We start from the raw sequence: 43220 nt of genomic DNA on the forward strand, positions 1-43220 counted from the left end.
GTTTGAACAATACATCAAAGAACTTGAGGTCCATAAAAGACCTAAATTAAACATTTGGACATCCGATGGAACAAAAAAAACAGACCCAAATCAAACTATATTACAATTTTAAGTACATTGAACAGGAGTATAAATCTGTCAACCTATTTTAGGCAAGCACAATAAAGTTTTACCCGCTGATATAGCAGATTAAAACCGCTGATTTGCGCTGACAATATATTATCTGCGCAAATCAGCGAATAAAATCTCTGTAAATCTGCGGGTAAAGTAATTCACCATAAAGTTTTACCCGCTGATATAGCAGATAAAAATCGCTGATTTACGCTGACAAAATAAATATCTGCGATAATCTGCGGAAAAATCTCTGTAAATCTGCGGGTAAAGTAATTCACCATAAAGTTTTACCCGCTGATATAGCAGATAAAAATCGCTGATTTACGCTGACAAAATAAATATCTGCGATAATCTGCGGAAAAATCTCTGTAAATCTGCGGGTAAAGTAATTCACCATAAAGTTTTACCCGCTGATTTAACAGATTTAAAACCGCTGATTTGCGCTGACAAAATATTATCTGCGTAAATCAGCGAATAAAATCTCTGTAAATCTGCGGGTAAAAAATAAGTTGTCCTCAAGTCTTAAAGTCTAAAAATCCTAAAATCCAAAATCCTAAAGTCTCAAAATCAAAAAATTATATATCCTCTAAAAGTACAATTTATCAATTTTCATTATACCTTTGTTCTACAATCACAAAAAGGGGTGCCTTAATATAACGGGCTGAGATTATACCCACTGAACCTGATGCGGGTAATTCCGTCGAAGGGATTTTGTAAATTTGGTTTTGCGTTTAGGTTACGTGAACAGATTTAAAATCAATCAATTACATAGGGTTTCACATTGTTAAATCTAACGGGATTTGACTCCTTTGCCTGTTGTTAATATTTTCAAAGATGAAAAACTTAACGACTATTCCGAGAAATCTGTTTGCTCAAACAGGTGTTCTCAACCAGTTCGTTGCTATGATTCGCCTTTTGGTAAATCAAAAAAATGATATTATAAGCTATTCAACATTGATTGCTTTAATATTTTTCCTCTCTACTCAATCGTATGCTCAGTATACTATTTCTGGTAAAATTGTCGATGCTGATGGCAATAAACCTTTGGCTGGTGCAAATATTACGTTAGTAAATGCCGTAAGGGGTACACAAAGCAATGCTCAAGGATTATTTATCCTCAAAAATGTAAAAAAAGGTACTTATACATTAAAAATTAGCTTTGTCGGTTACGAGAAAAATGTACAAGTAATTGATTTACAAAAAGATGCTACTTTCGATTTCGTCTTACATAAATCTACTTTTGTGGCAGATGAAGTAGTAGTAAGTGCTACCCGTGCGAATGCCAAATCTGCTATCGCATTCACAGATGTTTCTAAAGAAGATATTCAGAAACAGAACCTTGGACAAGATATTCCTCAGTTACTAAACTTTACACCTTCGCTGGTTTCTACCTCCGATGCAGGTGCGGGTGTGGGTTATACAGGTGTAAGAATTAGAGGGACTGATGCTACAAGAATCAATGTAACCATCAATGGCATTCCATTGAATGATGCTGAATCGCAAGGTACTTTTTGGGTTAATACACCTGACTTGGCAAGCTCGGTTAGTTCTATCCAAATTCAACGTGGTGTAGGTACTTCAACCAATGGCGCCGGTGCTTTTGGTGCTTCCATTAATGTTTCTACTAACGAATTCAGAAAACAGGCTTATGCTGAAATCAATTCCGCCTATGGCTCATTCAATACTTTAAAAAATACTCTTTTAGTGGGTTCAGGGTTGATAAATGATAAATTCACCTTTGATGCTCGTTTGTCAAAAGTAACGTCAGATGGTTATATCGACCGTGCTTCTTCTGACTTAAAATCGTTTTACCTTTCTGGTGCTTATTTTGGCAAAAAATCTTTTGTTCGTTTGAATGTATTTTCTGGTAAAGAAAAAACTTATCAAGCTTGGGAAGGTGTTCCAGAAGCTACTTTAGCAACCAATCGTACTTTCAATTTATATACGTATCCTAACCAAACGGATAACTATCAACAAGACCATTATCAATTGCTTTCTTCTCATAGTTTATCAAACGCTTGGACTTTCAACTTGAATTTCCACTATACGTATGGGCGTGGATATTATGAGCAATTTAAAGAGCAAGATAAACTATCAAAATATGGTTTACCTAATGTAGTATTGGGAGCAACAACTATTACTAAGACAGATTTAGTTCGTCGTAAATGGTTGGATAATGACTTTTATGGTACTACGTTCTCTTTTGATTATCAAGGAAGTAAAAAGTTAACAGCTAATTTTGGAGGGGCTTTGAATGAATACGATGGTAGAAATTATGGCGAAATTATCTGGGCTCAATATGCTTCTACGTCAAAAATTGGCGACCGTTATTACAATGGAAATTCTAAAAAAGTAGATTTCAACGTATATGCAAAAGCATTTTATCAATTTACAGAGAAACTAAACGCTTTTGCAGACTTACAAGTCAGAACAATCAATTACGAAATTAAAGGAACAGATGACAACCTTTTGAATATTGGTCAAAAAGTAGATTATCAATTCTTTAATCCTAAGTTTGGTTTAAGTTACCAAGTATCTCCAAGCACATCTGCGTATGCTTCTTATAGTGTGGGCAACAAAGAGCCTAGTCGCTCAGACTTTGTAGATAACGTAGGCAAAACACCTAAATCTGAAAAACTGAATGATTTTGAGTTGGGTTATAAAACTCAAACAGGAAAAACGGCTTTTGCGGTAAACGGTTATTTTATGAACTACAATAACCAATTGGTATTAACTGGTAAGCTAAATGATGTAGGTAGTGCAATTCGTGTAAATGTACCAGAAAGCTATCGCTTAGGCATAGAAATAGAAGGAGGCGTACAATTAAATAGCTCGTTGAAAATCAATGCTAATGCGACTTTCTCAGAGAACAAAATCAAAAACTTCACAGAATCAATCTATAATTACGATACTGAATCAGAAACGCTTTTACCTACTTTGAGTAAAACAAATATTGCTTTTTCACCTAATGTAATCGTAGGTTCACAAATATTATATACGCCTGTGAAGGGTTTGGAATTAGGCTTATTGTCTAAATATGTAGGAAAACAATATTTGGATAATACCTCTAATGAAAACCGTAAATTGAATGCCTATTTCACTAATGATGTTCGTGCCATTTATACCATCAAAGGAAAGACATTAAGAGAAGTTAGCTTTAGTTTCTTGGTAAACAATCTATTCAATACCCTTTATGAATCTAATGGCTATACGTATAGCTATATTTTTGAAGGAGTATCTTACACTGAAAACTTCTATTATCCACAAGCAGGTACTAATGTAATGGCTGGTGTAAGTCTGAAATTCTAGGCATTTAGTCAAAATCACATTTCTAGGCTATTTTTTAGTACATATTTGTATTAAAAAATAGCCTATTTATCTATAAATCTAAATACAACGCTAAAATTTACGAATTAAGATTACGCCAATTATCAAACAAAATGCGCCAATAACCCTGCCCAATGATATTTCTCTGACAGGTGCATCTAGCCAACCGAAATGGTCTAATAATAACGAAACAGTCATTTGTCCTGCTACAATCAAACCAAATGTTAAAGCTACACCCAAGCGTGGCATTAATACGATAACAGTGCTGATATAAAACGCCCCTAAAATTCCAGCAAACCAAACATACCAAGGAGCATTTTTAAATTGACTAAATTGTGACAAAGGAATACGCGTAACAATAGCATATACAGTAAGGGCTACCAATCCCGTAGCAAAAGACAACAAGGCGGCTAGTACTGGATTGCCGACCAATCTTGCCATTTTAGCATTCAACCCTGCTTGTGTAGGGAAAACGGCTCCGCATAGAAAAGCTAAAAATATTAAAAAGTATTGCATTGGATAAATGGTTTATAAAGTATTCTTCCCACAAAAGTATAATATAAAGCCCGAAGGTTTATTCTTATTGTCTTTCTGATGAACAATCCTTATTTTTAGACAAAAACCATATTTTATGTCTCCGACAACTAAAAAACTGAAATACTTGCTGGTATTAGTTCCTTTTTGGCTACCATGTATATTATCATTGTCAATCCATCCATTCTTTCTCAAGCAGGAATGCCTTTTGATGCAGTATTAACGGCTACCGTTTTGCTTTCATTTTTCTGTAGTTTGATGATGGGGCTTTATGCTAAAAACCCTATCGTTGTGGCTCCAGGCATGGGTATGAATGCCTTCTTTACATTTACGGCCGTAAAAGGCATGGGAATTTCTTATCAAGTAGCATTAGGCGCAGTATTTTGGGCGGGCGTTTTCTTTTTAATTTTATCGATATTCAATTTGCGTACTTATATCGTAAAGGCTATTCCCAAGCCCCTTCGTTTTGCTATTTCGGCAGGCATAGGGCTGTTTATTAGTCTCATTGGTTTTGAAAATGCTCATTTTATCATCGCCAATCCTGTTACGTTGGTAAGTATCGCAAGTTTTCATAATCCTATCATCATTACTTTTCTGATAGGCTTATTACTAACAGCCATCTTGATAGTACGGGATGTAAAGGGAGCTATTATCATCGGCATCGTTATTACTACTTTATTGGCTATTCCAATCGGTAGAATATGGGGAGATGCTTCGGCAATTAACTTCGGACAAAAGACTTTAGTTAATTGGAATGGCTTGATAGCTGCTCCAGATTTTAGCTTAATCTTTCAGTTAGATATCATCCATTCTTTCAAATTTGCCTTATTCCCTATCATTTTTGCTTTTGTATTTACTGATATGTTCGATAGCCTTTCTACTTTTGTAGGCTTAGCAGAGGCAGCCTATCTATACGATGAAAATGGCGAGCCACGTAATATTAAACAATCGTTGCTGACAGACGCGGTGGCTACTTTATTAGCAGGAATTTTAGGAACAAGCCCCGGAACAGCTTATATAGAATCGGCAGTAGGAATAGAACAAGGCGGACGCAGGGGCTTAACAGCTATTACGGCGGGTATTTTGTTTTTGCCTTTTATGTTTTTGTCGCCTTTATTATCAGTAATCCCTGCTATTGCTACGGCTCCTGCCTTGATAGTAGTAGGCGTATTTATGATGAAGCCTATCACCAAAATCAATTGGGCTAAAATGGATGATGCTATCCCTGCATTTTTGGCTTTGGTCTTAATCCCTTTTTCATATTCTATCACACAAGGCATTATCTGGGGATTTTTGTCTTGGACAATCATCAAGGTATTTGCTGGCAAACCTAAAGAAGTATCGCCTGCTCTTTGGGTGATTGATGGTTTTGCTGTTTTGTCTTTAATTATTTCTTAAACTGATTAGTAATTGGTTATTAGTGATTAGAAAAGTAGGTAACTTTTCATTACAATTTTAAGTATATTAAACACGGGTATAAAACCGTCAACCTATTTTAGGCAAGCACAAAGCACAACCAATTACTAATTCACCAATCACTCAACAAATGAAAAAAATACTTATCCTACTTTTATTTAGTTTACAAATTCAGGCTCAGAAACCATTAACGGCTATTTTGGGGGCATTTAGTCAAGAGGTGAAATTGCTGGAAGACTCATTGAGCAACAAAAAAGAAGTAAACCTAAAAGGTATCCGTTTCTTAACTGGCGAACTTCGTGGGCGTTCTGTGGTAGTTGCTCTAACGGGCGTGGGCAAAGTAAATGCTGCCATGACTACTACTATTTTATTGATGAACTGGAATCCAGCACAGTTGATTTTCACGGGCATTGCTGGCGGTATTCATCCAGACTTGCTACCAGGTGATATCGTCATTGCGAAATCTACTTTTGAACATGATTATGGCAAAATCGATTCTACAGGATTTACTCTGCGTCCTACCCGAAACCCAGCTTATGTAGAAATGAACCCTATTTATTTCCCTGCTGATGAAACACTGCTAAAAAAAGCACAGGGCATTTCAAAGAAAACTCCTTATAGGATTATTGGAACCAGAAATCTTAAAGTGATGACGGGCGTTATTGCTACGGGGGATGTTTTTGTAAATTCAAATCAGAAAGTTGATGAGTTACGCATAAAATATGGTGCTGATGCTACAGAAATGGAGGGTGCGGCAGTAGCACAAGTATGTTTTCAACAAAAAATTCCTTGTTTGGTGATTAGAAGTATTAGCGATAATGCCAATTCAAAGGCACATTTAGATATGAAAACCTTTGAATATGTAGCGGCTTATAATTCGGCAAGTTTGGTATTGGGCATCTTGGGGGATTTATAGAAAAATAGCTACTAAGTAGCACGAGTTTCCAACTCGTCGCTCGATTGTTAATGATTGTTAAGTAAAAAACTAATGTTATAGCAAAAAACGTTGTCGTTATTAGACTTGTTATTGGATTTGATGACTAAAAGACTTAATGACTAAAGGATTACTATCTATTGTCTTTTAGTCATTAAATCATTGCCTAAAGCTACTACCCATGAATGCAAAAACACTCAGAATATTTGTTGCTTTGTCTATCCTGCTTTTAGGAGGAGTAATTATTGTGCAATATTATTGGTTTAATCAAGCTTATAATATCCAAGACCGTGATTTTGACCAACGAACTACGGCCGCTTTGAGAGTAGTTTGCAAAAGAATCTTAGCATTCAACAAAAATCCTAACAACAAAATCATTGACCCTGTAGAGCGAGTTACCTCAAACTACTATACAGTACAAGTAAACGACACCATCAATCACATGATTTTGGAGGAGTTTTTAAAACAGGAGTTTGCTCATAATGATATTCGCATCAACTTTGAATTTGGTATTTACGATTGCTTGAAGGATAATATCAGATATACGTCTTTTGTATGTCATTCCGAAAACTGTGACCGTTCAGATTCTACCAGTTCCTATCATTTCCCTGACTTAGATATTCATAATTATTATTTTGGGGTTCATTTCCCTGATAAAAAACTATTCCTTTTAAGCGACTTAGACAATTGGTTTGTTTCGTCAGCTATTTTACTGGTAGTAATGGCCTTTTTTGTATATGCTTTAATGCTGATTTTTAAGCAAAAAAGACTTTCTGAGATTCAGAACGACTTTATTAATAATATGACGCATGAATTCAAAACGCCAATATCTACTATTTCTATTTCCAGCGAAGTGCTGATGAAACCAGAGATAGTCAATACTCCAGAACGATTATTGAGCTACGCCGCTATTATTAGAAAAGAAGCCGCTCGCTTAAAAAAGAATGTCGATACGGTTTTGCAAACAGCTAACATTGCTCAGAAAATAGATAAGCTTAATTTTGAAGAAGTAGATATTCATGAATTAATCAACGAATTATCCATCAACTGTGAGCCTTTGTTTAAAGAAAAAAATGGAGAGTTGATTATTGATTTAAAAGCTACGCATAGCATAATCAAAGCTGATAGACTGCATTTTACCAATATTATTCACAACTTAATTGATAATGGCATTAAATATTGCGAACGTCCGCCAGTAATCATTATCACGTCTGAAAATATTGGCAATAATTTAATGGTTTCGGTAAAAGATAATGGTATCGGGATTTCAGAAAGAGACCAAAAACAAGTATTCAATAAGTTTTTCAGGGTACACACAGGCGACGTACATAATGTAAAGGGCTTTGGACTAGGACTTTATTACGTCAAAGAAATGGTAGAAGGTCATAAAGGTACTATCCTACTAAAAAGCAAATTAGGCGAAGGCTGTGAATTCAGGTTATTACTTCCTTATATCGCTTAGCTTATTCATAAAAAAACATGAGTCATCCCGAATTTCAAAATCATAAAAAAGCGGTCGGAATTAGTTTTTCGACCGCTTTTTTATGATTGATGAACACCGAATTCCTACTGTTTGAGCGGAGCGAGTTTAGGAATTCTTGATTTTCTTTTGTTACTTTTCTTTCATCAAGGAAAGAAAAGTAAGGACTAGACGATTATTAAGTAGAAAACCTCACAAATTGTCTCCAAAACGCATAACTTTAGGAAAAATTCGGGATGACTCATGTTTCTAAAACCTAAACACCTAACTGATTATTTTTATCACCTCATACCAAATTTCTCCATTTTGTAAAACGGCTCTGTATTGAATACCGTCAACAATATAATATGTGTCGCCATTAATTTGTAGTTTCTCATAACCATCAGGAATACTTTCAACTAATGCCCCGATTGGAGGAGGAACAACTACGTAATCATTGTTTTGATATTCATAATATGCCCCATTATAGTAATGATAAGGGCGATTATAAAGATTGAACACTCTGTGTTCACGTGGTAAATACTTTACTCTGATACCTATAGGAGCAGGAGCAACCACATAAGTATTTTGATAAGGTCTGTAATACACACCATTATCGTAACGGAAATTAATACCACCGAAAGAAACAGAGATAGATGTGCTTGGTGCTACATTTACCACAGTGTTTCTTCTAGGTAAAGACGCATAACGCCAGTTGGGAGTATTGTTTCTATACACAACTGTTGTTTGGTTCACTACTGGTCGTCTGTTTACAATCACCTTGCGATTATTGTCATATCTGTCATTCCCACGATTGTTATTATCGTATCTATTATTACCACCACCATTATAGGCACCATTATTATTACCACCATTACCACGGTTGTCGTTTCTGTCTACATGGTTATCAACGCGTGCTCTTTCGTTTCCTCTTCCGTTATTATTATCATTGTGCTTTTCATTTTTTCCTTTATCGTCTCTACCTCTGTCACCGTGTTGAGCAACACTTACAAACGAGTTAAGACTAATGCTTGCCATTAAAATAATAGTAGCTAATTTGATTTTACTTTTAGAACCAACTTCTATCGAAGTGTTAGGTTGAATATGCATTGCTTTCATAATAGTATTGTTTTTAATTTTATGTCGGTTAGATTGCGGATATTTTCAATAGTTTAGTCCATTTATTTTCATTAACAATCGTTAACATTTGAGTAAATTGGACGATTATTACCTTATAAGATTAAATTCATTTTTAAAATCTATCTTAAATCAATAACGATGAAAAAATACCTTATTTTAATCTGTTTATTAAACGGTTGTTTATTTTCTATGTTAGCTCAAAAAAAGGCTGATAAACAAGAATGGATTAAACTATTCAATGGAAAAAACTTAGATGGATGGGACATCAAGATTGCTGGAGAAGACCTCAATGTAAATTATAAAAATACATTCCGTGTAGAAGATGGCATGATGCGAGTAGCTTATGACCAATACAAAACCTTTGACGATAAGTTTGGACATATTTATTACAAAACTCCTTATTCATATTATATCATTCGCTTTGAATATCGTTTTCAAGGCGAACAATTGGCTGGTGGGGCATCATGGAATGTTAGAAACAGTGGGGTAATGTTGCATTCTCAATCAGCTAAGAGTTTATCAAAAGGTCAAAGCTTTCCTGTGTCTTTAGAATTACAGTTATTGGGTGGCTTAGGTAAAGGCGAGCGTCATACGGGTAATCTGTGTACGCCAGGGACAGAAGTATATATGAATGGTAAAATTGTAACAGACCATTGTACTGATTCAAACTCAAAAACCTATAATGGTGACCAATGGGTAAAAGCTGAAGCCATTGTATTTGGCGATTCATTAATCCATCATATTATTGAAGGTGATACTGTTTTGACATTTGAAAAACTACACATTGGCGGAGGTTTTGTCAGTCCTGAATATGACTGGAAGCAAGCCAAAATTGATAATGGTGCTGAATGGATTAAAAAAGATGGACAACCATTAAAGGAAGGCTATATAGCGATGCAAGCCGAAAGCCATGCAATTGATTTCCGTAATATTGAATTGTTAAACTTAAAAGGCTGTACAGACCCAAAAGCAATCAACTATAAATCGTACTACAAAAAGTCAGATAATAAGAGTTGTGTGTACCGTAAATAATCGTTTAGCTCAATTTATCCCATTGACTCCATTGATAAATGCATTCATTTTCAGCTTTTAACCAATGGTCGAGGGCTCTACCCCTCGGACGGCGTTCATCAAGCCATAAATCATAGGCACGCACTTTAATTTGTTCAAACCGTTGAACATCTTGCCAATAAAATTCGCAAGTATTTTGCTCGAAATCGAAAGGAAGATTAGGAAAAAAATCCTGTCTTCCTTCGATATCAGCAGTATATCGGTAGCAAAGGTGTTTCTTCGGGCAGTCACCTCCTTTGCACATTGTTATGTCATATAGCATTATTCTAGCATTAAATAGAAATATTGTTTGCTCAATAATATCAACATAATTTATTGATATTCTTTGAATAATCTTCAATCAATTAATTGTCCTTATTCTTTTTACGAATTATTCTAAGCGATATTGTCTATTAAAGCCTCTGATTAAAAAAAACTCTTCAAATTCTTTCATAACTATTTGTATATTAACAAGAAAGCCGTAATTTTGCAGTCCGTTTCATAGCGCAGTCAGGTAAAATTGCCTATAAGTACTTTCAAATGACTGTGAATCAGATTGTTTAGTTACAAAATAATCGACATGAAACACCCGAGGATTTTCAGGTAAGGAAGCTTCCACCCTTATTGGCAGAAAATTTTCAATAACTCAAACGATTTTAAATTTTTACCATAATGGCAAAAGAAATAGCAGGCTACGTAAAGTTGCAATGCAAAGGTGGTGCCGCTAACCCATCACCCCCAATTGGTCCAGCCTTGGGTTCTAAGGGTTTGAATATCATGGAGTTCTGTAAGCAGTTCAATGCTAGAACACAAGATAAACCAGGTGTTATTCTTCCAGTTTTGATTACTTACTACAAAGATAAATCTTTTGATTTCGTAGTAAAGACTCCTCCTGCACCGATTTTGTTGTTGGAAGCAGCGAAAGTAAAATTGGGTTCTGCTCAGCCAAACTTGAAAAAAGTTGGTTCAGTATCTTGGGATCAAGTACGTACAATCGCAGAAACAAAAATGCCTGATTTAAACTGTTTCACCATCGAGTCAGCAATGAGCATGGTAGCAGGTACAGCTCGCTCAATGGGCTTGAACGTAACAGGAGAAAAACCTTTTTGAGTTATGAGTTATGAGTTATGAGTTGTGAGTTGAAATGAGGAGATATACACAAATAATCCAGTTTTAATCAATAACTAATAACTAATCACTAATAACCAATAACGAAATTAAAAAAATGGCTAAGTTAACAAAAAAGCAAAAAGAAGCTCAATCAAAATTTGATGCAACGCAATCGTATTCACTTACGAAAGCTGCTGAAATTTTGAAAGAGATTTCATATACGAAGTTCGACTCTTCAGTAGATATCGACGTTCGTTTGGGGGTTGACCCTCGTAAAGCTGACCAAATGGTTCGTGGCGTGGTTGCTTTGCCTCATGGAACAGGAAAAGAAGTACGAGTGCTTGTACTTTGTACACCTGATAAGGAGGAAGAAGCAAAAGCGGCAGGTGCTGACTTTGTTGGTTTGGATGAATATATCCAAAAAATTGAAAAAGGTTGGACTGACATTGATGTAATTATCACAATGCCAACCGTAATGGCTAAGTTAGGTCGTTTAGGTCGTGTTTTAGGACCTCGTGGCTTAATGCCAAATCCAAAATCAGGTACTGTTACCTTGAATGTTGGACAAGCTGTTACAGAAGTGAAAGCTGGTAAAATCGACTTCAAAGTTGACAAAACTGGTATCATCCACACTTCTATCGGTAAGGTTTCATTCACTCCTGAGAAATTAGCTGAAAATGCTCAGGAACTTATCAACACTTTGTTGAAATTGAAGCCATCTTCAGCCAAAGGAACATACGTGAAGTCAGTTAATTTGTCTTCTACAATGTCTCCGGGTGTTAAAATTGACCAAGGAACAGTTAAAGGTTTGTAATCATGACAAAGGAAGAAAAAGGTATAATTATCCAAGAGTTGGGCGAAAAGTTCGCAGCTACTCCTTACTTCTATATTACAGATACCGGTGGTTTAACTGTTGCAGAAGTAAACGCATTTAGAAGAATGTGTTTCCAACGTGGTTTTGAGTACCGTGTCGTTAAAAACACGCTTATCGCAAAAGCATTAGAAACAACTGGAGTAGACTATACTTCATTTAACGATACAGTTTTCAAAGGTTTATCAGGAATCATTTTCTCACCAGAAAATCCTAAGACTCCAGCGAAATTGATCAAAGACTTCAAAAAAGAAGCAGGTAAAGATAAAATTAAATTCAAAGGTGCTTCTATTGAAGGAGGTTTATACATCGGAGAAGATCAATTAGCTGCTCTTGAAAATGTTAAGTCTAAACAAGAGATGATTGGCGAAATCGTTGGATTGTTACAATCTCCTGCGAAAAATGTTGTTTCTGCTCTTCAAAGCAGCGGTGGCAAATTAGCTGGTATCATCAAAACCCTTTCAGAAAGAGAAGGTTAATTTTTAAACTTGGCGATGATTCATAAGTGATGAGTTATGATTTTAAAATACTGATATACAGCACTTTAATTCATACAATAACATCGTTTATTTTACATAAGTTGCTTAAAATCATTTTCAAATTTCCAAATTAGCTTATTTTCAAATTGAAATAGGCTTCCAAGTACAAAAACATATAGTAAATTAATAAAATCGTAAACAATAAAAAATCTTAATACAATGGCAGATTTAAAAGCATTCGCTGAGCAATTAGTGAACTTAACTGTAAAAGAAGTTAATGAATTAGCAGCAATTTTGAAAGATGAGTATGGTATCGAGCCTGCTGCTGCTGCTGCAGTAGTTGTAGCTGGTAACGCTGGTGGTGGTGACGCTGCTGAAGCTCCTGCTGAACAAACATCATTTGATGTTATCTTGAAATCTGCTGGTGCTAGCAAATTAGCAGTAGTTAAATTGGTGAAAGACTTAACAGGTCTTGGCTTGAAAGAAGCTAAAGATTTAGTTGACGGAGCTCCAAAAGCTGTTAAAGAAGGTGTATCTAAAGACGAAGCTGAAGGTTTGAAAAAATCTTTAGAAGAAGCTGGTGCTGAAGTTGAAGTTAAGTAATTAACTGATATTTTACAATAGAAAAAGGGTTGCAACTTAGTTGTAACCCTTTTTCGTTTTAAAGACTAATTGAGTGATTTTAAGATAATTATCAATTCCTTATCACTAGAAAAAAGAACTTTTCCTATTAGGGGGTGACTTAAGCCACCCCCTAATAGGAAAAGTTTGTGTTTTATATAATATTCCTTAAAAAGAGAAAACAAACAAGACCTTAACAATTCTGTTTATAATCACTAGAGAGGGCCTTAATTTCCTCCCTAGTGATTGTCTTTCTATCATACTCTAAACGGTAACCGCAAGGATTACTGTTACGTTTTAAAAGGAATAATTGGTTTGGTTTGAATTAATAAACAAACTCTCCAAATTCAGACTGTATCGTTACTTGTTTACCTTCAAAGCCTTCTACCCTACCAATAATCTGAGCATCAATGCCAAATGATTTTGAAATATCAATTAAAGTCTGGGCGTATTGTGGGTTTATGTACACTTCTAGCCTATGCCCCATGTTGAAAACTTTATACATTTCTTTGAAATCTGTATTGCTTTCTTCCTGAATCATTTTAAACAATGGAGGCAAAGCAAAAAGATTATCTTTGATAATATGTACGTTATTCACAAAATGTAGCACCTTTGTTTGGGCTCCACCCGAACAATGTACCATACCATGTATTACAGGTCTTAATTCGTTCAATATCGCCTTTACAACGGGTGCATAAGTACGAGTAGGTGAAAGGATTAATTGACCTACGTTCAATGGTGCTCCTGCTACTTCATCAGTCAGGCGCTTTGAGCCACTGTAAACCAAATCTTTGGGTACAGCAGGGTCAAAGCTTTCAGCATACAAATCTGCTAAATAATGACCAAGCACATCATGACGTGCAGAAGTTAAGCCATTAGAACCCATTCCACCATTGTATGTTTTTTCGTATTTCGACTGTCCGTCAGAAGCCAATCCAACAATTACATCTCCTGCTTGAATAGTATGATTAGAAATCACGTCTGAACGTTTCATTCTAGCTATTACGGTAGAATCTACAATGATTGTTCTTACTAAATCGCCAACGTCTGCTGTTTCGCCACCAGTACTCCAAATCCCAATACCATTGTCTCTAAGCATTTCTAGTACTTCTTCAGTACCGTTGATGATTTCAGCAATTACCTCGCCTGGAATAAGGTTTTTATTACGACCAATCGTGCTTGATAGCAACATATTATCTGTTGCACCTACACAGATTAAATCATCTGTATTCATTACTACGGCATCTTGAGCAATGCCACGCCACACAGAAACATCACCTGTTTCTTTCCAATAAAGATAAGCCAATGATGATTTAGTACCTGCACCGTCGGCGTGCATAATATTGCAATAGGTGTCGTCGCCACCTAACATATCTGGAGAAATTTTACAAAATGCTTGCGGAAAAAGCCCTTTATCAAGTTTTTCGATGGCTTTATGTACGTCTTCTTTAGAGGCAGAAACACCTCTTTGCATGTAACGATCGGTCATTATGCGCTTTACTTTTTTCGTTTTATTAATCTATGCTACAAAGTTACGCTTATCTCAACAAAAAACTTCATTCAAAGCTTTACTAAAGGATATTTGCTATTAAAATTCTTGGTAAAGGGTATAATCAAGCTACTCTTTTCAGATTTTAATGCTATTATAAACTTCTGATTAACAAAAGATTAAGCGCAACAAAAAAGTGCAACAAGACGTTATTTTTTCAAAATTTATCAGTAATTTACCAAATCATTAATAACACCTCTTAAAAACGCATCAATCAGTAGTCTATTTACCAAAGCAATCACGAGTTCAAGTATATTCTTTCAACATTAAAATTTAAGGATTATGGGTCGGAAAGTTTTAGTTTTAAATCAAGATTATAGTGCTTTAACCGTTTGTTCGATTCCTAAAGCTTTTTTGTTGGTCTTCCTAAAAAAAGCCGATTTAATATCTGAATCTGCCACCGAACAATTAAGAAGTGTCTCTCAGTCTTTCCCCATGCCTTCGGTCATTCGTTTACATCGTTATGTGTATTTGCCTTATAAAGGTGTAATGTTATCAAGGCAGAATATTTTTAGGCGTGACGGCGGACAATGTCAATATTGCGGAACACCAGAAGATTTAACGTTAGACCATGTATTGCCCAAATCAAGAGGCGGAAGAACGTCATGGGACAACCTTGCTACGGCCTGTAAGCGATGCAATTCAAGAAAAGGAGATCTTACCCCAGAAGAAGCAGGAATGCCCTTAAAAACCAAACCTTATAAGCCTTCGTTTGTGATGTTTTTAAGAGATTTTGGTGGAAGTATAGAAGAAAGTTGGTTACCTTTCTTGGGAAAAAGAAAAGAGAAAGCTTTTGTTCAATAAAATAATAAGAGGTCGCTCATTGATGAGCGACCTCTTATTGGTTTATTGAATTTATTTATTATTATCTAACTTCCCTTCTACTAATCGTTCGTATAGCTCTTTTACTTGCTTACTTAATTCTTTTTGATCACTTTGCTCTAAAGAAATACGAATACCTTTTATTACTAATAACCAAGCTAAATCTTGATTGTTAAAATCGGCAACAGGTTTTGCGATATAAGGTAAAGCTGTATAATCGCCCAAATAGCTATCCCACTCACAGAAATTAAGCACAATCGGAATTATAGTTTTATTCAAATCAATTGCCTTTTTAATTTCATGTTTTCTAATATATTCTGTTCTAATAAAAGACATAGAACACATAAAGAATACAATGTCACTATCAGATAACTTTTGTTGAATTTCTTCATCCCATTTGCTACCAGCCTCCAACAATGTACAATACCAAGGATTTTCAATAATGCCATCGTCATGAAGAGGTACCAGAGCATCTCTAAAACGATTGACCATAGAAAGGTCATTTTTTGAATATGAAATAAATACTTTTTTTATGGAAGTCATTTTTTTATTAGTAAAAATTTCAAAAGGTTTTACTGCTATTCCAGCTGTTTTTTCAAATTCTGTTCTATCTGCTTTCAGTTGATGACTTATAATTCTGGTTTCTTTTGTATCATGTTTACCTAATTCATCATACTTTACAAAATATTTATCATCTCTTGATAGATACAAATCACATGGACGATAAGTTTCATTATTAAAAATAGATTGATACGAGTAATTATAAAATTTGAGAAAATCTTGTTCATTTTCAAATTCAATTTCACTCATATACTCACTTTTGATATTAATAATTAATTGAAAATCTGTCTTTTGTATAATGAAAGAATTATAAAGTAAAGGTTCAAAATCCCAATACATTGCCATAATACAATAAAATAGATACTTACTAATTTGCTCTTGTTCTTGCTCTCCAATACCTTCTTTAAAAGCTACCAACACTTTGATTTCTAATAATTCAAAATCAAGACGAATTAGTACTTTACATTTTTGTTCAAATGTAAAAAGTAATTGGTCTCGCCAAAACTTCTTACGGTCGGGTTGCCTACCAAAAAAACATATTAATTGATTGATTAATCCTATCGGCAAAAACTGAGTAAATTTTAGTGTAAAGAGTGGATTGCTTAAGCCAAAAGTAAATAAATCGTACTCTGTCTCATTACTTTTGACTAAAGGCAAAAAGTTAGGAATAATAAACTCCTCTACACCATTATCAGCAAACTGATGTCTAAAAATTACTTTTTGTTTTTCTAAAAGAGCTATAACCTTATAGTCTGTTCCATCAAATTGACTCGCTGGTACTTTTCCTTGGTACTGACTGATTAAACTTTCTTGTAAAATCTTAGTATGAACATATTCTACCAAACCAGCTGGATTGAGCCATACTAAACTTTCATCAATCTCAGGATAAAACAATACCAAACCTTGGTTATGGAATTGTTGAAGTTCAGCTCGTAAAGAATTTACAATCTCTTCGTTATCTTTTTTATTTGTTGGCTGATAGTATACTAACAAGTTTTCTACTGTTTCTGCTTGTACAGTTTGTTCATCAATGATATGTTGATAAAACTTAACATACCATTCTTTTTCCAACCTTTGCCTTTTCTTATCATTAATCAACGCATCAATTTCTGCTTTTAAATAGTCCAGAGCAGCTTTGTTTTTATCAGGGTTGTATTGCTCAGACAAAGAGATATAAAATGTATTCTGAATAGCTTTATCTTGATAATCAGCAATAAACAAAGGTGACTCATTGGCTTTTCCATAAGTTTGTATTAGCAGAAGAGGGTCTGTAACATTATTGTACTTAGAAAATTCAAGATGTTTTTTTTGTCCCAACCAATAATTTACTTTAAAATTCTGAGTAGCAAAACCTTTTGAATCTTTCAGAAGTATTTTATTATCGTTTTGATTTTTATTCCAGAGTAATAAATAGCCTGATCCGCTACTAAGGAAAGCACGATAAATACCATGATAATAATCTTGTCCTCCAAAATCATAAAATATAGCATCAGGATTACCTTCTTTTATTTTTGAGTGGTAAATCTCTATTTTCAGTAAATGTGTACTATATCCTTTATATTCAAGGTTTTGATTTTGCAAATAATGTAGCAAACTTGATTTCCCACTAGCATGATTTCCTAATAGTAATATTTTAGCGGGTAAAACTATAGTTATTTCTATTCCTTCTTCAGTATTTCTATCAATAATATTTTTAATAATTCCCCAATGGCTTAAATCATCCTTTAAAACTAGGTTATATTCTTTTTCAAGAGGGTTTCCTTCTATTCTTAATCCTGAAAGATTTACTAGAGTATCTAAGCCTTCTATTTTTAGAATTTCATTATCTGAAAGAGATAATTGTGAAAGATTTACTAGTTTATCTAAGCCTTCTATTTTGGTAATTTTATTACCTGAAAGAGATAATTGTGAAAGATTTACTAGTTTATCTAAGCCTTCTATTTTTGTAATTTCATTACCTGAAATCTATAATTGTGAAAGATTTATTAGTTTATCTAAGTCCTCTATTTTTGTAATTTTATTATCTGTAAGAGATAATATTGAAAGATTTGCTAGTCTATTCAAGCTTTCTATTTTGATAATTTGATTAGAATAAAGGTATAATTGTAAAAGATTTACTAGCCTATATAAGCCTTCTATTTTTGTAATTTGATTATAATAAAGGTGTAATTGTAAAAGATTTACTAGCCTATATAAGCCTTCTATTTTTGTAATTTGATTAGAATAAAGATATAATTGTGAAAGATTTACTAGAGTATCTAAGCCTTCTATTTTTGTAATTCTATTACCTGAAAAATCTAATTGTGAAAGGTTCACCAGTTTATCTAAGCCTTCTATTTTGATGATTCTATTACCTGAAAGAGATAATTGTGAAAGGTTTACTAGTCTACTTAATCCTTCTATTTTATTAATTTCATTACCAGCAAGCAATAACTGTGAAAGATTCATTACTCTATATAAGCCTTCTATTTTGGTAATTTTATTTTCTGAAAGGTCTAATTCTGAAAGATTTATTAGACTACCTAACCCTTCTATTTTTGTAATTAGATTTCCTGAAAGGCGTAAAACTTTCAACCAAATAAAATCAACTATCTCATCAGGTATTTTTGTTAGTTGTAAATAGGATAAATCTAGTTTGGTATCTTTAGTTTTTCTACATTCCTCAATGCGTTCTAGGGCTTCGGTAGGAGTTGGCATAGTTCGAATAGTTTTAATTTCTAATTTAAGAAATTAAATGATTGACTAAACAAGTATTACTTTATTCTTTTTACTCAATACACTTAGTAATTTTACTCAATAGATTGAGCAAAATCTTAGCACATCCTAAAACAAAAAAAATCCGCTCCCAAAGGAAGCGGATTGAATGAACAATTTATTTTAATAAATTCTATTCCTGATTCACCGAAACACTCTGTCTAACCATCGCCTTTTTATAAAGCGGCACTGTACTACAAGGTTCGCCAAACATTAATGATTGTACATAAGGTTTAAACAACCTCGTAATTTCTACATAAGCACTGGTTGGTACAGGTACTTTTGAACAACCCTTTATGACAACCTTTGCTCCACGAAATTCTTCTGGATTAATTTTAGCAAGGGCTTCGTAAAATAACTTGTCTTCTAAGGCCTTTAAGTCTCCAAAGACAATGCAATTCGCAAAGTCTTGTAGTTTCAAGGTCAATAGCATATAGGCCCAAGTAGGGATTACAGCATCTTCTGAACAGATAACTGCCACATTTTTGCCTTCATACTGTGACCAATCATGATTTTTAAGGAATTCTCTAAAGTCTTTTTCCTTTAAAATCATGCCCATAAAAAGATTATCTTTCAAGTCATACACTACTCTCTCTCCTTTGTGGTAAAGTTCCTCAAGGTCGAATGAGATTAGACCGCTACTTGCTACTTTATTGATAATGATATCTTCCATATCGCTTACGATTTAATGAATCGGTTTATATTTTCTTGGGCTGAGTCCCTACAAAATCTTTTAGATAGAAAGGTTCAAAGCTTACAACGTTTTCAAATAACGATTCTTCAAAAGATTTAGTTGCCAAATAGCCGATGCTTTTAGCAGAAGGAAGAATAGGTATTTCTAAAAATTTGGCATTATTATGCGAAATAGACTCTCGGCATTTGTCTGCTCCGTCGCCAAAGAAAACGATAGGTTGGGTATTAAGTAAATCAAGGAAAGAATATTCGTCGATAACCTTCGCTTCTGTTTCTAGAATACTGGTTAGGTTGGTCTTTACTATAGTGCAATACACTTCCATTCTTCTAGCATCAATCATCGGGCAAAGCAAATAATTGGCAGGAAAAAAATCTTTTACTTGATAAGCCATTGCCTCTAAAGTATTGATAGCAATCAGGGGCTTGTCTAATGCAAAACAAAAACCTTTGGCCGTTGAAACACCAATGCGTAATCCTGTATAAGAACCTGGACCTTTGGCCACAGCGATAGCGTCTAATTCATTTAAAGTAAAACCTGATTGCTTTACTACATTTTCGCAAAGGGTGGTTAACATTCCTGAATGAGACTTTTCAGTAAAAAGTTCGCTACAAGCCAATATTTTGCCATCTTGATGAACAGCAACCGAACATACTTTGGTGGAAGTATCAATGCTAAGAATTAATGCCATTTGGAATATTAATAATTAATTTCATACAAAATTACACTCAAGCTATGGCAAATAAAAATGGCGATAGATTTCTCTAACGCCATTCGTAATATTCTTGACTTTAATAAAGCTTTTTATGAAGCATTATCAATTAATTTCCTTTCAAAATTGATTGATAACGAGGCATATCAGTAAACAACTTCAAAGCTTCCTGAATTTCAGGGTCTTTGGCGAAAGATTGCTCACGCGTACCTCTTTGTAAATAATAATGCACTACGATTTCTTGTTCTAAAGCTGTTTTTATTTCGTCTTTAAACTTCATAATATCTGCTTCTTTGCTATGCGAAAGTTTATTTCTAAGCGACTTTAACTGTTCAGAGATATTCTCATAATAGCGTTCTCTTTTAGCAGATGCTTCCAATAAGTTAAGGTCTTTTTCAGCCTGAGTGGTATAATCAAAGTCTTGTGTAACTGCCCATTTTACAAAGTCATTGTATTCAGCATTTGTTAATTCAAAATCTTTCGCTGGTTTAATCGACGGATGTTCAAAATGATACTTAATGGCATAATCAAACAAAATATATCGATTCGATAAAGCCAACGTAACGGCAGCAGGATAAGGTCTATCCACTTCAATATCTGGCAAAATACCTCCACCATCATACACTACTCTACCACTTTTTACAGTTTTGAATGGTCTGCGTAACGAATCTGGCAATTTACCTACGCTACCATCTGGATTACGGTGACTATAGTCAATCGCTTGAATACAACGTCCACTTGGAATATAATACTTTGCCGTAGTTACTTTTAGTTTGGTATTATAAGTCAAATCACGGGTTATTTGAACAAGTCCTTTTCCATAACTGCGTTGTCCGATTAATACACCACGGTCATAATCTTGAATCACACCCGCAACGATTTCAGCAGCCGAAGCACTTCTTGAGTTTGTCAATACTGTTACTGGCATTTCAGTGTCTATCGCAGCATTCAACCCTACGTAAGTCTTATTCCAGTCTTCTACTTTACCTTTGGTTGAAACAATCTCAGATTCTTTTGGTAGAAAAATATTACAAATATCTACCGCCATATTCAAGAGTCCTCCTGGGTTCTCTCTTAAATCAAGGACTAACTTTTTCATACCCTTACCTTTTAGTTCGGTAAAAGCTGTACGTACTTCTTTAGACGCTGTACCTGTAAAATCTTTTAAATCGATATAGCCTACTTCATTATTAATCATGCCGTAGTAGGGTACGTTTTTCATTTTTACTACATCACGTACGATAGAAACTTCTTCTAATTTATCTGTGCCATAACGTTTTACAGTTATTCTTACGGCTGTGCCTGTTTGTCCTTTGATGAGCTTGCCAGCATCGTTAATTTTACGTGCTGCCAAATCTACGCCATCTACTTTTACAATTTCATCACCAATGCGCAATCCTGATTTTTCGGCGGGTGTACCTTCATCAATCAGCATAATTACAATTTTGCCATTTCTATTACCCGTTACGATACCAATACCGTTGTATTTGCCCGTAGTCATCGTCATGTAATCTTCGATTTCATCTTCGGCATAATACACAGTGTAAGGGTCAAACGATTTCAACATCGCATCAATAGAAGTCTTGATGGTTTTGTTCGGATTGATTTCATCTACATAATAACGATTCAATTCCTTGAAAAGCGTAGCATAAATGTCTAAGTTTTTGGCAATTTCAAAGAAACGCTCACCTGGTTCCGTAAATGATGCCAACGAAAAACCTATCACAGTAATCGCTGTGATTATTAATGACTTAGCAGACATTTTTATATTCATTTGTCAGAAAATTTTTAAAGAAAACAATTAAGGAAAGGATTCTTTATGTGCTTGTACAAAGAACCAAACGAAGAAGGTTGTGGAAGTATTTCATCAGACTTGGCGTAATTTGTTTAGCTTATTTGAAATACTGTCACTAAACCATTTTTTTGAAAATCGCTTTCATCGATTTTTCTATTTTGGGATAATCTTCTATCGTCTTTGCAATATACACAAAAGCAATATATGCTGGAATCTGTGAAGAAGGTTTTTCCAATAAAAGCTGTTTGTTCAAACGATAGGCTTCGCGCGTACGACGCTTGATGAGGTTTCTATCAACAGCATGTTTAAAATAGCGTTTTGAAACCGAAATTAAAATAGCGGGTAATGGCGATTCTGGATTTTCGGTGGAAGATGCTTCCAAAATCTCTTCACTTGTTTCCTCCTCCATCTGTTCTGGTATATAATTTTCAATCAATGCAGTATCAGCATTATTGAAAATATAAGAAACACGAAAAGGGTAGAGAAAAACCGAGTTGATTTTTTCACTACCCTTTCTATCAAAGAGCTTATCTATAACTTTCTTAGAACTGAGTCGTTCTGACTTTTTGAAAGTAAACTTCATGCTTTAATTTGGTAATTTGAAGATTTGCTGATTTGAAAATGTCATAAAACAAATGTCAAACCCTACTAATTTTCAAATTTTCAAATTGTTCACACTATAAGACTATTTACCTCTTTTCTCGTCAGAAACTGTCAATTTGTGTCTTCCTCTTGCACGACGAGCAGCCAAAGTACGGCGACCGTTTGGAGTTGACATTCTTTCACGGAATCCGTGCTTGTTCTTTCTTTTTCTTACAGAAGGTTGAAATGTTCTTTTCATGGCATTATATCTTTATAATTCTTATATTTCTAAAACAGGACTGCAAAGGTACAGAAGTTTTTTGAAGTTGCAAATTCTTTCTAAAAACTTTCTGCCACTAAGGTCATGATAATGAGTATCTTTGATAAAAATTATTGAAAGTTTAGATACAAATACTTATTGTGAAGGCTAATTTTATGTTACACTGAAAAGCTTTATCAAAATATGAATTATAAAATTTTTTCTCAAGAACCGCAAAGTCATCTGCTAAACATAGAAATGCTGATTGATAATATTCAATCAGAAACGATTGAAATTCAGTTGCCTGCATGGCGACCAGGGCGCTATGAATTACAGCATTTTGCTAAAAACATTCAGCGTTTTGAAATAGTTGATTTACAAGGCAACCTCCTTAGCTTTGGAAAAATCACTAAAGATAGATGGCGAGTTAATACTACTGACATTCAATCTATTAAGGTCTTTTTCACTTACTTTGCCAATGTGCAAAATGCTGGAAGTTCGTTTGTGGATGATAGTACGATGTACATCAATTTTGTAAACTGTTTGCCTTATGTAGAGGGCAGAATGAATGAAGCGTGTGAAGTAAGTATTTCTTTGCCAGATGATTATAAAATTGTATGTGGTTTGCCAAACAAGATAAACGAGCCTAATACTTTGTTGGCACAAGATTATTATCATTTGGTTGACTGTCCGTTATTGGCAAGTCCTTATTTACAACATCAAAGTTATCGAGTAGCAGATACAGATTTTTTTGTCTGGTTTTTAGGGAATTATATTCCAAACTGGGAAAAAATATTATCAGACTTTCAAAAATTTACAGAAAAGCAGATTGAAATAATGGGCGATTTTCCTGAAAAGGATTATCACTTTATGAATTGGATATTACCCACTTCATTTTATCATGGTGTAGAGCATCGCAATTCTACCATGATTGTGCTGGGGCCAGCCTCAGAAGGCGATGGACTTTATACAGATTTACTGGGAGTTAGTTCACATGAATTGTATCATGCTTGGAACATCTGTAAAATTCGTCCTATCGAAATGATGCCTTATGATTTTACCAAAGAAAATTATTTCTCTACAGGTTTTGTAGCGGAAGGAGTAACTACTTATTTTGGCGATTTATTCTTAGCTCAATCGGGTGTGTTTGATATAGAAGCCTATCTAAAAGAATTAGAGACTGTTATCAAACGTCATTTTGAGCAAGATGGACGAGCGTTTCAGTCGTTAACTGAATCTTCATTTGATTTGTGGTTAGATGGTTACGCACAGCCAATTCCTAACAGAAGAGTATCCATTTATCAAAAAGGAGCAGTTGTAGCCTTAATACTAGATTTGATGATTCGTTTGAAATTTGGTCACCGCCGTTCATTAGGCACTATTATGCAACTAATGTGGGAACGTTTTGGTAAAACTGGTGAGGGTTATTCCATAGAAGATTACCAAAAGGTATGTGAAGAAGTATATGCAGGTTCTTTAAAAAACTATTTTAAAGACTGTATCGAAGGTAATATTCCTTTAGAAGATTTAGCAAATGAGCTACTCCAAGCCTTTGGCATTAGTATGCAACGCAACCCTGACGGTAAAATTCATTTGGAATTGTTGGATTCAGAGAACGAAAACCTAAAGTTGTGGTTAAATTTGTAGCGATTTTTTAAAATACCTATCATTTTATAACTTAAAAGGTTATATTTTTGTTGTGATAATTGAATTTGATAACGATGATTTGTACTATCATCATTAACAAAATGAAAACTAGATTAGACCCTAATTACATTCCGCCTGTGGCAATGCACCCTGGCGAATTATTACGTAACGAAATCAAAGAAAGAGGGCTTAAACAAACGGAATTAGCCAATAAACTATCGATTAGCCAGCCTTTTTTGAATGGGTTATTGAGAGAAAAAAAGAAAATAAGTATTGAATTAGCTATCAAATTAGAAGAAGTATTGGGCATTGAAGCCGAACAATGGGTGAAGCTCCAGAGACTTTTCGATAAAATAGAAACAAGAAATAAAACAGAGCAGAGTCTTCAACATCTAAATATTTCATCTCAGAAAAGAGAAAGTATTTTAGTAGCGATGATGGCATAGTATATTTTAGTTATTTGTATATACGTATGGCTGATTATTTTGAAAGATATAAACAAATCTGATTATGGCAATGAAGAATTATTGCTATTAGATTTAAGAAGATTATAAAAGAAAACGCTCGTCTAAATTAAAAATTATTAGATGAGTTATTTTGACTAATAAATGAAAGATAAAATAAAACAATTAGCCCAAGCCAACGCCAGTGAGTTTGTGGCAAATCGCAGACATTTACATCAAAATCCTGAATTATCGTATCAGGAATTCAATACGCAAAAATATGTAGCAGCACGCTTAAAAGAAATTGGCATTATCCCAACTGAAATTGCGAACACAGGCTTAGTAGCAACGATTGAGGGAAATAATCCTTCTTCTAAAATCGTGGCTTTGCGTGCTGATATGGATGCTTTACCGATTGTTGAAGCGAATGATGTCCCTTATAAATCATTGAACGAAGGAGTAATGCACGCTTGCGGACATGATGTGCATACGGCGTCGTTGCTAGGGGTATCTAAAATTTTACATACACTTCGCAATGAGTTCGATGGAACGGTGAAATTAGTATTTCAACCTGCCGAAGAAAAAGCACCGGGTGGAGCGTCAGTAATGATTGCCGAAGGAGCATTGTTAAACCCTAGTCCAAGTAAAATGCTTGGTCAGCACGTTGCCCCTAATATTCCTGTAGGAAAAATTGGTTTCCGCGAAGGAATGTATATGGCTAGTGCTGATGAGCTGTACTTTACTGTAAAAGGCAAAGGCGGACACGGTGCAATGCCCGAATTGGGTATTGACCCTGTATTGATTACTTCACATATTATCGTGGCTTTACAGCAGATTATTAGCCGTAATAGAAATCCACGTTATCCTTCGGTGTTGACTTTTGGCAAGGTAATAGCCAATGGTGCTACCAACGTAATTCCGAATGAAGTATACGTAGAAGGTACTTTTCGTGCAATGGATGAAGAATGGCGTTCAGATGCGCTGGCTCGTATCAAGAAAATGGCAGAAGGCATTGCAGAATCTATGGGTGGAACTTGTGAAGTATTCATTCAGAAAGGATATCCATTCTTGAAGAATGAACCAGAATTGACTCGCAGAATGAAAGGTGCTGCGGTTGATTACATGGGCGAAGCCAACGTAATTGATTTAGATATTTGGTTGGCAGCAGAAGATTTTGCCTATTATACACACCATGTAGATTCGTGTTTTTATCGTTTAGGTACTCGTAATGAAGCCAAAGGAATAATTTCGGGTGTTCATACGCCTACTTTTGATATTGACGAAAGTGCTTTGGAAATCGGAGCAGGATTAATGTCGTGGTTAGCCGTTAGCGAATTGTCCATCTAATCATATGACTTTGTAGATATTGAAAACCTCTTGATTTGATAGTCAGGAGGTTTTATTTTTTCGTTCTTTTATCTATTTTCTCATAAATTTTCAAACAGAAAAAAGAAATTATCCATTATCCGTAGCATGAGTCATCCCGAATTTTAAAATCATAAAGAAGCGGTCGAAATTAGTTTTTCGACCGCTTCTTTATGATTGACGAACAACGAATTCCTACTGTTTGAGCGGTAGCGAGTCGGTTCGCCGATGCGATTAGGAATTCTTGATTTTCTTTTGTTACTTTTCTTTCATCAAGGAAAGAAAAGTAAGGACTAGACAATAATAAGTAGAAAACCTCTCAAATTGTCTCCCAAACGCACAATTTTAGGAAAAATTCGGGATGACTCATGTTTATTAGTATGAGTACTTTGTCGAACGGTAACCGCAAGGGTTACCGCTACAGGATTTAGACGAAAACAAAATACTTAGTAATATTTTTTTAATGGTTTTATTAAAATCACAATTCATCACTCACAATTATTATTTACGTCATGCTAAAAGATAATTTTTCCACACAAGCAGCACTTTATGCTAAGTTTCGTCCTAAATATCCTGAGGAAATATATGATTTTGTATTGAGCAAGGTAAAAAGCTTTGACACTGCTTGGGATTGTGCTACTGGTAATGGACAAGTAGCCTATCGTCTATCTGAAACATTTAAAGATGTTTTTGCAACCGATATTTCTCAAAAACAGCTAGACAATGCACAACAAGCTGATAATATTCATTATACTATTGCTCAAGCTGAAAAGACTGATTTTCAAGCAAATACTTTTGATTTAATTACAGTAGGACAAGCAATTCATTGGTTTGATTTTGAGCGGTTTTATCAAGAAGTTCGCCGAGTGGCTAAACCAGATGCCATTTTTGCGGCGTGGGGCTATGGCACGTTGACGATAGATAATGTAGAAGCCAATGTTTTGTTCCAAGATTTTTATCAAGAACAAATTGGTGAGTATTGGGATGCTGAACGTGGTTATATCGATGATGAATATCGTACACTTCCTTTTACATTAGCAGAAATAGAAAGTCCAAGATTTGCAATGTCTTACCAATGGACATTGGCTGAACTGGAAGGTTATTTAAATACGTGGTCGAGCGTACAGAAGTACATTAAAATTCACCATGAAAACCCAGTAGATGGCTTTATTGAAAGTTTAAAAGCTATCTATAAAAGTTCAGATACTTTCACGGTGAATTTTCCTATTTTTATGAAGGTGGGGAGAATTGAGAAGTAATCATTTAATTTTAAAAACAACTTTAACCGTTTTTGAAATACTAATTTTTTGAGCTATCTGCGTGAGAGATGGATTTGCCACTTCAATATCTCCCTTTACTTCAAACCGAGCATGATTAGATTCATTTGATAAAATAGGCTCTGTATCTTCCGTATCAGCAATTTTAACAATTTCTACTATACCTTTTTTTGCAAATTTCGCCATAATCTCTGCTTTGTTTCTAGCGGATTTTAAGGCTTTTTCAAGTAGTATTTTTTCAGACTCTACTATTTTAGAAGAGCCAAAAGAACTGCTAAATTCAGTAAATCCATTTTTCAAAAGTTGGGTTTGAATATTAGTATATTGTTGAATACTATCAACAGTAAAGCTTACTCTTTGCTCTGCAACGATAAACTCTTTCTCTTCATTCTTATTATAGTTAATATCTTTTCTAATTTCAAGGAGTGAGTATGAAATCTTATTTTGAGGTATTTTAAATTCCTTTAACAGTTTTAATATTTCTTTTTCTTTGGTTTTATGATTCTGATTAATCTTTTCTAAATCAGATGCGTCTTTTACCGAAATTAATACCGTAAAAGTTATCTGGTCGGCAGGGAGGTCTAAAGTGGCTTGTCCTAACACAACAATTCTATTATCTCCATTTTCTTTTTGTTGAGAAAATATAGCGTGATTAAAAAGAAGAACTAAAAATAGGATGGCATTTTTCATAGTGTATAGTATATTTAAAAGTTCACAAATTCATTAACCTACATCTCAATCCCAATCCTCTTCATCAATTGACTCGCATTAAAACTATGGCAAACGCCTTCGCGAAGTTTATAATCGAACACTAAATCATCATTGGCTACTTCTGATGAAAAGCTGTAGTTTTTTACAAAATCTTGTTCATCAAATTCGTCGCCTAATTCTACGTCGTGCGTCGAAATAAAGCCAGAAGCTGATGTCTTGTGTAATTGTAACATCAAAGCCCTTGCTCCTTCGTGACGGTCTTTTGAGTTTGTTCCTTTCAAAATTTCATCTAGAAAATATAGAATCGATGCCTTGCTATTATCGGTTGTAGCTACTTCGTCAATTAACTGTTTCAAGCGTTTTAATTCTGCGTAAAACGACGATGTTCCTTCTTCTAATGAATCATTACTTCTCATACTGGTAAATACTTGCAAACACGAACATTCAAAGCTTTCGGCACATACTATGCCCCCCGACAATGCCAAAACTACATTAATGGCTACTGTTCTTTGAAAAGTACTTTTCCCTGACATATTCGAGCCCGTAATGATAATTGTTTTGCCTTCTCCAATCAGTTCAATATCGTTCGCAACTCGTTTGCTTGCTTTAATCATTGGATGCCCTAAAGCCTTGGCTTTTAGCGTCACTCCGCCCGTTACAATAGTCGGATTGATAAAGGTTGGATTCGCAAAATGATAACCCGAGAAACTATTCAAAACCTCAAACTCAGCAATCACAGCTAGCCAAATAGGAAGATTATCACGGTGAGCTTGTTTCCAATTTTCTAGTTTAATAAAATATTGAATATCCCATAAAGTTGGAACACCTACGACAAAGGCAAAGAATGGATTACTTCTATTGGCTAGTTTATTAAGGATATCCTCTAAAGCTTTGATAGCAGGACTTGCTTCTGAAATTTTACTTTTTAAATCGTTTAATTTCTCTTCTTGAAAATTCTCTGCGACAATCAATTCAGATACTGCGGCATAGGCTTTCATCGCTCCCGCAATACGATTGGTTTGTTCAAGGGCAATGCTTACTTCTTCAAAAATTTGTTTCAGAATCATCCCATGCGCCATAAAAAGCACCAATACGATATACGCTGGCACAAACCCTAAAATCCAAGCAATGACTACAGGGATAGTCAAATAAGGTAAATAACGAGCAATTTGAAAGAGGGACTTTTTAATCGTTTGGTTCGCTGGGGCATTATTCCATGCTAATAGCTTGTCGGTCGGTTCAGCTACTTCTTCAATCAACATCGCTGAAGCTTCTAAATCTTGACGCCAATCTATTTTTGCTGATAATTCCCGAATTGCCTTCTGGCGATTTAAAATTTCATTTGTTTGGGCTGGATGCAATATCCAATCTGCCAGCATTTTGGCTCCTCCAAAAGTATGCGTACGGTTGAGTAATTTATACAGCGATTGGTTTCCGAAAATATCTAAATCATTCGCATAGAAATGTTTGTCTTCTACAAAAGCTTCGCCTGTTTCAGTACGATTAAAATGGTTTGATAACCGTTGAATTTCATCTTCATTCAAAGCAATCAACACCTTGTTTTTATCTCTCAGGTATTTAACTTTAAGATGTTTGGTCACTGAAAATAAAAATAAGGCAATCCCAATAATCAATACTAACAAAGTATAGGCAAAATCATACATCTCATAACAGAAATAGCCAACCAAAGCAGTGATTGCAAATAAAAATGCTCGGAAAACAGCCCATTGATTATACTGTTTTTGGAAGTGTTCAACAAGGCTCTGGAAGTGTATTTTTCTACTTTGAAAAGTTTCGAGGGGTGTCATATACGTATTTTAATTTCGACAAAGATACACAAAGGGCTTTGAACATTGCAAAAGCTTATAATTCCTCCAATTCATCTGATTCAAAAAAGTGAACGCCTTTTAAATCTTTGCTCGCTAATACTTGCATAGCCTTTGCTATTTGTGCGGCTTCTATTCCTCTGTATTTTTTAAGTTTGCCTATCAATAAAGGCGAGATTATTTTAGCTAATACAATTCCTATCTTTTCACCTACTCTAACCTCTTGCCTATCTCCCATAATAAACGAAGGTCGAACACTGATAAAATTATCAAAGCCTAAACTCTTTATTTTCTGTTCTAAATCTCCTTTAGTTCTTAGATAAAAGTTAGAAGAAGTAGCATCAGCACCAATCGATGACACCAGAATATACTGTTTTATTCCATTGGCTTGTGCAATTTTACCAATTTCAAAAGGATAGCTACAGTCTATTTTATACTGTGCTTCTTTAGACCCTGCTTTTTTGAGCGTTGTGCCCATCGCACAAAACAAATCGTCTCCAACAATTTTAGTAGCGTCTGGCGCATCAAAATCGATGGTTTCTTGTACTAGCTTGGGATGGCTAATGTCTAAGGGTTTGCGAAGTAGCAAGGTTACTTTTGCATAAAGTGGGTTTTCAAGGATTTGCTTTACGAGGGTGCTTCCCACCAAACCTGTCGCTCCGATAATTAAGGCTGTTTTCATAGTAATTTTCTGATAGACAATTCTTTAAATAAATTACGAAGTTTATGATAATCATTACTTATTGCTTAAACCTTATAATGAGGCTCTCCGTTCCTAGAAGAAAACCTCTTTTATGTTAAGGTATCTAAAAAATATAAAAATCGGTAATTTAATAACTATCATTTCATTTTTTACGTTTATATTCTAGGCTTTTCCTGTAAATTTGAGTTAATCAATTCATCAAATGTGTTATCGTGAAAGAAAATACTTTATATTCTATACTGAAATCATACCAAAAGAGACTTACGAATCTGAGTGCTAGGAATAAGTCTTTATTATTGACTTCCGCAACTGAACAATTTTTAGATATTCATGAGCTTGATTTTCTAAAGAATACTCCTTCTTTTCATATCATTGAGCAACTAATCGCTCAGAAAAACACGATATCACTTTCTGAAAAACATGACCCTCGTTTTGAAAAAGTCAACGAAATCAGTAAAAAGCTAAGAAAAATTTCAAGGCATGATAAACTGATAGAAGAAGAACGTGGCTCTGAAGATTTATACATTGGTTACCCTATTGTAAAAGGTAAATTTTCAGATGGTACTGTCGTTCGTTGTCCATTACTTTTTTTTCCAATTCATCTAGAGGCTACGCTTTCTACTCAAAAGAATGCTGGCACTGATGAATCTCTCACAGAAATATGGCAAATAAAATTGAGAGAAGAGGCGCTTTCAATCAACAGAAGTTTTTTGTTGGCTTATTCTTATTTCAATGATATTCAGCTTTCTGATGAGTTTTTGGATAATTCTTTCGAGGATTTTTCAAAAAATGCCCTTGAATTCAGAACACAGCTTTATGAATACCTAAAAAGCTCTCCGCTAAATATCAATTTCAACCAAGAGAACTTTACGAATCAACTAACTTTTTTCGAAAAAATCACCAAAACTGAATTAGAAGCAACCGAACGCAACGGCGAACTGAAGTTATATCCACAAGCTGTTTTAGGAATTTTCCCACAAGCAGGCTCATTTTTAGTCCCCGATTATCAGTTTTTGATTGATACGCTAGCCCAAAATGAAGAAAAAACGGTTGAGCATCTTTTTCCAAATGATGTCAATCCAGAGCATCCTGTCATCAGAGAGGAACAATTGCTAATGCCCTTTGAAATAGATATTTCACAAGAGGTAGCCTTGCGAGAAGTAAAAGCTGGGCAATCGTTAGTAGTACAAGGCCCTCCAGGCACTGGGAAGTCTCAACTGATTTGTAACCTTGTTGCCGACTTTACCGCTAGAGGTAAAAAAGTATTAGTAGTTTGCCAGAAAAGAGCAGCGCTGGATGTAGTGCAAGAACGCCTAACTCAAGTAGGCATGAGGGACTTCGTAGGGAATGTCCATGACTTTAAGAATGATAGAAAAGCGCTGTATCAACAAATTTTTGATCAGATAGAGCAAGTAGATACTTATCAAAAGCAGAACCAGAGTCTGGATGCTATTTTTATCGAAAGGAATTTCACACAACAAAGTCGGCAAATTGATAAAGTTTCCGAAGAACTCCAAAGCTTTAAAGATGCCTTATTTGCCATCAATGAATCTGGCGTATCAATCAAGGAATTATATTTGACAAGCTCTGCCAATGATTCTTTTGTGGACTTGCAGGAGTATTACAAGTACTTCAACTTTACGGAAATCAAAGATTTTGTTGAGAAGTTTAAGCTATACTTTGCTTACCAAGAAAGATTAAGAGGGAACGAAGCTTCTGAATTTTGGCAAAATCGTCTTTCTTTTCAACATCGCCAATCAAGTGATATTGCTTTGATTACTAAGACGATTAAAGAATTAAGTCATTTTGTACAAGATTTTGAGAACCAAGCCAAACAAATATTGGATAAAAATTTATCTTTTGAAGCTCTCCAAAAGATTTCTCCCGAAAAAATAAAGCTACAGAATCTTTTAAATGGTATTGCGAACGACAAGGTATATAAACTTTTAACCAGAAATTTAACGGAACGAATCAGGACTAATGCTACTAAAATCTCAGGATTGGAAGCGGAAGTTGGGCAGTTATTTGCTGGACAAGGTATTGAAATCACTTTACCCAGTACAGCACTACTGCCTTTAGCTGGTAAAATAAGTAATGCTATCAATGTCAAAGAAAATACATTTGAAAGTATTTATTGGACGTTGTTTTCTAAAGAGAAAAAGGAAATTCAGCATCTGGCAATCGCCAATGGTTTAAGCATTGCGTCGGACGATTTAAAGAAATTACACGAAAGAATTCTGAATAGAATTGCTTTAGAAAAATGGTGGCAAGAAAACGCTTACCTGTTTGGGAAAGACTTTGAAAAAACCATAGAGGACAATCAGGAACCGATTTGGTTGAGAAAAGGCTACCGTTGGTTCGAACGCCATTTCCAACTACTGTATCAAGTAGCCAAAGCTGAAACTATTTTACGGAGTATTAAAAGTGTTCAATTAAGTGAATGGTTTGATTGTAGTTGGGCAGATTTTCAAGCGAAAGTCAATTTTCTGATTGACAAATCAACCCAATTAGACGAACAAATAAGTCTATGGCAGTCCAACTTGTCTCCTACCCAGATAAAAGAATTAGCCAACCTCCAGCATGGCACTTTAGTGATTAAATACTTGCAAGAGTATTTCGATGATATGCAGGAATTGGATGCATTGAAGGCAAATAGTAGCCATACAGAATTAGCCGTAATTGGTTTGTTTGATGATGAAAAGAATCCTTACGATAGTTTTCTGAATAGCTTAAAATTAGCGTGGATAAAAGATATCGAAACGAAAAACCCAATTTTAAGGGGAGTAAGCTCTTTAAAAATTGGGCAATTAGAAAGTCTCTTACAAGATTCTCTACTTCAAAAACAGCAATTAAGTAAGGAAATCTTATTGCTAAAATTACGCACACTCAGTTATCAGAACTTAGAGAAAAATCGGCTTCAAAACATTGTCACTTATCGTGATTTAAAACACCAAGTAGCTAAAAAACGGAAGTTATGGGCAGTTAGGCGATTGATTGCAACTTATTCAGACGAAATATTCAGGCTTGTGCCTTGTTGGTTGGCTTCGCCAGAAACGGTCTCAGCTATTTTTCCGATGGAAACTGAAAGTCCTTTTTTCGATTTAATCATCTTTGATGAAGCCTCTCAATGTTTTGCAGAACAGGGTATTCCAGCCCTATTTAGAGGGAAACAGGTAGTGATAGCGGGCGATTCTAAACAATTGCAACCTAATGATTTATACCGATTAAAATTTGAAAACGATGATGATGATACTCCTGCTTTGGAAGTCGATTCACTGTTAGATTTGGCTTGCCAATATTTACCTCAAACACAGCTAAGAGGACATTATCGTAGTCGTTCGTTAGATTTAATAGATTTTTCTAATCAATATTTTTATAAAAATACCCTACAGCTCTTACCTGATTTTCATGAAATCAATAAGGGCGAGCCTGCTATTCAATATTTAAAAGTAAATGGTATTTGGGAAAACAACAGCAATCTTGAGGAGGCTGAAACCATCATTAGTTTGGTACAGAACCTCAAAAAAGATTTCCCTCAAAAATCTATCGGTATTGTTACTTTTAACTTTAAACAACAAGGGCTCATTCAGGATTTATTAGAAGCAAAGTATTTTTCTTTTGATAATACCGATATTACTGTAGCACCTATTTTTGTTAAAAACATTGAGAATGTACAAGGTGATGAGCGAGACATTATTATTTTTTCAATAGCGTATGCCCCCGATGTAAAAGGCAAATTGAGTATGCAGTTTGGGTCGCTTAATCAGCAAGGGGGTGAAAACCGTTTGAATGTAGCCATTACCCGTGCCAAAGAAAAAATATTGATTGTAAGTAGCATTATGCCACATCAGCTACATGTTGAAGATACTTTAAATGAGGGACCTAAATTATTGAAAAGCTATTTGGAATACGCCTTGCTAGTGTCGGAAGGTAATTATAAACCTAAGCCTTATTTCTCAACAAAATATCAGGCAGATTGGTTATTAAAAGAGCAAATTGCCAAAGATAATCAGCAACATATTAAAGAATTGCCTTTTGCTGATATCACAGTTAAAACAGGAGAAAAGTACGAGTCACTTATCTTGACTGATGATGATTTGTATTACGAGCATATTTCGCCCAAAGAAACTTTTGCCTATATTCCAGCAGGTTTGAAAGCAAAGGGTTGGTCTTTTGAACGGATTTATAGTCGTAATTTTTGGAAAAATACGTAATTGGGATTGTTTTTACCCGCAGATTGTTAGAGAATTTTTCGCAGATTTACGCAGATAATATTTGTCAGCGTAAATCTGCGTTATTAATTTCCAATATCTGCGGGTAAAAAATCAAAAAGATTAACATGAAAAATATTATTTTGCATCTCAGGATTCCATTTTCTTTTTTCCTTATGCCTGTTTATTGGTTCGCTTTGAGCCAAACGAGTAATACCAACTTGGGTATCAGTATCGGCGTTTTCTTCCTGCTCCATTTATTGATTTATCCTGCCTCTAATGCTTATAACAGCTATTACGATAAAGATGAAGGCTCGATTGGAGGACTAGAAAATCCTCCTCCTGTGAGCAAAGAATTATTCTATGTCGCTTGGGGATTGGATATTATAGCAGTCATTATCGCTCACTTTCTCTCAGGTTGGATATTAGCACTTGCTTTACTTATTTATAGTAGTATTTCTAAAGCATATTCTAATGATAAAATCAGACTAAAAAGATACCCAATTCTTAGCTGGATTACTGTCGGTATTTTTCAAGGTGCGTTTACGTATTTAACTGTTATCCAAGCAGTCGACAACCTTTCACTGAATACGTTATTGCAAGAAAAATATTTATTCCCTGCCCTACTCAGTAGCTTCAACCTATTAGGTTTCTATCCCATGACCCAAATTTATCAACACGAAGAAGATGCTAAACGAGGTGACTTAACGATGAGCAGAGTATTGGGTATCCGTGGTACTTTTATTTTTACAGCAGGAATTTTCTTATTAGTTACCATTGGTTTCTTCTATTTTTTCCAAACCCAACAAATTTTTCAATTCCCTGCCTTTATCGTTTACTTAGTCGTAATGGCTCCCGTATTAATTTTCTTCAATATCTGGTTTTTGAAAGTCCTTAAAAACGAACAATTAGCCGACTATAAACATACCATGCAACTCAATTTCCTAGGCTCTACTTGCTTGAATCTGTTTTTTATATTGCTGTTTTTAAGTAAACATTAAGGCAATGTATTTTGCATAAACTTTCTCTTTTGACTTACCAGATAATAGGAATATATATTAATGACTACTAAAAAGATGTATATTTAAGCCCTAAATATTACTTCAGCAAACTATGTATTCCCAAGCTATTACTACTTCCATTTTTGATTTATTCAAAGTTGGTCCTGGCCCATCGAGTTCACATACAATTGGCCCAATGAAAGCCGCATACGATTTCTTAACAGAAATCAATCGTTTACCTACATCGTTTATTTCGGAGACTCTTCAAATCGAAATTTATTTATATGGCTCACTAAGTGCCACAGGAAAAGGACATGGAACAGACAGGGCCATTATTGCGGGTTTATTAGGTTGGAAACCTGATGCTTGCGACCCAGTGAAGTTTTTGAAAATATTAAAAAATACTGATGATAAATATCCTGTCAAATTTCACAATCACCTTATTGCTGTAAATGCCGATAGTTTTCACTTTGAAAGAGGCAAATACGATTCTCCACACGCCAATACCATGGTGTTGAAATTGAAAGATGAATCAACCATACTTCTTGAACATGAATATTATTCCATTGGTGGAGGATTCATTTATCGCAAAGGAGAAAAACAACATCCTAAAAATGCCATTAATCCGCCCTACCCATACACCAGTATGAAGGAATTGAAGGCACATTTAAATCGTGAAAAGATTTCTCTTACTGAGCTCATGCTAGCCAATGAAATGGCTTTGACAGGCGTTTCAAAAAAAGAAATTGAGCAAAAAGTGGATGGTATTTTAGACTTTATGCATAAAGCCGTAAAACGTGGTTTAAAAGATAAAAGAGTATTGCCAGGGACAATCAAATTACGCAGAAAAGCACCTTTACTCTATGAGCGTGCTAAAAATCTAGCGATTACGAGCGATAGCTTCTTGATTTTCTTAAATGCCTATTGTTTGGCAGCATCCGAAGAAAATGCCGCTGGGAATATTGTCGTTACCGCACCTACGTCGGGTGCATCTGGCGTAATTCCAGGGATTACTTATCTCATAAAAAATCATTTTCATTATTCACCTTCCCTCATGCGTGATGGTATGTGGGCAGCCGCAGCCATTGGCTTTTTGGTAAAACATAATGCCAGTATTTCTGGTGCAGAAATGGGTTGTATGGGCGAAATCGGTACGGCATCCGCCATGGCCGCTGCCATGCTGACCTACTGTGCTACCAAAGATATTAATGCGATGGAATCGGCCGCTGAAATTGGCATAGAGCACCATTTAGGGATGACTTGCGACCCTATTGGTGGCTATGTACAAATTCCTTGTATTGAACGGAATGCGATGGGAGCGGTAAAATCTTATAATGCTTTTCTGTTAGCTACCTCGGGAGACAGCTCTCTACAAAAAATCTCTTTTGACAGCGTCATTAAAGTAATGAAAGCCACGGGTAAGGATATGTCTAAAAAGTACAAGGAAACCTCTGAAGCAGGTTTGGCATTGAGTGCTACGGAATGTTAAAATTTATATCCAATTGCCCATTCAAAGCCCCAAATACTATTTAATTTAGGTCGCAAAATATAATCGATTGTACCTTGATTAAATGGATACTCTGGTTGAAATTTATCATAAAAATACAAATTATGTTGCTCTTGTTTGCTAAAGCCTTGATAGTATCTTAATTCAAAATTCAATGGAATTTTCTTTAACCCATACACTAATCCCAAATTAATTCCATAATCAATTTTAGAAGCTCCGAGAGTAGAACCATCAAATTCTTTTGCTTTATCCCTCAACCAGTCACTATCCATTATGCCACTTTTAACAAAAAGTGACCTCTTTAGTGAATAGCTAATATATGGACCAGCTTTTAACGAAAAGCCAATGTTCTGGTTACTATTTTTATTAAGATGTATTTTCAAATGTACAGGCAACTCAACAAATGAATTAACTATTCCTTCATTTCCATGAGCTAAAGAGTTTCCTACAGCATCCATATATAATACATCAACAATATGTCCTCTTAACGTTCTATTTAACTCAGCACTTAATGATAGCTTGCTTGTTAGTGGTAATTCATACAAAAATCCGATGTTGGGTAAACTAATAATACGGTCAGAAACACTCAATCCAATTCTTGCTCCAAATTTTTGAGAAAATGATAATGTACTTTGTAAAAGTAGTAGAATTAATAAATGCTTTTTCATAAAAAATCTATGTGTAAAATACAATGAAGCTGTTTAAACTTTTCCTTTCGGATTAAACTAAGTCTTTTAGAATAGCTTGTTCCAAAATTTACCCAACGTAGCGATGCTATGCTTCGCAAATTTTGAAAAAATCAATTCAAAAATACAATACTTTCACCTAAGAAACGGAAAGTTTAAACAGCTTCAATATAAACAATTATACATACAAGGTAATTATCATATTGTACATTTCCAAAATCTCATACAAAAACACTCCAGCTTTGCTGAACTGCTTTATTAAAAGCTGAGGTATCTAACCGTAAATCAATTTGTTGACTTTCGAAATACTCTATCAGGTTTTGTGTATTGATATTGCCTACTAATTCATCTTCCGCCATTGGACATCCTCCAAAACCACCAATAGCACCATCAAAACGAGTACAGCCTGCTTCGTAAGCCGCTTTGATTTTAGGCAACCAAGCATCTGCACGGGCATGAAAATGTCCTCCAAATTCTATAGCAGGATATGCTGTAATCAACTCATTGAATAGGCTTGAAATAATTGGACCATCAGCCAAGCCAACAGTATCCGAAAGAGCTATGATATTAATGCCTATATCCGCCATTTTCTTTGTCCAAAATGCTACAATTTCAGTATTATAAGCATCGCCATACGGATTGCCAAAGGCCATTGAAAAATAAACGACTAATGTTTTATTGTTTTTTAAACAAAGTGCTTGAATGGCTTCTACTGTTTTAAAAGCTTCTTCTATTGAAATATTAGTATTGCGTTGTTGAAAAGTCTCTGAAATAGAAAAAGGAAAGCCTAGGTAACGGATTTTCTCAAAACTAACAGCCTTTTCTGCTCCACGCAAGTTGGCTATAATTGCCAATAGTTTAGTAGGCGAATGATGTTCCTCTAAGGCACGATACACCAATTCTGTATCTGCCATTTGCGGAATGGCCTTGGGCGAAACAAAACTCCCAAAATCAAGGGTATCAAAACCTACTTCCAGTAATTGTTGTAAGTAAGCAATCTTCTGTGCTGTAGGGATTTGCCTTTCCCAGCCTTGCATGGCATCTCGTGGGCATTCTATTAATTTAATTGTTTTCATGTTTGGTTCCATGCTGAGAATATTCAACAATAGTTTAGATTGTTTTTGAAAACTAAACATAAAGAATTTCTTGGTGAATATCAAAAAAACAAAAATCCCGTCCATTGCTGAATCGGGATCCTGTAAAAGTGGTTAGGTATTCGTTATTAATAAGATCTTCTTCTTTTTGCTATTGCTTCCATATTATCATACCCTGCACGGTTTGGATATTTCATCATTATTTTATTGACAATCTCAAATACTAACAACTCTCTATCTTTCTTACTATTATTAATTTGTCCCTTTGCATATCCTTGCCAAATCATGTCTTTAGAATTAGCATCTAACATATTAATAATGATTCTATTTTCTTCATAATTATCAGAAGAAACACTCGCAGGCCAAGAGGGTGTGGCGGTACTTGAACTTACTGATTGTATATTATGAGCATCGGTTGAAAAACTCACTACAATGTCTGGTCTAGCGTCATCTCTTTTATATCCTCTACTGTCCATTTCATGTTCCATGGCCTTAGTCAAACGTTTTATCATCAGCGGACTGCCCATTACGGCATCCTGCTGAGAAACAGGAGGCGTATAAAAACTGTAAGTACGATATTGTGAAAAATTAATTTGGCGGTCGTAGTCTGAGCGAACCGTCAATGATGAGCTACAACTAATTGTCCCCAATAATGTAGCTAAAGCAAAGCATTTTAAAACTGTTTTCATAGAACTAGGAATTAATCTATTATGTGGAAAGAACGTCTGAAATTTTTATAGATTAGCCAACTACATAGAATTTTATTTTGGTTAGTAATATAGATTTTTTATCTTAGAACAATAACGTTATGGGTTTATGTTTATTCTCTTATACCCAAATATTTACAGCAGGGATGTATTGAAAATAGTGTTAAAAAGCAATTACATTCTTTATAACTCATGCCAATATGTCAATTGGCATAAGGTTTGACCGTTTAATAAATCAAATTTGATTGTATAACTTTTAAGTGTAATTTTATGACTTCTGTCATTGTGGCAGAAAATTCCATTTGAATTTGGGAATAGTCATTTTGATATATTTAAACTATTATCCACTTACTTTTATTATATATAAATACCCATTACCTACACCATACTATTACTTATTTCCAAATTTGCATAACACATAATATGAGTCTAGATAAAAACTTTTTAAATAATCTTAAACTTGCCGAGATTTCTGATTTCGATGGCATAGAACTAATTCCCCTTGGGTCGGAAGGGGTTGATGATGAAAAACTTGGAAAACTTACCGACGAATTACCAATATTACCAATCCGAAATGTTATTTTATTTCCTGGAATGGTAATTCCCATTACTGTAGGAAGACAAAAATCTGTTAGGCTTGTAAAAAAAGCTTACAAAGGAAATAGAACAATTGGCGTAATTACGCAAGCGAATCCGAATAAAGAAGAACCCGTTGGCGAAGATTTGTACAAAGTAGGAACGGTAGCACATATCATTAAAATGATTGTTTTGCCGGGTGGCAATACTACTATTATTGTTCAAGGACGTAAACGCTTTGAAGTTCAAAACTATATTAAAACTGAACCGAATTTGATTGCCAAAGTAAATTATTTAGAAGATAATTTACCTGCTAAACTCAATAAGGAAAATAAAGCATTGATTCAGTCTTTGCGAGAAATGGCTTCGAGAATTTTATTCTTAAACCCAGAGATTCCTCGCGAAGCCCAAATTGCCTTGGATAATATCGAATCTCCAAGTTTCTTAATTCACTTTTTGTCTGCTAATGTAAATGCCGAATTGGCCGAAAAGCAACAATTATTAGAAACAATTAATGGACTAGACCAAGCCAGAAAATTGCTTGAATTGATGATGACTGACATTGATTTATTGGAAATCAAAAGGGAAATTCAAAGTAAGGCAAGTAGCGATATAGACCAGCAACAACGCGATTATTATTTACGCCAACAAATAAAGGTTTTACAAGAGGAACTGGGTGTTGATAGTCCAGAAGCGGAACTTGATAAAATCAGAGCAAAAGGCGTTAATAAAAAATGGAGTAAGGAAGTATCTGATCATTTCCAGAAAGAGCTAGCAAAATTACAACGTACTAATTCGATGTCGGCTGAATATCCAATGTTAATGAACTATGTAGAATTACTAGTTGATTTACCTTGGAATGAAATCACAAAAGATAATTTCGACCTTAAGAAAGCACAAAAAGTACTTGACTTTGACCATTTTGGTCTTGAAAAAGTAAAGGAAAGAATTATCGAATACCTAGCCGTATTAAAAATGAAGGGCAATATGAAAGCCCCAATTTTGTGTTTATATGGTCCTCCAGGGGTCGGTAAAACTTCGTTAGGAAAATCTATTGCAAAAGCATTAGGTAGAAAATATATCAGAATGGCCTTGGGTGGTTTACATGATGAATCTGAAATCAGAGGACATCGTAAAACCTATATCGGTGCTATGCCTGGCAAATTGATTCAGAATATCAAAAAGGCTGGCTCTGCTAACCCTGTATTTATATTAGATGAAATTGACAAGGTTGGTTCAGACCACCGTGGCGATCCGTCTTCTGCCTTACTAGAAGTACTTGACCCAGAGCAAAACAATGCTTTTATGGATAATTACTTAGAGATAGAATATGATTTATCTAAAGTATTATTCATCGCTACAGCCAATTCATTGGATAGTATCCACCCTGCTCTTCGCGACCGTATGGAAATCATTGACATCAGTGGTTATACAATGGAAGAGAAAGTGCAGATTGCTAAAAAACACCTTGTCCCTAAGCAAAAAGAAGAACACGGTTTAGAAAACAAGACGTTAACTATTACAGATGCAGCTTTACAGAAGCTGATAGAAGGTTATACCCGAGAGTCAGGTGTAAGAAAGTTAGAACAACAAGTGGGCAAATTGATTCGTAAAGTGACGAAATCAATTGCGATGCAAGAAGAATATCCGAAGGTTATCAAACCTGAGGAGGTAGTGAAATTATTAGGACAAGAGTATTTCGATAAAGATTTATACGAAACCAACGATACTGCTGGAGTAGTAACAGGCTTGGCTTGGACACCCGTTGGTGGAGATATTTTATTCATAGAATCAATCTTGAATCGTGGAAAAGGTGGTATTACTTTATCTGGTCAGTTGGGTGATGTCATGAAAGAATCTGCTATGGCAGCACTTTCGTACCTCAGAGCACATGCTGATGAGTATGGAATAGATTACAGAATTTTTGATAACTACAACCTCCATGTTCACGTTCCTGCAGGTGCAGTGCCTAAAGATGGTCCGTCGGCTGGTATCACCATGACAACGTCTATTGCTTCGGCTTTAACACAGCGTAAAGTAAGACCTCATTTGGCGATGACTGGCGAAGTAACGCTTCGTGGTAAAGTATTGCCTGTAGGGGGCATTAAAGAGAAAATTCTAGCGGCAAAACGTGCTGGTATTCAAGAGATTATTTTATGTCATAAAAATAGAAAAGACGTCGAAGAAATAACCCCTTCTTACATTTCAGACCTTACCTTCCACTATGTGGATATGGTTGATGAAGTATTACAGATTGCCTTGATGGAAGAAAAGGTTTCCAAACCGATTAACTTTATTTTTCCAGAAGACAAACGAGAAGTAGTTTTGAATTAGATATAAAAAAAGAGGCTGTCCAAAAAGTAATTGGCAGTCTTTTTTTGTTATGTTATTGATATTTAGTATTTTAGCTATGTAAATCTTCAATCATGGCAAAGGCACTTTTCAAACCTCTTCCGCTAAATAGTCCCGAACTATTTCCTGTTAATATCTTTGATAGAATTCCCGAAAATCATCCAGTTCATCTAATAAATGATGTGGTTGACAAATTGGATATTTCTAAAATTATAGCTGAATACAAAGGAGGTGGCACTACCGCTTTTGCTCCCAGAATGATGCTAAAAGTGCTGTTTTACAGTTATTTAAGTAATATTTATTCCTGTCGCAAGATTGCCAAATCCCTTAATGA

At 34.9% G+C, this 43220-nt stretch carries 36 protein-coding genes and 1 riboswitch; of the genes, 19 read left to right on the forward strand and 17 right to left on the reverse strand.

The window, feature by feature from the left end; translation table 11 throughout:
* Nucleotides 1-743 precede the first annotated feature (743 nt).
* Nucleotides 744-840: riboswitch (TPP riboswitch) on the forward strand.
* Nucleotides 841-1017: 177 nt separating this feature from the next.
* Complete coding sequence (locus tag VB264_RS20225) at nt 1018-3423, forward strand: TonB-dependent receptor (RefSeq protein ID WP_407654667.1); 2406 nt, start codon at nt 1018-1020, stop codon at nt 3421-3423.
* Nucleotides 3424-3513: 90 nt separating this feature from the next.
* On the opposite strand, the gene VB264_RS20230 is transcribed toward VB264_RS20225, so the two are convergent.
* Nucleotides 3514-3957, reverse strand: a complete 444-nt coding sequence (locus tag VB264_RS20230) for a DMT family transporter (RefSeq protein ID WP_323252381.1) — start codon at nt 3955-3957, stop codon at nt 3514-3516.
* A gap of 141 nt (nt 3958-4098) precedes the next feature.
* Between VB264_RS20230 and VB264_RS20235 the strand changes: the two genes are divergently transcribed.
* The 3 genes from VB264_RS20235 to VB264_RS20245 all read left to right on the forward strand — a co-directional run bounded on the left by VB264_RS20235 (nt 4099) and on the right by VB264_RS20245 (nt 7787).
* Entirely contained in the window at nt 4099-5373 is a 1275-nt protein-coding gene (locus VB264_RS20235; protein WP_323252433.1) for an NCS2 family permease, read from the forward strand.
* 148 nt (nt 5374-5521) lie between these two features.
* The gene (locus tag VB264_RS20240; protein ID WP_323252383.1) at nt 5522-6307 is read left to right on the forward strand and encodes a 5'-methylthioadenosine/adenosylhomocysteine nucleosidase; all 786 of its coding nucleotides are present in this window, start codon (nt 5522-5524) and stop codon (nt 6305-6307) included.
* Between the two features lie 199 nt (nt 6308-6506).
* The gene (locus VB264_RS20245; protein WP_323252385.1) at nt 6507-7787 is read left to right on the forward strand and encodes a sensor histidine kinase; all 1281 of its coding nucleotides are present in this window, start codon (nt 6507-6509) and stop codon (nt 7785-7787) included.
* Between the two features lie 282 nt (nt 7788-8069).
* Here VB264_RS20245 and VB264_RS20250 read toward each other — a convergent pair whose 3' ends face one another.
* Nucleotides 8070-8903 carry a DUF6515 family protein gene (locus VB264_RS20250; protein WP_323252387.1) on the reverse strand — a complete coding sequence of 278 codons (834 nt, stop codon included), beginning with the start codon at nt 8901-8903 and terminating at the stop codon, nt 8070-8072.
* Nucleotides 8904-9062: 159 nt separating this feature from the next.
* Here VB264_RS20250 and VB264_RS20255 point away from each other — a divergent pair, with 159 nt between their 5' ends.
* A complete protein-coding gene (locus tag VB264_RS20255) occupies nt 9063-9956 on the forward strand; it encodes a 3-keto-disaccharide hydrolase (protein WP_309914714.1) in 894 nt (297 codons plus the stop codon).
* Nucleotides 9957-9960: 4 nt separating this feature from the next.
* Here VB264_RS20255 and VB264_RS20260 read toward each other — a convergent pair whose 3' ends face one another.
* Complete coding sequence (locus VB264_RS20260; protein ID WP_323252390.1) at nt 9961-10257, reverse strand: DUF2934 domain-containing protein; 297 nt, start codon at nt 10255-10257, stop codon at nt 9961-9963.
* 389 nt (nt 10258-10646) lie between these two features.
* Between VB264_RS20260 and rplK the strand changes: the two genes are divergently transcribed.
* The 4 genes from rplK to rplL all read left to right on the forward strand — a co-directional run bounded on the left by rplK (nt 10647) and on the right by rplL (nt 13037).
* Nucleotides 10647-11084: a 50S ribosomal protein L11 gene (gene rplK / locus VB264_RS20265; protein WP_309914709.1), complete on the forward strand. Its 438-nt coding sequence runs from the start codon at nt 10647-10649 to the stop codon at nt 11082-11084.
* 115 nt (nt 11085-11199) lie between these two features.
* Nucleotides 11200-11898, forward strand: coding sequence for a 50S ribosomal protein L1 (rplA, locus tag VB264_RS20270; RefSeq protein ID WP_309914707.1), 699 nt, complete (start codon nt 11200-11202; stop codon nt 11896-11898).
* 2 nt (nt 11899-11900) lie between these two features.
* Nucleotides 11901-12434 (forward strand): 50S ribosomal protein L10, encoded by a 534-nt coding sequence (gene rplJ, locus VB264_RS20275; RefSeq protein WP_309914703.1) that lies wholly within the window; start codon nt 11901-11903, stop codon nt 12432-12434.
* 219 nt (nt 12435-12653) lie between these two features.
* On the forward strand, nt 12654-13037 hold the full coding sequence (rplL, locus tag VB264_RS20280; RefSeq protein WP_184129288.1) for a 50S ribosomal protein L7/L12: 384 nt from the start codon (nt 12654-12656) through the stop codon (nt 13035-13037).
* A gap of 343 nt (nt 13038-13380) precedes the next feature.
* Here the strand turns inward: rplL and VB264_RS20285 are convergent, their stop codons facing one another.
* Nucleotides 13381-14544 carry an AIR synthase related protein gene (locus VB264_RS20285; RefSeq protein WP_323252392.1) on the reverse strand — a complete coding sequence of 388 codons (1164 nt, stop codon included), beginning with the start codon at nt 14542-14544 and terminating at the stop codon, nt 13381-13383.
* A gap of 342 nt (nt 14545-14886) precedes the next feature.
* Here VB264_RS20285 and VB264_RS20290 point away from each other — a divergent pair, with 342 nt between their 5' ends.
* Nucleotides 14887-15408, forward strand: coding sequence for an HNH endonuclease (locus VB264_RS20290; protein ID WP_309921971.1), 522 nt, complete (start codon nt 14887-14889; stop codon nt 15406-15408).
* Between the two features lie 51 nt (nt 15409-15459).
* On the opposite strand, the gene VB264_RS20295 is transcribed toward VB264_RS20290, so the two are convergent.
* The 7 genes from VB264_RS20295 to rpmH form a co-directional block, all read right to left on the reverse strand.
* Nucleotides 15460-17952 (reverse strand): TIR domain-containing protein, encoded by a 2493-nt coding sequence (locus VB264_RS20295; RefSeq protein WP_323252435.1) that lies wholly within the window; start codon nt 17950-17952, stop codon nt 15460-15462.
* Nucleotides 17953-18684 (reverse strand): leucine-rich repeat protein, encoded by a 732-nt coding sequence (locus VB264_RS20300; protein WP_323252396.1) that lies wholly within the window; start codon nt 18682-18684, stop codon nt 17953-17955.
* Nucleotides 18685-18874: 190 nt separating this feature from the next.
* Entirely contained in the window at nt 18875-19414 is a 540-nt protein-coding gene (locus VB264_RS20305) for a DUF2480 family protein (RefSeq protein WP_323252398.1), read from the reverse strand.
* A 25-nt stretch (nt 19415-19439) separates the two neighbouring features.
* Entirely contained in the window at nt 19440-20123 is a 684-nt protein-coding gene (tsaB, locus tag VB264_RS20310) for a tRNA (adenosine(37)-N6)-threonylcarbamoyltransferase complex dimerization subunit type 1 TsaB (protein ID WP_309921962.1), read from the reverse strand.
* 130 nt (nt 20124-20253) lie between these two features.
* Nucleotides 20254-21918, reverse strand: a complete 1665-nt coding sequence (locus VB264_RS20315) for a S41 family peptidase (protein ID WP_323252401.1) — start codon at nt 21916-21918, stop codon at nt 20254-20256.
* 136 nt (nt 21919-22054) lie between these two features.
* A complete protein-coding gene (gene rnpA / locus VB264_RS20320) occupies nt 22055-22522 on the reverse strand; it encodes a ribonuclease P protein component (protein ID WP_323252403.1) in 468 nt (155 codons plus the stop codon).
* 102 nt (nt 22523-22624) lie between these two features.
* The gene (gene rpmH, locus VB264_RS20325) at nt 22625-22780 is read right to left on the reverse strand and encodes a 50S ribosomal protein L34 (protein WP_309921952.1); all 156 of its coding nucleotides are present in this window, start codon (nt 22778-22780) and stop codon (nt 22625-22627) included.
* 204 nt (nt 22781-22984) lie between these two features.
* On the opposite strand from rpmH, the gene VB264_RS20330 reads away from it, so the two are divergent.
* From VB264_RS20330 to VB264_RS20345, 4 genes are all read left to right on the forward strand, one after another.
* Nucleotides 22985-24427, forward strand: coding sequence for a M61 family metallopeptidase (locus VB264_RS20330; protein ID WP_323252405.1), 1443 nt, complete (start codon nt 22985-22987; stop codon nt 24425-24427).
* 101 nt (nt 24428-24528) lie between these two features.
* Nucleotides 24529-24873 (forward strand): HigA family addiction module antitoxin, encoded by a 345-nt coding sequence (locus tag VB264_RS20335; protein WP_323252407.1) that lies wholly within the window; start codon nt 24529-24531, stop codon nt 24871-24873.
* Between the two features lie 162 nt (nt 24874-25035).
* Nucleotides 25036-26217: a M20 metallopeptidase family protein gene (locus VB264_RS20340; protein WP_323252409.1), complete on the forward strand. Its 1182-nt coding sequence runs from the start codon at nt 25036-25038 to the stop codon at nt 26215-26217.
* Nucleotides 26218-26747: 530 nt separating this feature from the next.
* Nucleotides 26748-27494, forward strand: a complete 747-nt coding sequence (locus VB264_RS20345; protein WP_323252411.1) for a class I SAM-dependent methyltransferase — start codon at nt 26748-26750, stop codon at nt 27492-27494.
* Here VB264_RS20345 and VB264_RS20350 read toward each other — a convergent pair whose 3' ends face one another.
* The 3 genes from VB264_RS20350 to VB264_RS20360 are packed head-to-tail and all read right to left on the reverse strand — an operon-like array spanning nt 27495 to nt 30731.
* The gene (locus VB264_RS20350) at nt 27495-28202 is read right to left on the reverse strand and encodes an SIMPL domain-containing protein (protein WP_323252413.1); all 708 of its coding nucleotides are present in this window, start codon (nt 28200-28202) and stop codon (nt 27495-27497) included. It abuts the gene before it with no gap.
* Nucleotides 28203-28240: 38 nt separating this feature from the next.
* Complete coding sequence (locus VB264_RS20355) at nt 28241-30031, reverse strand: MutS-related protein (protein ID WP_323252415.1); 1791 nt, start codon at nt 30029-30031, stop codon at nt 28241-28243.
* A 55-nt stretch (nt 30032-30086) separates the two neighbouring features.
* Complete coding sequence (locus tag VB264_RS20360; protein WP_323252416.1) at nt 30087-30731, reverse strand: oxidoreductase; 645 nt, start codon at nt 30729-30731, stop codon at nt 30087-30089.
* Between the two features lie 233 nt (nt 30732-30964).
* Between VB264_RS20360 and VB264_RS20365 the strand changes: the two genes are divergently transcribed.
* From VB264_RS20365 to VB264_RS20375, 3 genes are all read left to right on the forward strand, one after another.
* A complete protein-coding gene (locus VB264_RS20365) occupies nt 30965-34966 on the forward strand; it encodes an AAA domain-containing protein (RefSeq protein ID WP_323252418.1) in 4002 nt (1333 codons plus the stop codon).
* Nucleotides 34967-35091: 125 nt separating this feature from the next.
* Nucleotides 35092-35964, forward strand: a complete 873-nt coding sequence (locus VB264_RS20370; RefSeq protein WP_323252420.1) for a UbiA family prenyltransferase — start codon at nt 35092-35094, stop codon at nt 35962-35964.
* 112 nt (nt 35965-36076) lie between these two features.
* Nucleotides 36077-37453 (forward strand): L-serine ammonia-lyase, encoded by a 1377-nt coding sequence (locus VB264_RS20375; protein ID WP_323252422.1) that lies wholly within the window; start codon nt 36077-36079, stop codon nt 37451-37453.
* Here the strand turns inward: VB264_RS20375 and VB264_RS20380 are convergent.
* From VB264_RS20380 to VB264_RS20390, 3 genes are all read right to left on the reverse strand, one after another.
* Entirely contained in the window at nt 37450-38139 is a 690-nt protein-coding gene (locus VB264_RS20380) for an outer membrane beta-barrel protein (RefSeq protein WP_323252424.1), read from the reverse strand. The genes VB264_RS20375 and VB264_RS20380 overlap by 4 nt on opposite strands.
* A gap of 239 nt (nt 38140-38378) precedes the next feature.
* On the reverse strand, nt 38379-39233 hold the full coding sequence (locus VB264_RS20385; protein WP_323252426.1) for a hydroxymethylglutaryl-CoA lyase: 855 nt from the start codon (nt 39231-39233) through the stop codon (nt 38379-38381).
* Between the two features lie 146 nt (nt 39234-39379).
* Nucleotides 39380-39940 (reverse strand): DUF4136 domain-containing protein, encoded by a 561-nt coding sequence (locus tag VB264_RS20390; RefSeq protein WP_323252428.1) that lies wholly within the window; start codon nt 39938-39940, stop codon nt 39380-39382.
* 441 nt (nt 39941-40381) lie between these two features.
* Here VB264_RS20390 and lon point away from each other — a divergent pair, with 441 nt between their 5' ends.
* Both lon and VB264_RS20400 read left to right on the forward strand, forming a co-directional pair.
* On the forward strand, nt 40382-42868 hold the full coding sequence (gene lon / locus VB264_RS20395; protein ID WP_323252430.1) for an endopeptidase La: 2487 nt from the start codon (nt 40382-40384) through the stop codon (nt 42866-42868).
* Nucleotides 42869-42960: 92 nt separating this feature from the next.
* On the forward strand, nt 42961-43220 hold a 260-nt coding region (locus VB264_RS20400), incomplete at its 3' end, for a transposase (protein WP_323252431.1).

The sequence above is a fragment of the Arcicella aquatica genome (assembly GCF_034928825.1).
GTDB lineage: Bacteria > Bacteroidota > Bacteroidia > Cytophagales > Spirosomataceae > Arcicella > Arcicella aquatica.

What these genes read in the sequence shown, in the direction of transcription:
- VB264_RS20225 (WP_407654667.1), top strand. Translation starts at nt 1,018, where the DNA reads ATGATTCGCCTTTTGGTAAATCAAAAAAATGATATTATAAGCTATTCA.
- VB264_RS20230 (WP_323252381.1), bottom strand. Translation starts at nt 3,957, where the DNA reads ATGCAATACTTTTTAATATTTTTAGCTTTTCTATGCGGAGCCGTTTTC.
- VB264_RS20240 (WP_323252383.1), top strand. Translation starts at nt 5,522, where the DNA reads ATGAAAAAAATACTTATCCTACTTTTATTTAGTTTACAAATTCAGGCT.
- VB264_RS20245 (WP_323252385.1), top strand. Translation starts at nt 6,507, where the DNA reads ATGAATGCAAAAACACTCAGAATATTTGTTGCTTTGTCTATCCTGCTT.
- VB264_RS20250 (WP_323252387.1), bottom strand. Translation starts at nt 8,903, where the DNA reads ATGAAAGCAATGCATATTCAACCTAACACTTCGATAGAAGTTGGTTCT.
- VB264_RS20255 (WP_309914714.1), top strand. Translation starts at nt 9,063, where the DNA reads ATGAAAAAATACCTTATTTTAATCTGTTTATTAAACGGTTGTTTATTT.
- VB264_RS20260 (WP_323252390.1), bottom strand. Translation starts at nt 10,257, where the DNA reads ATGCTATATGACATAACAATGTGCAAAGGAGGTGACTGCCCGAAGAAA.
- rplK (WP_309914709.1), top strand. Translation starts at nt 10,647, where the DNA reads ATGGCAAAAGAAATAGCAGGCTACGTAAAGTTGCAATGCAAAGGTGGT.
- rplA (WP_309914707.1), top strand. Translation starts at nt 11,200, where the DNA reads ATGGCTAAGTTAACAAAAAAGCAAAAAGAAGCTCAATCAAAATTTGAT.
- rplJ (WP_309914703.1), top strand. Translation starts at nt 11,901, where the DNA reads ATGACAAAGGAAGAAAAAGGTATAATTATCCAAGAGTTGGGCGAAAAG.
- rplL (WP_184129288.1), top strand. Translation starts at nt 12,654, where the DNA reads ATGGCAGATTTAAAAGCATTCGCTGAGCAATTAGTGAACTTAACTGTA.
- VB264_RS20285 (WP_323252392.1), bottom strand. Translation starts at nt 14,544, where the DNA reads ATGACCGATCGTTACATGCAAAGAGGTGTTTCTGCCTCTAAAGAAGAC.
- VB264_RS20290 (WP_309921971.1), top strand. Translation starts at nt 14,887, where the DNA reads ATGGGTCGGAAAGTTTTAGTTTTAAATCAAGATTATAGTGCTTTAACC.
- VB264_RS20300 (WP_323252396.1), bottom strand. Translation starts at nt 18,684, where the DNA reads ATGCCAACTCCTACCGAAGCCCTAGAACGCATTGAGGAATGTAGAAAA.
- VB264_RS20305 (WP_323252398.1), bottom strand. Translation starts at nt 19,414, where the DNA reads ATGGAAGATATCATTATCAATAAAGTAGCAAGTAGCGGTCTAATCTCA.
- tsaB (WP_309921962.1), bottom strand. Translation starts at nt 20,123, where the DNA reads ATGGCATTAATTCTTAGCATTGATACTTCCACCAAAGTATGTTCGGTT.
- VB264_RS20315 (WP_323252401.1), bottom strand. Translation starts at nt 21,918, where the DNA reads ATGAATATAAAAATGTCTGCTAAGTCATTAATAATCACAGCGATTACT.
- rnpA (WP_323252403.1), bottom strand. Translation starts at nt 22,522, where the DNA reads ATGAAGTTTACTTTCAAAAAGTCAGAACGACTCAGTTCTAAGAAAGTT.
- rpmH (WP_309921952.1), bottom strand. Translation starts at nt 22,780, where the DNA reads ATGAAAAGAACATTTCAACCTTCTGTAAGAAAAAGAAAGAACAAGCAC.
- VB264_RS20330 (WP_323252405.1), top strand. Translation starts at nt 22,985, where the DNA reads ATGAATTATAAAATTTTTTCTCAAGAACCGCAAAGTCATCTGCTAAAC.
- VB264_RS20335 (WP_323252407.1), top strand. Translation starts at nt 24,529, where the DNA reads ATGAAAACTAGATTAGACCCTAATTACATTCCGCCTGTGGCAATGCAC.
- VB264_RS20340 (WP_323252409.1), top strand. Translation starts at nt 25,036, where the DNA reads ATGAAAGATAAAATAAAACAATTAGCCCAAGCCAACGCCAGTGAGTTT.
- VB264_RS20345 (WP_323252411.1), top strand. Translation starts at nt 26,748, where the DNA reads ATGCTAAAAGATAATTTTTCCACACAAGCAGCACTTTATGCTAAGTTT.
- VB264_RS20350 (WP_323252413.1), bottom strand. Translation starts at nt 28,202, where the DNA reads ATGAAAAATGCCATCCTATTTTTAGTTCTTCTTTTTAATCACGCTATA.
- VB264_RS20355 (WP_323252415.1), bottom strand. Translation starts at nt 30,031, where the DNA reads ATGACACCCCTCGAAACTTTTCAAAGTAGAAAAATACACTTCCAGAGC.
- VB264_RS20360 (WP_323252416.1), bottom strand. Translation starts at nt 30,731, where the DNA reads ATGAAAACAGCCTTAATTATCGGAGCGACAGGTTTGGTGGGAAGCACC.
- VB264_RS20370 (WP_323252420.1), top strand. Translation starts at nt 35,092, where the DNA reads ATGAAAAATATTATTTTGCATCTCAGGATTCCATTTTCTTTTTTCCTT.
- VB264_RS20375 (WP_323252422.1), top strand. Translation starts at nt 36,077, where the DNA reads ATGTATTCCCAAGCTATTACTACTTCCATTTTTGATTTATTCAAAGTT.
- VB264_RS20380 (WP_323252424.1), bottom strand. Translation starts at nt 38,139, where the DNA reads ATGAAAAAGCATTTATTAATTCTACTACTTTTACAAAGTACATTATCA.
- VB264_RS20385 (WP_323252426.1), bottom strand. Translation starts at nt 39,233, where the DNA reads ATGAAAACAATTAAATTAATAGAATGCCCACGAGATGCCATGCAAGGC.
- VB264_RS20390 (WP_323252428.1), bottom strand. Translation starts at nt 39,940, where the DNA reads ATGAAAACAGTTTTAAAATGCTTTGCTTTAGCTACATTATTGGGGACA.
- lon (WP_323252430.1), top strand. Translation starts at nt 40,382, where the DNA reads ATGAGTCTAGATAAAAACTTTTTAAATAATCTTAAACTTGCCGAGATT.